This window comes from Mycolicibacterium stellerae (assembly GCF_003719305.1).
GTDB lineage: Bacteria > Actinomycetota > Actinomycetes > Mycobacteriales > Mycobacteriaceae > Mycobacterium > Mycobacterium stellerae.
On the sequence record NZ_RARC01000011.1, the window covers coordinates 1 to 56842 of the forward strand.

Below are 56842 nucleotides of genomic sequence, written 5' to 3' on the forward strand. Positions count from 1 at the left end.
TCTATTCCGCTATTAATGCATACAGCCTATCTGCTAGGCAGTCACTTTTTTTTTTCCACGCCCAACGCTCGATTCCGTGCACGCCCTCGGTCGAGTGGCTTCGAGAAGATGTAGAGGAGCCGGGGGCGGGGGCGTGCGGGCGCCGGTGGCCGAGTCGGCTCCCGCGCCCGCACGCCCCGGCCCGACTCCAGGTCCCCGGCCCGCGACGCCGGGTCCCAAGCCGGCGCCGCGTACACCGCGCGTCGGTAACAACCCGTTCTCCTCGGCGCAGCCGGTCGAGCGGGCGATTCCCCGGCCGCAGGCACCCCGACCGGGCGCACCGCGACCCGGCGGCGGTCCCCGACCCGGCGGCGCCTCGCCGGGCAACATGCCGCCCCGTCCTCCCGGCGGAGCGCCAGGCCGTCCGCGGCCGGGCGGCGGTCCGCGTCCGGCAGCCGGTGGTCGTGGCCCCGGCGGCGGCGCAGGTGGCGGGGGTCGTCCCGGCGGTGGCGGCGGCGGCGGTAACTACCGCACCGGCGGACCCGGCGGCGGCGGACCTGGCGGCGGTGGCGCACCCGCAGGAGGCGGCGGCTATCGCGGTCGTCCCGGCGGCGGCGGCGGTCGTCCCGGTCAGCGTGGCGGCGCGGCAGGGGCGTTCGGTCGTCCCGGCGGCGCGCCCAAGCGCGGCCGCAAGTCAAAGCGGGCGAAACGCGCCGAGTACGAGAACATGCAGGCGCCCGTCGTGGGCGGCGTGCGGTTGCCGCACGGCAATGGCGAGACCGTCCGGTTGGCGCGAGGCGCGTCGCTGTCCGACTTCGCCGAGAAGATCGACGCCAACCCTGCTGCTCTTGTGCAGGCGCTGTTCAACCTCGGCGAAATGGTCACGGCCACCCAGTCGGTCGGCGACGAGACGCTGGAACTGCTCGGCGGCGAAATGAACTACGTCGTGCAGGTCGTGTCCCCGGAGGACGAGGACCGCGAACTGCTGCAGTCCTTCGATCTCACCTACGGCGAGGACGAAGGCGGCGAGGACGACCTCGAGTTCCGTCCGCCCGTGGTCACCGTCATGGGTCACGTCGACCACGGCAAGACCCGACTGCTGGACACCATCCGCCAGGCCAACGTCCGCGAGGAAGAGGCAGGCGGCATCACCCAGCACATCGGTGCCTACCAGGTCGCTGTCGCTTTCGACGGCGGCGAGCGGCTCATCACCTTCATCGACACCCCGGGCCACGAGGCGTTCACCGCCATGCGTGCCCGTGGCGCGAAGGCCACCGATATCGCGATCCTGGTGGTCGCCGCCGACGACGGCGTCATGCCGCAGACGGTGGAGGCCATCAACCACGCGCAGGCGGCAGATGTGCCGATCGTGGTTGCGGTCAACAAGATCGACAAGGAAGGTGCCGATCCGTCGAAGATCCGTGGGCAGCTGACCGAATACGGTTTGGTGCCAGAGGAATTCGGCGGCGACACCATGTTCGTCGATATCTCGGCAAAGCAGGGCACCAACATCGCGGCGCTGGAAGAGGCGGTCCTGCTGACCGCCGATGCCGCCCTCGATCTGCGGGCCAACCCGGACATGGAAGCCCAAGGTGTGGCCATCGAGGCGCATCTGGACCGCGGTCGCGGACCGGTGGCGACCGTGCTCATTTCGCGGGGCACCCTGCGGGTCGGCGACTCGGTCGTCGCGGGCGATGCCTACGGGCGCGTCCGCCGCATGGTCGACGAGCACGGCGAGGACGTCGAGGAGGCACTGCCGTCGCGACCGGTGCAGGTCATCGGCTTCACGTCGGTGCCTGGCGCCGGTGACAACCTCCTCGTCGTCGACGAGGACCGCATCGCGCGCCAGATCGCCGACCGTCGCAGCGCCCGCAAGCGCAACGCGCTGGCGGCCCGCAGCCGCAAGCGGATCAGCCTCGAGGATCTGGATTCGGCGCTGAAGGAAACCAGCCAGCTGAACCTGATCCTGAAGGGCGACAACGCGGGCACCGTGGAGGCGCTCGAGGAAGCCCTGATGGGCATCCAGGTCGACGACGAGGTGGAACTGCGCGTCATCGACCGAGGTGTCGGCGGCATCACCGAAACCAACGTCAACCTGGCGTCGGCGTCGGATGCTGTGATCATCGGCTTCAACGTCCGCGCCGAGGGCAAGGCCACCGAGTTGGCCAACCGCGACGGTGTCGAGATCCGCTACTACTCGGTGATCTACCAGGCCATCGATGAGATCGAGAGCGCGCTCAAGGGCATGCTCAAGCCGGTCTACGAGGAGAAGGAACTGGGCAGGGCGGAGATCCGTGCGATCTTCCGGTCGTCCAAGGTCGGCAACATCGCAGGCTGCCTTGTCACCTCCGGCGTCATCCGCCGCAACTCGAAGGCACGGCTGCTGCGCGACAGCGTCGTCGTCGCCGAGACCATGACGGTGTCCTCGCTTCGTAGGGAGAAGGACGACGTCACCGAGGTGCGCGACGGCTACGAGTGCGGTCTGACGCTGACGTACTCCGACATCAAAGAGGGCGACATCATCGAGACGTACGAACTCGTGGAGAAGGAGCGGACCTAGTGGTCGATGTGGGCCGGGCCCGCCGGCTCTCCAAACGCATCGGCACCGTCGTCGCCTCGGCGATCGAGTTCGAAATCAAGGATCCCCCGTTGGCCTTCGTGACCATTACGGACACGAAGGTGACGGGTGACCTGCACGACGCCACGGTGTACTACACGGTGCGGGGCACGACGTTGCAGGACGAACCTGATTACGCTGCGGCCGCGGCGGCGCTGGAGCGAGCCAAAGGCACGCTGCGCAGCAGGGTCGGGGCGGCGACCGGCGTGCGCTTCACCCCGACGCTGGCGTTCGTTCTCGACAAGGTGCCAGAGACCTCTGCACACATGGAGGAGCTGCTCGCCAAGGCACGCGCCGCAGATGAGGATTTGGCGAGAGTTCGGCAGGGTGCCAAACACGCAGGCGATGCCGACCCGTATCGTCAGGAGGACCGGGGAGAGGGTGCCAGCGGGGAGCTGGACGACGAGCAGGACGCTGAGGACACCGTTGACCGCGATTGACCCGAAGACCGACGCAGACTTGGTGGGTCAGCGCGTCGATGCCAACGGTGCGGTCGAGCTCCTGAGTGGCGCGGGCTCCATCAGCGTCGTCTGCCACGTCTATCCCGACGCCGACACCGTCGGCGCAGGCCTGGCGCTGGCGTTGGTTCTCGACCATGCAGGCAAAGACGTCGAGGTGAGCTTCGCGGAACCGGCGGGCCTGCCCGAATCCCTGCAGTCCCTGCCCGGCGGTCACCTGCTGATTCCCCCGAACGACATGCGTCGCGACGCCGACCTGGTGGTCACCGTCGACATCCCCAGCATCAACCGGCTCGGGTCGCTGCGGGAGTTGGCCGAACCGGGTCGCGAGGTGCTGGTGATCGATCACCACGCCTCCAATCAGCTGTTCGGCAGCGCCAACTTCGTCGATCCGTCCGCCGACTCGACCACGATGCTGGTCGCAGAGCTGCTCGACGCGTGGGGCAAGCCGATCGAAACCGGCGTCGCGCACTGTCTCTACGCCGGACTGACCACCGACACCGGATCGTTCCGCTGGGCCAGCGCACGCGCCCACAAGCTGGCTGCCCGACTGGTCGAGTTGGGCGTGGACAACGCCACGATCAGCCGCACCCTGCTCGATACGCATCCGTTCGCATGGCTGCCGATGCTGTCGCGCGTGCTTGCTTCCGCGCAGCTGCTGCCCGATGCCGCCGAAGGACGCGGTCTCGTGTATGCCGTTGTGGGACACCAGGAATGGGCCGACGCGCGACCCGAGGAAGTCGAGAGCATCGTCGACATCGTGCGCACCACCCAGCAGGCCGAAGTGGCGGCGGTGTTCAAGGAGATCGAGATCGGCCACTGGTCGGTGTCGATGCGGGCCAAGTCGATGGATCTCGCCACGATCGCCAGCGCGTTCGGCGGTGGCGGACACCCGCATGCGGCAGGCTATTCGACGACCGGCTCGGCCGACGACGTTGTCCAGGCGCTCTACGTTGCCCTTGGCTGACGGACGTCGGCGGCGCATTGGCTGAACCGGCAGGCGATTTCCCGATTGCGCCCGCGACCGGTCGGCGCATCGCCGGGCTGGCGCTGCCCGCACTTGGCGTGCTGGCCGCCGAGCCCATCTATCTGCTTTTCGACCTGGCGGTCGTCGGTCGGCTTGGCGCCATCAGCCTGGCGGGGCTTGCCATCGGCGGGCTGATCCTGAGCACGCTGAGCTCGCAGATGACATTTCTGTCCTACGGCACCACCGCGCGCTCGGCACGCTTCTTCGGCGCAGGCGATCGTGAGACGGCGGTCGGCGAGGGCGTGCAGGCCACCTGGCTCGCGGTCGGGCTGGGCACGCTGATCGTGGTGATCGTCCAGGCGGCGGCGGTGCCGTTGGTATCGGCTCTCTCGGCGGGCGGTGGCATCGCCGACGCGGCGCTGCCGTGGGTGCGGATCGCGATCTTCGGCGTGCCGGCCATCCTGATCTCTGCGGCAGGCAACGGCTGGATGCGCGGCGTGCAGGACACCGCAAGGCCGCTGCGCTACGTCGTCACCGGGTTTGCGGTATCGGCCGTGCTGTGCCCGGTGCTGGTGTACGGCTGGCTGGGCATGCCGCGCCTCGAGCTGGCGGGGTCGGCGGTCGCCAACCTGGTCGGCCAGTGGCTGGCCGCGCTGATGTTCTGTCGCGCGCTTCTGGTGGAACGGGTGCCGCTGCGGGTACAGCCGACGGTGCTGCGCGCTCAGGTGGTCATGGGCCGTGATCTGCTGCTGCGGACGCTGGCGTTTCAGGCGTGCTTCGTCTCGGCGGGAGCCGTCGCCGCCCGGTTCGGCGCGGCCGCCGTCGCCGCCCACCAGGTGGTGCTGCAACTGTGGAGTTTCCTTGCGCTGGTGCTTGATTCGCTGGCGATCGCGGCACAGTCGCTGGTGGGTGCGGCGCTCGGCGCCGGTGAGTTGGCGCACGCGAGGTCGGTGGCGTGGCGGGTGACGATCTTCTCCGCCGTCGCTTCCGCGGTGCTGGCGGGTGTGTTCGCCCTCGGTGCGTCGGTGTTTCCGGGCGTGTTCACCGACGACCGCTCCGTGCTGGCCGCGATCGGGGTGCCGTGGTGGTTCATGGTCGCCCAATTACCGGTCGCTGGAATAGTTTTCGCTCTCGACGGTGTGTTGCTCGGTGCCGGTGACGCGAAGTTCATGCGCAATGCCACCTTGATCAGCGCGCTGGTCGGTTTCCTTCCGTTGATCTGGCTGTCGCTGATTTTCGGCTGGGGTCTGCTCGGCATCTGGACGGGCCTGAGCACCTTCATGGTGCTGAGGCTCGTCTTCGTCGGCTGGCGCGCGTTCTCCGGCCGCTGGCTGGTGGCGGGTACGGCCTAAATATCGTTGTTGTTGCCGTCGTCGCCGGAATCTCCGTCGGATCCGCTGCTGCTGCCAGAACCGCCGTCGCCGCCGCTGCCGCCCGTGTTGGTCTTGCCATCGACGGCGTCGCCACCGTTTCCGCCGCGACCGCCGTTCCCGTTCAGAGGACCGCTGTCGCCACCGTTTCCGCCGTTTCCGCCGGTGAGGTGGTCGGGGCTGGGAGAGGGGTTGTTGCCAAGGGGTAGCGCTGTGTCGCCACCGTCCCCGCCGCGACCACCGTTGCCTCCGCCGGTGCCGCCGTTTCCGCCGTTACCGCCCGTGGCGTCCCCGAAGTAAGCCCCTGCGATGCCGCCGTCGCCACCGCCGCCGCCGGCACCCGAACTACTCGGGCCGCCGTTGCCGCCGTTGCCGCCCTCGGCATCGGTGAGGGGCCAGTCGCCTGCGCCTCCGAAGGCGAATCCACCACCACCGGCTCCGCCTTCGCCACCGTCCCCAGAGCTGCCTGCGCCGCCGTCGCCACCCTGTCCGCCAAAGCCATTCCCGCCACCTGCTGCGGCGCCACCACTGCCGCCGTCGCCTCCGCTAGGCCCGTTACCGCCGTCGCCACCGTCGCCACCGACGGAGTGGGCGAACCCGCCCCCGGCGGGGCCGATGTTGCTTGCGTGGCCGCCGGCCCCGCCGTCGCCGGCGGTTCCGCTCGCTGAGTCGCCGCCGTCGCCACCGTCGCCGCCGGTTTGGGTAGCGCCGAACTTGGTGCTGTACCCGCTGCCTCCTTCGCCGCCGTCGCCCGCGGTGCCGGAGGCTGAGTTGCCACCGTCACCGCCGTCGCCGCCAATGGCATTCCCCGCCCATGAATGGGCCTCACCCCCGGCTCCGCCGGTGCCGCCGCTGCCCCACAGGAGTCCGCCGTTGCCGCCGTTTCCGCCGTCGGCCGCGACCGCATCGGCACCGAAACCATGTGGAGTGGCGTAGTTGTCTGCCGATCCGCCATAACCGCCTCCGCCGCCGTGTCCGATGGCGCCTGCGTTGCCGCCGTTGCCACCGGCGGTGGCGGGGGAGATGAGCGCACCCGTCTTCTGATTGAAAACCGCGTCGGCGCCGTTGCCACCTTTTCCGCCGTTGCTGAACAGAATTCCTGCGTTCCCGCCGTTTCCGCCGGGTGTGCCGTTGTTACCGATGCCGCCGTTTCCGCCGTTGCCGTAGAAGAACCCGCCGTCGCCGCCGTCCTGGCCCTCGCCGCCGTCGGCGCCGTTGCCGATGAAAAGGCCGCCGTCCTGGCCGGGCAGCACCCCGTCACCGACGAGCAGCCCGCCGGGACCGACAAGGCCCAGGAACGCACCGGTCGGCGAGAACAAGCCCAAAGTTGTTGCGTCACCAAGCGACCCGCGCGTCGAGGAAGTCGACAGTCCGCCGCCCACCGCCGGTGGCGTCGAGCGAGCCAACGTCGTCGGTGCAAAGAACAGGTCTCTGAGCGGCACAGTGTCTGGGCCACCCAACGCCGGGGCGGTGTCTGGACCGCCGAGCGCCGGGGCGGTGTCCGGGCCGCCGAGACCTGATGCGACCGGGGCGATGAAATAACCGCCGGCAAGAACCCGGCTGCCCGTCGACTCGAGCGCAGGCACTCTCGGCCAGCTCGCCTTCGCGTACAAGCTGTTCGGCGTAGCGATCGTGTTCGACACCGGTGTCGCCGGGGAACCGGCGATCACCGGCGTGGGCGCGCCGACAGATGCTGGTGTCGGAATACCCGCATATGCGTTGGAAGCCGTCGTCGCGACGACCACCGCGCAGACTGCACAGGGTATGAGCTTGCGGACAGATGTGGAATTCACGATGTGCTCCCTGGGTGAGGTCCCGGCCCCGTCGGCCGGTCGTACAGGTAGGAGCTGCCACACACCGTCATCTGGACACTTTTGTGGCGGCCGCCGCGAATCGGTGCGTGCCAATCCAATGCCCGCGCCAGACACCTTTGCGGCGTGCTCAATTACCGTTGTCAGGAACAGGTTTCGTCCTCAACGCGTGCTTCTCAGCAGGAATGCCCCGAAGTTTTTGTCCAGCAGGATCTTTGGCGTCTAGTCGCCGCTGCCCGGATCACCATTGTCGCCGTCGTCACCACTGATGCTGCCGGAGCCGCCGGAACCGCCGTCGCCGCCGCTGTTGCTGTCACCGCCGGATGCATCGCCGCCGTTTCCGCCGCGGCCGCCGTTGCCGTTCAAACCGCCGCTGTTGCCGCCGTTACCGCCGTTGCCGCCGGCGAGGTCATCGGGGCTGGCCGCAGGGTCCGGGCAGCATGCGGGCTGCGCGTCGCCGCCGTCTCCGCCGCGGCCGCCGCTCGCGCCGCCACCGGTCCCGCCGTTTCCGCCGTCACCGCCGGTGGCGTCACCGTCGTAGGCGCCTGCCGGGCCGCCGTCTCCGCCGCCGCCGCCGAAGCCGCTGTATCCGTTGCCGCCGTGGCCGCCGTCACCACCGTCACCACCGGTGCCGGTGGTCCCGCCTGGGAAAATGTCGGCGCCTCCCATCGTGACACCGGCGCCGCCTCCGCCGCCGCGGCCACCCGCCTCGGAGTTCCCCGCGCCGCCCTGCCCGCCGTCGCCACCGACTGCGTTGCCTGCAGTCCATGCAGAGCCGCCGAGGCCGCCGTCGCCGCCGGCGGGCCCGTTGCCGCCGTTGCCGCCGTCGCCGCCCTGGCCGTCAGCGAGCCCGAAGCCGCCGAACGGGGAGTAAGTACCGCCAAATCCGCCGCCACCGCCGTCACCGGCGGTGCCCGTCGATGAGTCGCCGCCGTCGCCGCCATCGCCGCCGGTGCTCTGAGTCTGGTCGGCCATAGCGCCCGACGCGCCGCCATAGCCACCATCGCCCGCGGTGCCTGTCGATGAGTCGCCACCGTCGCCGCCGTCACCGCCGGTGGCGTTCGTAGTGTCTGAGAACGCATATCCGCCGTTGCCGCCTTCGCCGCCGTTGCCAAGAAGCAGTCCGCCGTTGCCGCCGTCGCCGCCGTCGCCTGCGATGGCGTCAGCTGCGGCCCCTCGCTCGGCAAGGCCAGAGTTGTCGGCGTTGCCGCCAGTGCCGCCCTCGCCACCGTGGCCGAAGAGCCCGGCATTCCCGCCGTCGCCGCCCGCGGTGGCGGGGGAGATCAGCGCGCCCGTCGTCGGGTCGAATTCGGCGTCGGCGCCGGCGCCGCCCTTCCCGCCGTTGCTGAAGGAGAAGATGCTGCTGTTGCCGCCATTGCCGCCGGGCTTTTGGGATCCGCCGGGTCCGCCGTTTCCGCCGTTGCCGTAGAAGAACCCGCCGTCGCCGCCGTCCTGGCCCTCGCCGCCGTCGGCGCCGTTGCCGATCAACAGGCCGCCGTCCTGGCCGGGCAGCACCCCGTCGCCGACAAGGAGGCCGCCGGGTCCGACCAAACCGAGGAAAGCTCCTGTCGGCGAGAACAATCCGAAACTGGTCGTGTCGCGTGCGGGAGATGCCAGCTGCGAGCCGACGCCCGATTCGGACCTGCCGTTGGTCGGTGACGTCGGGCGCGCAAGAGTGGTGAGGGCGAACGACTGGCGCGTATTGGACATCGACGTGCCGCTGATCGCCACCGACGTATCGGGGCCGCCGAGTGTATCGGTTCCGCCGAGACCCGTCGCCACCGGCGCGACGTAGAACCCTCCTGGCAGGGGCCGAATGCCATTGGGCGCAGGCGGGGCAGGCATCTCGACGACGTTCCCGTACAACGTGTTCGGGGTGACAAGTGCTGCTGACACCACACGGGCCGACGACGTGGCTACGCGCGGAATCGGCCGCTCAGTGTCTACGGCACGAGCATCCGCCGTGGTGACGGCGACTGCACAGACGGTGCCGGCGATGAGCTTCTTGCTGGTGTTCACGATGGGCTCCCTTGGCTGTTGTCCCAGCTGTGATCAGCCGGTCATTAGTTAGGAGCACGTTTGCCACCGATTTCGGACAGTTTTTATTCTGTTGGCGCACAGATGGTTTCGAGGCAAGCTATAGCGGTCGCGGCTTGCCACGCAGAGGGTCGATCACCAGGTTCGACGGTCCGGTGAGCGTGCCTCCGCCAGGTGGCGGTGGAAGGCGGCGGTGGCGGTTCCGGCGGCGACACGGGTGGGTCGGGTATCGCAGGCTCGTCGACCACCGGGGGTGGTTCAGGCGGGGGAGCCTGCGTTGGCGTCTGCACCACGGCGCGGTCGCCAGCCGCGCAGGCAAGCGCCAACTCCGCGTCGGTGCCGTAGGGCCCTGCGACATCCCAATCAGCGGCCGCTGTCATGGTCATGGCTTGCCGAGCGAGTTGAATCGGCTACTGGGCACCTGTCGGTGCGGCCCGTCGTCCTTCTTCGTATTCGGCATGTTCACGTTGAACCTGCTGCCCAGTACCGGCTTCAGCTCATTTGTTGTCGGCTTCTGCAGTGCGGGATCGAGAATCGGGGCCTCTATCACCACGTTGTTGGGGACCGACTCGTCGGGGATCTGCACCACGTCGATGTTCGGCGGATCGAAGACGGGCGGCTCTGGCTTCGGCGGCTCAGGAGCAGGCGCCTGCGGTTTCGGCTTCTCGCCGAGCGGCGGGATGAAGACGTCGACGACGACCGGCGGTGCGAGCACCGGCGGTGCGGCAGGTGCCGCGGCGACCTCTTCGTTCGTTTTCGACTCTGCAGCAACCGGATTCGGTGTGGTCTGCGGCAGCTGCTTCGGTGTCGGGGCCTGCGTGGCCGCGGGTGTCTGCGGTGCCTTCGGGCTGCCCTGTGTGCCGGCTTGCCCGGGCAACTGTGATGTCGAAACCCCGAACCCGGGCACCACGACCGACGGCGGAGCCACCGGCTTGTAGCCGAACAACACGGCGCCGAGCGTGGCACCTCCGATGATTCCGGCCGCCAACGCGGCGAACAGCTTCGCGCGTGACGCGGCAGGGCCGCGATCTTGGCCGTTGTCGACAGCCGCGGAATCGTCGTCGATGTCATCCATCGGGCTGGATGCCCAGGCTTCGGCGACCGTGTATGCGCCGGGATCGTCGTATAACGGCGCCGCGATCGTCTCGGTGCCGAACTCGGTGTCATATGTGGTGGTCATGATGTCCTCCGGTGAGGTTGTCGCGGCCCTGGTCGAACCGCTGTCACAGGTAGGAGGGCCGAGAGGCGGCTTTTGAGACACTTTTTCTGGTGCGGGTTTCAGCCGGTGATCGGCGTCGGCGCGACCATCGCCAGGCCACCGATTTCGACGTCGATCGTGGTGACCTCGGCCGGCGGCGCCGCGTAGAAACCCCACAGCTGCACCGACTCGCCGGCCAACAGCAGATGCGAACCGGTCGACTCGAATTGGCCGGTGGGTGGGCCGGCGAGAATGCTGAAGCCTTCGAGCAGCTCTCCGCCGGTGGTGCAGACACTCGACCGAAGCATCCCGGTCCTGTCGGCCACGGTAATGCCGGTGGAGCGGTCGATGGGGTTGGTGAGGCCGCTCTCCTGGGGGACCTCGATCGCCGTCGACGTCGGATTCGTCAGGGTCACGGTGGTGAGCAGATGTCCGCCGATTCGTTTGGCGCTGTCGACCCGTGCCGTCGCGCCCTTGGCGGCGAGGTCGTCGGTCAACGGTCGCGCTTCGAGCTGCGGTGGCCCGGCGGCGGTCATGTCGCCGGTGCGGATCTCCACCCGGCGGTTTTGCGCGCGGCCGTCGGGATTGTCACTGCCGTCGGTATTGGTGTTGGGCGCCACCGGCCGGGATTCGCCGAAACCGACTGCGTTGAAAGTAGATCCGCCGCCCAGTCTCTCCTGCAGGGCCGCCTGCACCGACGCCGCCCGCGCCTCCGACAGCAACTGATTGGAAGGATCGTCGCCGACGGCGTCGGTGTGTCCCTCGATCGTGATCGTGCCCTCGGCCGACCCGATCTGGTCCTCGACGTCGTCAAGGGCGGCTTGGGCAGCCGGTGTGAGTTCCGACTTGCCGAATTCGAACAGCACGTCGCTGGGTAGTTTGATCACCACCGGCGTATCCGAGCTCTCGCCTTCGGCGCCTTCGCTTGTACACATGAGCGTGTTTACGTAGGACTGGTCACTCCGAGGGCCGGTGAGGACCGGGTCGTCGACGAGTGCGGTGGAACCCGTCGGTTGGATCGGCACCTCGACGGGTAGCAGAACGTCGGTCATGAACCAGAGCTTCGTGGCATCCGGCGGCGGCGCGGTGAACACCGCGGTGATGGTGGCAGCCGAACCGGGTGCGATCTCTTCGTACTGGTTCTCGCTGACCCGGCCGTCGAAGCCGGCTTTCTTCTGGACGTCGTAGGCCGTCGCACGTGGTATGTCCACCAGCTTGAAGTCGCGCTCGATCAAACCCATACCGAGGTCGTACGGCTCCACCGTTTCCTTTGTTCCGTTGAACAGCTCGAACTGAAGCGCAATATCCTGTTCGCCCAGTCGCACCAGTCGAATATCGCGGCCCTCCAACGGAAACGCCGTCGACGCGGGTCTGGCGACGACGCCGCCGCCGCGGGATTTACCGGACGTCTCAGGCGCGGGATCGGACGCTGTCGGCGAGGCCGGATGCGACGAGATCACCGTTGCGGTGTGCCCGCCGGTCGTGCAGCCGGCAACGGTGACGACGGCGATCAGCGCCGCCGCGGCCTTGATCTGAAACATGCGCCACTCCATTTCGAATATGCGCAGCCCGGATTGAGCGCGCTCACAGGTAGGAGCACCGACCGCGCGCATTGCGGACAGTTTTCGAGACGGCAGTTGTGGTCGCCGGCGATGCACGCAAGGATCAACGCGATGAATTCGCCAAGGGCACTCGTGTACTTCGGCGCCGCGCTGGCGCTGGCGGGCGCGGCCCCGATGGGGCAGTCAGCGGCCCAGCCCGAAACCGTGGGGACCGCCGTCAATGTGGTCATCCACGCGTCGTTCGAACAGACCTCGGATGCCGACCAGTGCGTCGGGGCCGGGGCGCTTGCGGCTGTTCGCCGAGGTTCGTCGGTGATCCTCTTGGAAGGATCGGTTTCGCCCGATGCCCCCAAGGTCGCCGTCGGCCAATTTTTTCGCTCGAGACTCAACGACGGCATATGTCAGGTCTTGTACATCACGAGCGCGCCCGTGATGGGAAGCTTCAATGTTCAGTTCGTCGGCCCGGACGGCGGTCTCAGTTCAGTGTTCGGCCCGAACCCGGCCGAGCCGGTCACCGACCAGCCGGGCATCCAGCAGGTGGTTCACATCGACGTCGGCTTCGCACCGCAACCCTAGTCAGCGGCGCGCGCGATGACCCCCCAGCCGAACTCGTTGACACGGACATTCACGTCGACGAACCCGGCGGCGGCCAGCCGGTCGGGCAGGGAGGCGGGGTCGACGGGGTTGTAGGTGTCGTCCTCGTGGTGGGCCTTGAGCTCCTCGCTGCCAAGGCTGTCGCTGGCGACGAGCGGGGCGCCGGGCCGAAGCACGCGGGCGACTTCGGCGAACAGTTGATCCTGCAATGCGATCGTCGGAACGTGGTGCAGCATGGTGAAACACGCGGCGCCGGAGAACCTGTCGTCGGCGTAGGACAGGGACGTCGCGTCGCCGTTGACGATCTCGACCGAGGGGACGTCGGCGTACCGGTCGGTCAGCATCGCCGCCAGCTCCTCGTCGATTTCCACCGAGGTGAGCCGCGGCACCGCCCGGCTGAGCACGTCGGTGGTGGCGCCGTAGCCCGGCCCGACCTCGAGTACGTCGTCGCCGAGGTCGGTGTCGCGCAGCGCCCACGGCAGGATCACCTCGCGGATCACCTGCCGCCACTCGTCGCCGCCGCACTTCTCATGCGCCTTGTTCACATCGGCAGCCTAGGCGCGGTCAGCGCACTTGTGAACGGCCCCTCTGGATCACGGCATCGCGGTTGGCGGCGATGTCGTCGCCGCTGGCGGTGCTCATCCACTGCCGCGCCGACGCCGCCTCGATCCAAAGCCCTTCGTTGGTCTGCGCGTCGTCGATGCGGTGATAGGAGGCAAGCAGTGCGCGCACGGCCTTCTGGTTGTTGCCGGCGATCGATGCGGCGACCCGCCGCGCGGTCGGCAACAGCTCGTCGTGTGGGACCACTTCGGTGACCAGCCCGGCCCGCAGCCCATGGGCAGCGCTGAGGTAGTCGCCGGTCAGGCTCATCCGGCGGGCCATCCCAACCCCGACCTTCTGCGGCAGCCGCACCGACAGTCCCCAGGTCGGTAGCAGCCCGACCCTGGCGTGGGTGTCGGCGAACCGGGCCTGTTCGGAGGCGATCAGGATGTCGCAGTACAGCGCCAACTCGAGCCCGCCGGTGACGGCTGCGCCGTTGATGGCGCCGATCACCGGCTTCGTCATCGGCGGCCACTTCGGTGAGATGTCGGGCAGCTCGGTGGTGTCTCCGAGCTCCTTGAGGTCGAGACCGGCGCAGAACACCGGATCGGCACCGGTCAGGATGACCACGTCGACGGCGTCGTCGGCCTCCGCATCGCGCAGCGCGGCGAAGAACTGTTTGCGCAGCGCAGAGGACAGTGCGTTGCGCGACTTCGGCCGGTTCAGCGTCAAGGTGCGAACCCGGTCGGCGGTCTCGATCAGCAGCACATCGTCATCCGTCATCGCCTGAACCTATCGTGGACGCATGTGCCGAAACATCACCGAGCTCCGCGGCCTCGAACCGGCGGCGACCGCCGAGGAGATCGAGGCGGCGTCGCGCCAGTACGTCCGAAAGGTCAGCGGTGTCACGCGGCCGACGGCGGCCAACGCCGAAGCCTTCGAGGCCGCCGTCGCCGAGGTCACCGCGACCACGACACGGCTGCTGTCCTCGTTGCCGCCACGTAAGCAGCCGCCGAAGACCGTGCCGCCGCTGCGGCGTCCAGAGGTTCGGGCCCGAATAGCGGCCAGGGCCGCCGGCATCGGGTGACCGCGAAGGCGCTCACCCAACCCGCGCTCAAAGAGTGGAGCGCGGCGGTGCTTGCGATGCTCGATGGCCGCCAGACCGTGCTGCTGCGCAAGGGCGGAATTCACGAGAAGAGGTTCACCCTCGACTCGCCACACTTCCTGTTCTTCCCGACGGTCGCCCACAGCCACGCGCAGCGGGTACGCGCCGAGCATCGCGGACTGCTTGCAGCCGCAGCCGCTGACAGCACCGAGGCCGAGATCGTATTGCGGGCAGGTGCGAAAGTTGTTGCCGCCGTTGAGGTCAACCGTCCCGAAGGGCTGGACGACATCGCGCCACTGCACATCTGGACGGCCGAGTCGGTACGTGCCGACCGGTTGGACTTCCGGCCCAGACACAAGCTGACGGTGCTGGTGGTTCAGGTTAGCCCGCTTGCCGAACCGGAACCAGTGCCGCGGATGCCGGCATACGCCGGGTGCACCAGCTGGGTGCCGCTGCCGGTCAATCCGATGTGGTCGACGCCGGTGCACGACGACGTGACGCTGCGTGATATCGCTGCGCGCGTGCGTGATTCAGTGGGGTGACGGCGGTGCGCCCGCGGGCAGCCGCAGGCGCGACGCGCCGTCCCCGACGTGCACGCTGTGGGTGGCAGGCCGCAGCGCCCTGCCGGTGAGCAGTGGCTCGCCGGTGCCGAGGTTGCGGGCGAAGCGTGGATGCGATCCGCCCGCGACCAGTACCCGGATGCGTGAGCCCGCGCGGAACCTGTGCGCGACGGCGTCCAGTTCGATGGTGATCGTGCCGGAATCGCCTGTGGCACGGCGGTATCCGTCGCTGACGTTGCGGGATCTGCCCTTCGAGTCGACCTCACTGACCCGGACGAACAGGTCGTTGTGCGGGTTGTCGCACGAATGGGAGAGCTCGAGGACGGGGTTGCCGACGACATGGACGTCCTGCGGAAGCGCGTCGCCGGTGAAGGTCGCCACATCGGAGCGCTCTGCGAGCTTGTCGTCCCTACGGTAGCCGCCAACGGGGGAGAGCAGGCGACCGCCGACGGTCGGCGTCGGGTCCGCGGGGTCGTAGGTGAACGTCGACGCGGGTGCGGTGTCGGGTGGCACCGCATCCCCGAGACGGCCGCCCGGTTGCAGGTACCGCACCTGTTCGGGCATCGCGGGCGGCCATTCTTCGAGATCGAGCCAGCCGCCGTGGTTGACGTGGATGCGCACGGGGCTGCGCTTGGCGCCGCCGTTACCTGCCAGGTGCGAGTCGAGCCAACCCAGCGACTCGCGCAGCACGGTCGGGGCGCCCTTGGTCAGCAGATGTCCGTGGGACCACGAGCCGATGGTGACCGCAACGGGCACGTCTCGTCGGCGCAGCTGGGTGTACTGCTCCAAGGTCTGGTCGATGAACACGTCCTGCCAGCCGGTGAGCAACAGCACGGGGATCTCGGTGCGCTCCAACGCGCTGTGCAGCCGGGTCTGCGCCCAGAACGGGTCGTCGTGCTCAGGGTGTTCGAGCCACGACTCGTACCATGGCGCACCCTCCCCGAGCAGCGCGCGGCCCGCCTCACCGAGGGGCAGGCCTGCCGTCGCGTCCGCCAGCATCCGCTTGGTGCGAACCATCCGCACGACGTTTCTGATCCGGCCGGGGTCTTCTTGGTGAGTGATCGCGTCGTTCCAGCCGAGGAAGTCGTTGAGCCCGAATGACCCTGTGCCCCAGCGCGGTCCGCTGAGGTCATGGGGTCCGACGGTGATGACGGCGGCCGCCATCTCCGGCGGCGGATCGGTCAGAAGCGCCCACTGCGTGAAACCGAGATACGACGCACCCATGGTGGCGAACGACCCGGTGAACCACGGCTGGTCGCGAAGCCATGCCGCGGTGTCGGCACCGTCGGCGATCTCGTGGTCAAACGGGATGAAATCGCCGCCGGAGCCGAACGTGCCGCGAACGCTTTGAATGACGACGTGGTAGCCGCGGGCGGCATAGACGCTGCCGAACAGCGCCGACGCCGGATAGCCGCGTCCGTATGGGGTGCGAACCAGAAGTGTGCCCGCCGGATTCGCCGTCAGGGGGCGGTAGTGATCGGCGACCAATTCGACGCCGTCGCGCATGGGTACCCGCACGCGATGAACCACCTCGTATTCGGTGGTGTGTGGCGGAAGGCCCAAGAGGCGGCCGAGGGTCCGGCCGACGAGGTTGTTGACTGCGGGCACAACAACCGAGGCTACGCAGGCGGCGGATGTCCGTCCTCGACGGCGTCGATGACCTTGGACATCAGCCAGGTGACGGCGCCGGTGGCGGTGGCCCCGTCAACGCCCCAGACCCCGACGAGCCGCTCGTAGCTGGGCAGGTTCCACAGCACATCAAGAAGTCCCGCGGTGACTCGCTTCTCGTCGTCCGACCATCCCGGCGCGGATTCGGTGACGGCGCGCAGCAGCGCAGCACGCCTGCGGGCGTCGACGCCGACGAAGGTCGGGTCGCGCGGCGTGTCGATGGAGTCGCGGACCGAGAACCGTTGCAGTGACGCGAAGACACGGCCGGTCACCTCGCCGAGGTTGTCGAGGTCGACGTCCTCGTAGGAGATCCCCGCCTCGGACTCCAACCGCTGCATGACGGCATCGTGCAGGTGGCGTTCGGTGGGGAAGTGGCGGTAGACCGTGCGCTCGCCGACGCCTGCGCGCTCGGCGACGGACCGGAACGTCAGGTCCCGCCAGTTCCAACTGTCGAAGGCGTGCACGAGTTCGCTGCCCGCGGCGACGATGCGCTCGCGCGTCTGTGCGGCCTTCTCCGCTCGCGCGCTGTTGTCGTAGCGGCGCCGGTTTCCTATTGACGTGTCAACCACAATGGTGACAGTGTACTGTCACGAATTTCGTTGGAGGTGCACTGTGGCATCACCGGCCGAGTTGATGGCTTCCGCCGTCGAGCGAACGGGGCGCGACGACTTCGGTGACGACTCCTTCCGCGAGGGGCTGGAGATCCTCGCGAAGGCGCTGCGCGACGAGGCCCGGCTCAACGACCGCGGCGAGGGATTCATCTACGCCTGGATCGGCGTGCACCTGTGTCAGCGGCTGCAGGTGGAGGACTGGTACCGCCGCCACCCCGAGATCGAAGACGTCGCGATAACCGCCCCGCTGTTCGGGCTCGGCCTGCCCCGCACCGGTTCCACCGCGCTGTCCTTCCTGCTCGCGCAGGACCCGCACGTCCGGTACCTGCGCAGTTGGGAGTCCTCGGAGCCGTGCCCGCCGCCGTCGACCGTGGCAGGCGAAGATCCGCGGATCCCGCCCGAGCAGCGCGCCCTGATGGTCGGCACCAGGCATCACGTGCCCACCGACATCCACGGCCCGATGGAGTGCCTCGATCTGATGGCGCTCGACTTCAAGTCCCAGATCTTCCAGGCGTTCGCCCAAATCCCGACGTACTCCGAGTGGCTCGTCGACAAGGCTGACTTCACGCCGACCTACGCCTACCAGCGGCGTGTGCTCAAACTGCTGGCTTGGGGTGAGCCGACCCGGCCGTGGCGGCTGAAGTCGCCCGCGCACATGCTGGCACTGGATCATCTGGACCGGGTGTTTCCCGACGCCCGTTTCGTGATGACCCATCGCGATCCGACCGACGTGCTGCTCTCGGTTGCCGACGTATATGCCGACATCGCAGGCGGATTCACCGACCACCTCGACCGTCGCTATCTGGGCGAGCTCAACGTCGGCCACTGGTCGGTCGGTGTCGACCGGGCGGTGAAGTTCCGTGACAGTGGCGCCGACCACCGGTTCTTCGACATCGACTTCCGCGCCATGCTGGCCGATCCGATCGGCGAGGTGCGCCGGTTGTACGCGTGGCTCGGCGAACCGGTGGGCGACGAGTTCGATGCCGGGATGCGACGGTGGTGGGCCGAGAACGCCGAGAAGCGCGAGCCGCACAGCCACGCCGACCCAGAAGAGTTCGCGCTGGACCTCGAGGCCATTCGGCCCTTGTTCGCCTCATACGTCGACCACACCCGGCGCTGGATCACCCAGGAAAGGTGAACGCTCACATGGCAATCGACTTGACCGGCGGAATCGACCCGACGCGCGAATACATGTTCGCCGAACGGCCGTCGGACCCCGAGATGCGGGATTCGGTGAGCTTCTGGGTTTTCGACGACCGCGGCCGGGTCGGCCTGCCGCGCGTCGGCATCGAGGCGGTCGCGTCGAACTGGGACCAACACAGCATCCAGGTCAACGTCGCGTTCCCCGACGGCCGGGTGTATCGACTGCGCGACGAAGGCAAAAGCCGGCCAACCGAAGGCCATGACGGCAAGCCGACGGTGTTGGGCGGGGGCCCGCTGGCCTTCGAATGCGTGAAACCGTTCGGCGTCTGGACGATGAGCTTCGACGGCAAGGCCGTCGAGACGTCATCGGCCGACCTCGCCGCGGGCCGCAAGGACGGGCCGCTGGTCGATCTGCGCTTCGAGGTGGAGGCGACGCTCGCCGTGCCCCCGTGGGTGCAGGGCGCACTGCAGGCCGACGCCGCGTCGGCACTGGAGACGTCCGTCGAGGGCGATCTGATGGGTGGCGACCGCTACGAGCAACTGTTCCGCGCGACGGGGTCGGTGCGGGTGGCCGGGCAGGAGCACGCCCTCACCGGCAGCGGCCTGCGGATCCGACGCCAGGGTGTGCGCAGGCTCGAGGGATTCTGGGGGCACTGCTGGCAGTCCGCGCTGTTTCCGAGTGGGCGGGCGTTCGGGTACATCGCCTATCCGCCGCGGCCCGATGGTCGGCCCACATTCAACGAGGGGTATCTGTTCGACCCTGATTCGGCTGGCGACGGCGACCTGATCCCTGCCCGCGTCGTCGAGGCGCCGTGGCTGACGCGGCTGCTTCCGCGCGGTGAGGACGTGTCGGTCGTGCTGGAGACCGCGGCGGGTACCGAGCGGATCGAGGGCGAGACGGTGCTGTCGACGCATGACATCACCGACCCCAGCGAGGTGCCTGCGGAAATGCTCGCCAAGATGGCGAACTGGACGTTTCCGGCACTTCAGCAGGCAGGTGTGCGCTACCGGTGGAGGGGCGAGGAGGCCTACGGCATGCTCGAGCGCTCGAGTCCGATGGACAAGATCACTCGCTAGTGTCCCGCTTCGCGTACTGGTAGTACGGCGCCAGCTCGTGGGCGCGCTGCAGGTTCGTCTGCATGCAGTCGACATCGTCGGCCGTGTAGGTCGGTGCGTAGAACAGGGACTGCTGAATCACTCCCCAGTCCGTCTTGAACGCGATCGCGCAGGTGATCCACCACCGGTTGTTCCAGTCGGTCGGCTTCATCACCCAGAACTGGGCCGCGCGGTGGCCGTCGATGTCGAGCTCGACGGCGTCGGGGGGCAGGCTCTCCTCGTAGGTGCGCCAGACGAACGCCTCCACTGCCATCTGATAGTTCCCTGCGTCGAAATGGCATCGCAGGCTGTCCTCCGGCTCGGGAGGGGTGAACGCCAGGCCGATGCGCTGGATGACATCGAACGGGATGTCCCGGCACGCGTCGAACGGGTCGGGATCGACGGTTTCGATCACCGGCCACTTGATAGTGGTGGTCGCCATCGGCAACGGCGCGGAGGTCGAGCGCAGTTGCACCGGATCGGGCGTCTGCAACGTCATCGGTCCGCCCTGCAGGACCAGAATTACCGCCGTCACCAGCGCACCGAACGCCGTCAACAGCCGGATCCTGGTGGCCATAACACCCCCTTGCGCATCGCCGGCCCCTGCGGGGACTATACAAGTCGCCGCGATGCCCCCGGACCGGAAACGAGAACATGTTCTAGTTGCGGGTCTGAGCCGACGGCCGCGCGCAAGTAGGCTGGACGGTCGTGGCGACACTCTGGGCGGTCAGCGACCTGCATACCGGTCACACCGGCAACAAGCCGGTCACCGAATCGCTGCACCCTTCATCGCCGGACGACTGGCTGATCGTCGCGGGCGACGTCGCCGAGCGGACGGACGAGATCCGATGGGCGCTCGACCTGCTGCGGAAGCGGTTTGCCAAGGTCATCTGGGTACCCGGCAACCACGAACTGTGGACCACCTCCAAGGATCCGATGCAGGTGTTCGGCCGGGCGCGCTACGACTACCTGGTCAACATGTGCGACGAGATGGGAGTGGTCACCCCGGAGCATCCGTTTCCGGTGTGGACCGACGCCGGCGGACCCGCCACGATCGTGCCGATGTTCCTGCTCTACGACTACACGTTCTTGCCCGAGGGAGCCGCGACCAAGTCCGAGGGGCTGGCCATCGCCAAGGAACGCAACGTGGTGGCCACCGACGAGTTCGTGCTCTCCAACGAGCCGTACGCGACGAAGGACGCGTGGTGCCGCGACCGGGTGGAGAGCACCCGAAAGCGGCTCGAGGATCTCGACTGGGTGACGCCGACGGTTCTGGTGAACCACTTCCCGTTGGTGCGGGAGCCCTGCGATGCGCTGTTCTACCCGGAGTTCTCGCTCTGGTGCGGCACGACGGCTACCGCTGACTGGCACACCCGCTACAACGCGATCTGCTCGGTGTACGGGCACCTGCACATTCCCCGAACCACGTGGTACGACGGGGTGCGCTTCGAAGAGGTATCGGTGGGCTACCCCCGAGAGTGGCGGCGCCGCAAGCCCTATCGCTGGCTGCGCCAGGTGCTGCCCGACCCAAAGTACCCGGCCGGGTATCTCAACGAGTTCGGCGGGCATTTCGAGATCACCGATGAGATGCGGACCAGCGCGCAGAAAATTCAGGAGCGCATCGCCAACCGGCAGGCGACGCGGGCACGATGATCGTCGCGACGCTGCTTTCCGACGTGCTGCCCGACAAGGTGGCTGCCGCCGAGATGTACGACGACCCACCGGATTTGGCGCCGCTTCCCGAGGAGGAGCCGCTGATCGCCAAGTCGGTGGCCAAGCGCCGCAACGAGTTCATCACCGTGCGCTATTGCGCGCGGCAGGCGCTGGGAGAACTGGGTGTGCCGCCGGTGCCGATCCTGAAGGGGGATAAGGGCGAACCGTGCTGGCCCGACGGAGTGGTCGGCAGCCTCACGCACTGTGACGGCTACCGCGGCGCAGCGGTGGGCAGACACGAATCCGTGCGATCGGTCGGCATCGACGCCGAACCCCACGGCGTGCTGCCCGACGGTGTGCTCGGCGCGATCAGCCTGCCTGTCGAGCGGACCGAGATCAGCGCGCTGCCCCCAGGGTTGCACTGGGATCGAATCCTGTTCTGCGCCAAGGAGGCGACCTACAAGGCCTGGTACCCGGTCACCCGGCGCTGGCTGGGCTTCGAGGACGCCCACATCGTGTTCGACGTCGACGAGGGCGCGGCCTCCGGCGGATTCGAGTCCCGCATCCTCATCGACCCGGCCGCCCTGTCGGGACCGCCGCTGACAACGCTGCGGGGTCGGTGGTCTGTGCGGGACGGTTTGGCGCTTACGGCGATCGTGCTGTGACCGACCCCGGCCTGGTGGTGGTCGACAAGCCCTCGGGAATGACGAGCCACGATGTGGTTTCCAGGTGCAGGCGCATCTTCTCCACCCGCAAGGTCGGGCATGCGGGCACCCTGGACCCGATGGCCACGGGTGTCCTTGTGGTCGGCATCGAGCGGGCGACGAAGATCCTCGGGCTGCTGACGGCCACCGAGAAGTCATACGTCGCGACGATTCGCCTGGGTCAGACCACGTCCACCGAAGATGCCGAAGGCGAAGTGCTGCAAACTGTTTCGCCATCGCACATATCGGACGCCGACATCGAAGCCGCTATCGCGGCGCTGCGCGGCGACATCTCGCAGGTGCCGTCGTCAGTCAGCGCCGTCAAGGTCGGCGGCAAGCGGGCCTACCAACTCGCCCGCGAAGGGCAGACCGTCGAATTGGCGGCAAGGCCGGTGCGCATCGGCCGGTTCGAGGTCCGCGGTATCCGTCGACCGGCCGATCTGGTCGACGTCGATGTCGAGGTGGACTGCTCGAGCGGCACCTACATCCGGGCGCTGGCCCGCGATGTCGGCGTCGCACTCGGCGTCGGTGGACATCTCACCGCGCTGCGACGGACCCGGGTCGGTCGGTTCGGGCTCGACGAGGCCCGCACGCTCGACGCGTTGGCAGAAACGCCGCAGCTGTCCTACACCCTCGATGCGGCCTGCCTGCTGGCCTTCCCGCGACGGGACCTGACCGTCGACGAGGCCGAATCGGCCCGCCACGGCCGCGCACTGAACCCGGCGGGGATCGACGGCGTTTATGCCGCGGTGGCGCCGGACGAAAAGGTCATTTCTCTTCTCCGCGAAGAGGGCGATCGGGCAAAATCAGTAGTGGTGATTCGTCCCGCGACCCTGTAATGGCGTCAGCGCAACATTCATCCGCGTGAGGCCGCGCAGGTTGGGATTGGTGGTCCAGGTCGGTTCGCCGACCACCTCGACCCTTTCGACGTTGTCGACGATCTCGCGCAGCACAGCGGAGCCCTCCATGCGGGCGAGCTGCGCACCGAGACACAGATGCACGCCGGAGCCGAACGCGACGTGGCCTGTCGGATTGCGTTCGGCCCGAAAGACGTCCGGGTCGTCGAATTGACGGGGATCGCGGTTGGCCGCACCCCAGGCCAGTAACACGCGGGCGCCCTTGGGGATGGTGGCGGATCCGACCTGATAGTCGACAAGCGCTGTGCGATAGAAGCTTTGCACAGGCGACGAGAAGCGCAGCTGTTCCTCGATTGCGGAACCGATGAGCTCTGGTTGCCGCCGTAACAGCTCGAGTTGGTCGGGGTTCTCGGCGAGCGTCAAGAACAGCGTGCTGAGCAAGTTGGTCGTGGTCTCATTACCCGCAAGCAGCAGCAGCACCGCGATGAAGAACATCTCGTCGTAGGACAGCCGCCCGTCCTCGGTGTGTCTTGTCAGCCGACCGAGGATCGTGTCCTCGCCGAGCAGCTCACCCTTGCTCAGCTTCTCGGTGAAGAACGCGTGCATATGTCGGAAGCCCGTCAACGCCGGAACCATCTCGCGCAGGCCGGATTTCGAGATGTTGATATCGGCGACCCGGACCATGTCGTTCGACCATTGGCGGAATGCAGCTTGATCGTCGTCGCCGATGCCGAGGATGTGGGCGATCATTCCCATCGGCATCGGCACGGCCAGTGTCGAGACCACATCGGCGGGTGATTGCGCCAGCAGCCCGGCGACCAACCTGGCCGCCAGTTGGTCGACCATCGGCCGCCACGACTCGAGTGCGCCCCTGGTGAACCCCGGCATCGTCTGCTTCCGCATCCGCGTGTGTCGGGGCGCATCGGTGGTGATCAAGATCGGCAACTTCATCCGGCCGTAGGTGACGCCGTCGGCGCTGGACAGAGCGTGGTCGGCGCGTGCGGCGGCGCGAACGTCGGCGTAGCGGGTCAGGATGAAGATGCTGCGATGGGGGTTGTAATGCACCGGCCCGCCCTCGAGTAGTTCCCGATAGCGCGGATACGGATCGGCCGCCGTCGCGTGGTCGAACGGATCGAAGTCGGTGAGTTCGATGTTCGGCGGGACCGGCCGCGGCCGGTTTCGGTGCTTCGCCTCGCGCACGACGTTGGACGCAAGGGTTCTGGCGGTCAGGGGTCCGTACTTCCTGGCGAACCGGACGTCGCTGGTGATCGTCATGGATTCGACCGTAGAGCGAGGTCGGCGCGGGCAAGATGCTGCGTTGGGACAAAAGATTGATATTTTCGGACACGATGACCGTCCCGTCCGCCGTGCTCCGGCGTCCCGTCGTCGCCGCTCGAGTGCTCTGCGCGGTGGCTGCCGAGGTGGGAGTGTCCGTTTCCGACGTGCTCGCCGGTACGTCGGTGACTCCTGCTGACCTCGAGGCGCCGGACGGCGCAGTCTCCAGCGCCGACGAGATCACCATGGCGCGCACCCTGCTGCGTCTCGCACCGAAACCGGCGGGAATCGGCGTTGCGGTCGGCAGCCGCATCAACCTCACCAATCTCGGCATGTTCGGTTTCGCCGCGATGTCGTCGGGAACGCTGCGCGAACTGATATCGGTTGGCCTGCGCTTCTTTTCGCTGACCACGCTGCATTCGTCGATCGTGTTGTCGGAACGGCAATCCGAGTGCGAAATCACCGTCGACGCTGGCCATCTGCCCGCCGACGTGCGCCGGTTTTTCATGGAGCGCGATATCGCCGCGATCATGGCCACCGTGCCTGGTTTCGTCCATCCTGTGCTCGCCCGTCACGCCGACGAGATATGCGTCGAATTGGCCGCGGCCGAGGAATACCTGCGACCTCTGCTCGATGCCGTCGCGATCCGCGACATCGAGTTCGACCGCGACCGTACCGTCGTCCGCGTCCCGAGAGGGATGCTCGATGAACCGCTGCCGCAGGCTGACCCGCACACGCTCGCCGTGTGCGTCGCGGAGTGCGAGCGGATTCTCGAGCGGCGGCGGCGCCACCTTGGACTGTCGGCGCGGGTACGTTCGGAGCTGCTGTCCTCGCCGGGGGAGATGCCTGGCATCGATGCCGCCGCCGCGTCGCTGCATCTACACCCCCGCACCTTGCGTCGGCGGCTAGCAGAGGAGGGCACGTCGTTTCGTGCGATCACCAATGATGTGCGTGCCTCGCTGGCCACCGAGCTGCTGTCGCAGGTCGGGCTGACCGTCGAGCAGGTCGCTCGGCGGCTTGGCTACGCCGAGACGGCGGCTTTCAACCACGCCTTCTCGCGCTGGTTCGGACTCGCCCCAAGCGAATACCGTCGCACACACAGCATTTGATCAGGGTGCACTTATAAGTTTAGCCTGATGAATATGTCCGTCGATCGCCAAACCGAAGCCGTGGCAAGGGCGCTGCTGCTATGCGTTGGTCTGCTCCGGCGGAGGTTGCGGCAGACGCCCGTCGACGGCGAGCTGACGTTCCCCGAGACGGCGGCGCTCGGTCGCCTCGACCGTGGCGGACCCGCGGCCGCCGCCGACCTCGCCAGGCAGGAGCAGATCAGCCCACAGTCGATGGGCGCAACGCTGAGCGAGCTCGAAACCCGCGGGTTTGTCAAACGTCAAGCCGATCCCGGTGACGGGAGGCGAATCCTGTTGTCCATCAGTGCCGTAGGGCGCAAAGAACTCAATCGCCGACGCAACGCCCGCGTCGACCAGCTCGCTGCAGGGCTGGCGGATTTCACCGAAGCCGAACTCGACCAACTCGCAGCCGCGGCACCGCTGATCGAACGACTGGCGTACCACCTGTAAATGACCGTCGACGAACGACAGACCCGCACCGGCGACAATTACCGGTGGGTGGCGCTGACCAACACCACCGCCGCGGTCTTCATGTCCGCACTCGACGGCTCGATCGTCATCATCTCGTTGCCCGCGATCTTCCGAGGCATCCACCTGGACCCGCTTGCACCGGCCAACATCGCCTATCTGCTGTGGATGATCATGGGATATCGGCTGGTGCAGTCGGTACTGGTCGTCACGCTCGGCCGCATCGGCGACATGTACGGCCGCGTGCGCGTCTACAACGCGGGCTTCACCGTGTTCACCGTGGCGTCGATCCTGTTGTCGTTCGACCCCTTCGACGGCTCGGCCGCCGCGCAGTGGCTGATCGGTTGGCGACTGCTGCAGGCGGTCGGCGGGTCGATGCTGACGGCGAACTCGGCGGCGATCCTCACCGATGCCTTCCCTCCGGACAGGAGGGGCTTCGCGCTCGGATTCAACCAAGTTGCCGCGCTTGCCGGTCAGTTCATCGGGTTGGTCGCGGGTGGACTGCTGGCCGCCTGGGACTGGCGGGCGGTGTTCTGGGTGAACGTACCCGTCGGCGTCTTCGGCACGATCTGGGCCTATCGGCGGCTGCGCGACAACGGTGAGCGGCACCGCGGCCGGATCGACTGGTGGGGCAACATCACCTTCGCCGTCGGATTGTCGGCCGTCCTCGTCGCGATCACGACGGGCATACAGCCGCACGGCGGCCATCCCACCGGGTGGCATAGTCCGTTCGTGCTGGGAACCCTGGTGCTCGGCGTCGTTCTGCTGATCGCCTTCGTGCTGATCGAGTCAAGGGTCGCCGAACCGATGATCCGGTTGAGCCTGTTCAAGATTCGGGCGTTCAGCGCAGGCAACGCCGCCACGCTCGCCGCCGCCCTCGCGCAGGGTGGCCTGCAGTTCATGCTCATCATCTGGTTACAGGGGATATGGCTGCCGTTGCACGGCTACGACTACGCGGACACCCCGCTGTGGGCGGGCATCTTCATGCTGCCGCTGACGGCCGGATTCCTGGTCGCCGGGCCTGCGGCGGGCGCGGTGTCGGATCGACTCGGTGCCCGCGGGATCGCGTCGGCAGGCATGGTGTTGTTCGGTCTCAGCTTCGTCGGTCTCCTGCTGCTGCCCATCGACTTCCCGTACTGGGCCTTCGCAATGCTGATTGCGCTCAACGGAATTGGCAGCGGCATGTTCGCCGCGCCGAACACGTCCGCGATCATGGGCAGTGTGCTGCCCAGCGAGCGCGGGGTGGTATCCGGCATGCGCGCGACGTTCCAGAACAGCGGCACTGCGCTGTCGATCGGCGTGTTCTTCTCGCTGATGATCGTCGGTCTTGCGGGCAGCCTGCCCGGCGCACTCAGCGGCGGCCTTGAGCAGCACGGCGTGCCGCACGACGTGGCCCAGCAGGTCGCCGCGCTGCCACCGGTCTCAACGCTGTTCGCTGCGGTGCTCGGCGTCAACCCGCTCGAGCACCTGCTGGCCCCGAGCGGCGTGCTGGGGCGGCTGCCACCCGAGCGCCAGGCGGCCATCACCGGCCACGACTTCTTCCCCAGCCTCATCTCGGGCCCGTTCCACGACGGGCTGACGGTTGTGTTCGGCGTGTCGATCGCGCTAGCCGCGTTGGCCGCCGTCGCGTCGTTGGCGCGCGGACGGGCCAGCTGCTAGCCGACCACCCAGATCGCTTCTGCCGCAGGGCTTCCCAGGTCGACGGTGGTGCCAGGATCGCTCTCCTTGGCGTCGGCCGACTTGATCGCCACGGAGATCATGCCCGCGAAGTCGCGGCGGGCCAGCACCATCAGCCGCGAATCCAGGGTGATGCCCACGCTGTCGAAGTACCGCAGCATCTCCGGGTCGGCGTCGGAGATGCGGGCCACGGTCCCGGTCTCGCCGTCCTCGCACACCGACAGCTGCCGCGCATCCGGCGTCGGCACATGGCCGTCGGCGGCCGGGATCGGATCGCCATGCGGGTCTCGTTTCGGATAGCCGAGCTTGGCGTCGATGCGGTCGAGCATCCGGTCGGAGACGGCGTGCTCGAGCACTTCCGCCTCGTCGTGTACCTCGTCCCAGCTGTAGCCGAGCATCCGGACCAGAAAGGTCTCCATCAGCCGGTGCCTTCGCACCATCGAGAGCGCGGCCCGACGGCCCGCCTCGGTCAACGTCACCGCGCCGTACTTCTCGTGGTCGACCAAGCCCTGATCGGCCAGCTTGCGGATGGATTCCGACGCGGTGCTGGCCGACACCCCGATCCGCTCGGCGAGCATCTTGGTGCTCACCTTCTCCAGTGACCACTCCTGGGCGGTCCAGATGACCTTGAGGTAATCCTGGGCGACCGTGGTCAGGTCGCGCTGATTACCGTTCGGACTCACAGTCACAAAGTTTAGGCAATGGTCACCTGATCTGGGGATGTGACGCAGCCGGGGCCGCCCGCGCGCCGTAGGCTTGCCACCGTGCAGCGCTGGCGGGGGCGGGACGAGATCCCCACAGACTGGGGTAGATGCGTCGTGACGATCGGCGTGTTCGACGGGGTGCACCGCGGACACGCCGAGCTGATCAACCACGCCGTCAAGGCGGGCAGGTCCCGCGGTGTGCCCACGGTGTTGATGACGTTCGACCCGCATCCGATGGAGGTTGTCTTCCCCGGCAGCCATCCCGCTCAGCTGACCACCTTGACGCGGCGCGCCGAGTTGGTCGAGGAGATGGGCATCGACGTCTTCCTCGTCATGCCGTTCACATCGGACTTCATGAAGCTGACGCCCGAGCGCTACATCCATGAACTGCTGGTGGAGAGCCTGCACGTCGTCGAGGTGGTGGTCGGGGAGAACTTCACCTTCGGCAAGAAGGCGGCGGGCAACGTCGACCTGCTGCGTAAGGCGGGGGAGCGGTTCGGATTCGCGGTGGAGGGCATGTCCCTTGTCGCCGAGCACCAACAGGACCAAACCGTCACCTTCTCGTCGACCTACATCCGGTCCTGCGTGGACGCAGGCGACGTGGTGGCCGCAGCTGAGGGGCTGGGCCGGCCGCACCGCGTCGAGGGTGTGGTGGTTCGAGGCGACGGCCGCGGCAAGGTACTTGGCTATCCGACCGCCAACGTCGCGCCGCCGATGTATTCGGCCATCCCGGCCGACGGGGTGTATGCCGCGTGGTTCACCGTGCTCGGCCACGGCCCGGTCGTGGGCACCGTCGTGCCTGGTGAGCGGTATCAGGCGGCGGTCTCGGTCGGCACCAATCCGACCTTCTCCGGTCGGACCCGCACGGTCGAGGCGTTCGTCCTCGATACCGAGGCCGACCTGTACGGCCAGCACGTCGGGGTGGATTTCGTCGCCCGCATCCGCGGCCAGGAGCGTTTCGGCTCGGTGGACGACCTGATCACCGCCATGGGCGGCGACACGCAGCGGGCGCGCGCCATCCTTGCCGCCCAGTAGCGGCGATTTCGCAGCTCAAAGGGGCGCTGCTAGACTTCACGCCGACCAAGCGTGTGCTGCAGTTCGCGGTGGGCACGCTTTTCGGGGCATTGTGCCCCTCCTCGCGGACCTATCGATGGAGAGATTGTTTCGTGGCGCTCACAGCCGAACAGAAAAAAGACATCCTGGGCTCTTACGGCCTGCATGACACCGACACCGGTTCGCCGGAGGCGCAGGTCGCGCTGCTGACCAAGCGCATCGCGGACCTGACCGAGCACCTCAAGGTGCACAAGCACGACCACCACTCGCGGCGCGGACTTCTGCTGCTGGTCGGTCGGCGCCGCCGCCTGCTCAAGTACATCGCCCAGGTCGACGTGGCGCGCTACCGCTCCCTGATCGAGCGCCTTGGCCTGCGCCGCTGACATGAATACGGCCGGGTAGGCGTTACCAGTTGACGTGACTAACCCCGAATACATCCTTGGTAGCGACGAAGCCGAGATCGACCGACTGCAGACGCAGGCGGCCATCCTCGCCGAACCGACGGCCCTCCTTTTTCAGCGCGGCGGCATCCGGCCCGGCATGAGAGTCCTCGACCTCGGCAGCGGTCCCGGCGACGTCGCCTTTCAGGTCGCCGATATCGTCGGCCCAGACGGGTTCGTGGTCGGCGTCGAGCGGGACCCGGCTCAGATCGCCGCGGCAACGGCGCGGCGGGACCGACTCGGTTTGGGCAATGTCGAGTTTCGTCGGGGCGACGCGCGCACCTTCGTCGACGATGAGCCCTTCGACGCCGGGGTCTGCCGACTGTTGCTCATGCACCTGCCCGACGCTGCCGATGTTCTCGCACACCAGATGCGCAATCTGCGACCGGGGGGCGTCTTCGTCGCCGTGGATTACGACATGGGTGGTGCGCGCGCACTTCCCGAGGTCGAGCTGTACTCGCGCGTCCGCGACTGGTTGTGGGCAGGCTTCGAGTACGCCCATGTGGACCCGTTCGTCGGAATGCGCTTACCCGTGCTTTTCGGCCAGGCGGGCTATGACGACGTAGGGGCGCTCGGGCTGCAGGCCTACTGGCCGCCGGAGAACCGACAGGCTGCGGGCTATGTGGTCGGCGTGGTGCGCGCGATGAAAGACGCCATCGTCGCCTCGGGTGCCGCAACCGAGGACGAGATAGATCTCGACACGCTGGAGCTGCGGCTCGGGGATGCCCTCGGCGCGGCCGGCGCGGTGTACACGGCGCCGACGGTGGTCGGTGGGTGGGGCCGGCGCCCTTCGCGCACGTGAGGAGCAATCAGGCATCCAGCACCGCGGATTTCGGTCGCGTACCTGCTGCAATGTACGATGGCTTAGTTCGGCAGCCGGTTCGGCTCGAACACTTGGGTACGGCCTTCGCAACCACGTGAGCGCCGTTCCTGCCCGTCATATCGGGATCCGCCTGATCGCGCGGTCTTCGGTAGTGGCTGCCGGGGTATTGACTCCCGGCAGCTTCGATCGACGGCCGCTTCCAGGGCCAGGGTCCACACGCTGTGACGACGCAAAACAGTTGAACAGTGATCCAGAGAGGCCATACGGACGTCTATGTCTGTAGTTGAAATTGAAGAAGGCGTGTTCGAATCGACCGCCGTTATCGACAACGGGAGCTTCGGCACCCGCACCATTCGTTTCGAGACCGGTCGGCTGGCCAAGCAGGCCGCCGGCGCCGTCGTCGCCTACCTCGACGACGAGACCATGCTGCTGTCGGCCACGACGGCCAGCAAGACCCCCAAAGACCATTTCGACTTCTTCCCGTTGACGATCGACGTCGAAGAGCGGATGTATGCGGCGGGACGCATCCCTGGGTCGTTCTTCCGGCGTGAGGGTCGACCCTCCACGGACGCGATCCTGACCTGCCGCCTGATCGACAGGCCGCTGCGCCCCACCTTCATCTCGGGTCTGCGTAACGAGATCCAGGTCGTCGTCACCATCCTGAGCCTTGATCCCAAGGACCTGTACGACGTTCTGGCGATCAACGCCGCATCGGCGTCCACGCAGATCTCAGGAATTCCGTTCTCCGGCCCCGTCGGCGGCGTCCGCGTCGCGTTGATCGAGGGCACCTGGGTGGCGTTCCCCACCATCGAGCAGCTCGAGAACGCCGTGTTCGACATGGTCGTCGCGGGTCGCAAGACGGATGACGACGTGGCCATCATGATGGTCGAGGCCGAAGCCACCGACAACGTCATCGATTTGATCGCCGGTGGCGCAGGCGCCCCGACCGAGTCCGTCGTCGCCGAGGGTCTGGAAGCAGCCAAGCCGTTCATCGCCGCGTTGTGTGCCGCTCAGCAGGAGTTGGCCGACAAGGCCGCCAAGCCGACCGCCGAGTACCCGGTGTTCCCCGACTACCAGGACGACGTGTTCTACGCGGTGTCCTCGGTGGCAACCGATGAGCTGTCCAAGGCGCTGAGCATTGCGGGCAAAGAAGAGCGCAACGATCGCACCGACGAGATCAAGGCCGAGGTGCTTGCGCGGCTGGCCGACACCTATGAGGGTCGCGAGAAGGAGATCGGTGCGGCATTCCGATCGCTGACCAAGAAGCTTGTACGCCAACGCATTCTGACCGATCACTTCCGTATCGACGGCCGTGGCATCACCGATATCCGCGCGCTTTCCGCTGAGGTGGCCGTGATCCCGCGGGCGCACGGCAGCGCGTTGTTCGAGCGCGGCGAGACCCAGATCATGGGTGTGACCACGTTGGACATGGTCAAGATGGCCCAGCAGATCGACTCGCTGGGGCCGGAGAAGTCCAAGCGCTACATGCACCACTACAACTTCCCGCCGTACTCGACCGGTGAGACCGGCCGCGTCGGCTCGCCCAAGCGGCGTGAAATCGGGCACGGGGCGTTGGCCGAGCGGGCGCTCATGCCCGTGCTGCCGAGCGTCGAAGATTTCCCCTATGCGATCCGCCAGGTGTCCGAGGCGTTGAGTTCTAACGGCTCGACGTCGATGGGCTCGGTGTGCGCGTCGACCCTGTCGCTGCTGAACGCAGGCGTTCCGCTGAAGGCTCCGGTCGCGGGCATCGCGATGGGCCTGGTGTCCGACGACGTCGAACTGGACGACGGCAAGACGGAGCGTCGCTTCGTGACGCTGACGGACATCCTCGGCGCTGAGGATGCGTTCGGCGACATGGACTTCAAATGTGCAGGCACCAAGGACTTCGTCACCGCGCTGCAGCTCGACACCAAGCTCGACGGCATTCCGTCGCAGGTGCTGGCCGGCGCGCTGGCGCAGGCCAAGGACGCCCGTATCACCATTCTCGAGGTGATGGCCGAGGCCATCGACGCCCCCGACGAGATGAGCCCCTACGCACCGCGCGTCACCGCGATCAAGGTCCCGGTCGACAAGATCGGCGAGGTCATCGGGCCGAAGGGCAAGATGATCAACTCGATCACCGAGCAGACCGGCGCATCCATCTCCATTGAGGACGACGGCACCGTGTTCGTCGGTGCCACCGACGGCTTGTCGGCGCAGGCAGCGATCGACATGATCAACGCCATCGCCAACCCGCAGCTGCCCAAGACCGGTGAGCGGTTCCTCGGAACCGTGGTCAAGACAACCGATTTCGGCGCGTTCGTGTCGCTGCTGCCCGGCCGCGACGGGCTGGTGCACATCTCCAAGCTCGGCCGGGGCGAGCGCATCGCCAAGGTCGAAGACGTCGTGAAGGTCGGCGACAAGCTGCGTGTGGAGATCGCCGATATCGACAACCGCGGCAAGATCTCGCTGGTCCTGGTGTCGGAAGACGAAGAATCCGTGGCGGCGGCTCCTGTTGATACGCCTGTCGATGCCACGACAGGCAGCTAGCGGGAAGGCGGGCCTGCGACGGGTCCGCCGCGGCAACGAGGGCGCGACAGAGTCCACAGTGCGACGCACCACCCTGCCCGGTGGTCTGCGCGTCGTCACCGAATACATCCCGTCGGTGCGCTCGGCGTCGGTCGGTGTGTGGGTGGGCGTCGGTTCGCGCGACGAAGGATCCAGCGTTGCCGGCGCCGCGCACTTCCTCGAGCACCTGTTGTTCAAATCCACCCCGACACGCAGCGCGGTGGAGATCGCCCAGGCGGTGGACGCGGTCGGCGGTGAACTGAACGCGTTCACGGCACGGGAGCACACCTGCTATTACGCGCACGTCCTCGACAACGATCTCGAGCTGGCCATCGACCTGGTCGCCGACGTCGTGCTGCGGGGTTCGTGTGCGGTCGAGGACGTGGAGCTCGAGCGCGCAGTGGTGCTCGAGGAGATCGCCATGCGTGACGACGATCCGGAGGACACTCTCGGCGACGTCTTCCTGTCCGCCGTATTCGGGGCGCACCCGGTCGGGCGGCCGGTGATCGGCAGTGCCGCATCGGTTTCGGCGATGACGCGTTCGCAGCTGCATTCGTTCCACGTCCGCCGCTACACACCAGAACGGATGGTGGTTGCGGTCGCGGGCAACGTCGACCATGACGAGGTGGTCGGGCTGGTGCGCGAGCATTTCGGCCGGCATTTGACGCGCGGTCGCACAGCGGTTCCACCACGCAAGGGCACCGGCCGGGTGACCGGCCAACCGTGTCTTGAGGTGGTCAACCGGGACGCCGAGCAGACCCATATGTCGTTGGGCGTGCGGGTGCCTGGCCGGCACTGGAAGCAGCGGTGGGCGTTGTCGGTTCTGAATACCGCGCTGGGCGGCGGCCTGAGTTCGCGCTTGTTCCAGCAGATTCGCGAGACTCGCGGGCTTGCCTACTCGGTGTATTCGACGGTCGACACGTTCTCCGACACCGGCGCGCTTTCGGTCTATGCCGCGTGCCTGCCCGAGCGCTTCGGCGAAGTCGCCAGGGTGACAACCGACGTGTTGGAGACGGTGGCCCGCGATGGGATCACCGAAGCCGAGTGCCGGATCGCCAAGGGGTCGTTGTGCGGCGGGTTGGTGCTCGGGCTTGAGGACTCCGGCTCGCGGATGAACCGCATCGGCCGCAGTGAGTTGAACTTCGGCGAGCACCGCAGCATCGATCAGACCTTGGAGCTGATCAACGATGTCACCCTCGACCAGGTCAACGCCGTCGCGCGCAAGCTGCTGACCAGGCCGTACGGCGCCGCGGTCCTCGGGCCTTATCGGACCAAAAGGTCACTGCCGCAGCCGCTTCGGGCAATCGCGGGCTGATCACCTACCGTGGGAGCAGTGAATCACCTCTCCCGACGAAGCATGTTGGTCGGCGGTTTGGCAGTCGCCGGCCTCGCCGCGTGCACGCAGAAATCCGTCCTTGCTGATCCCGCCGAGCCGATCCCGCCGGTGCACGACCGCATCGAAGCGCTGCAGCGACGGCACAACGCGAAGATCGGCGTGTACACCATCAACCTGGATTCCGGCCGAACGGTTTCTCACCTCGACGGCGAATCCTTCGCCATGTGTTCGACGTTCAAGGGTTACGCCGCCGCCAGGGTTCTACAGATGGTCCAGAACGGGGAGCTGACGCTGGACCGGCAGGTGTTCGTCGACCCCGAGCAGACCTCGCTGCCCAACTCACCGAGGACCGCCGCCAACTCCGGCGGCCAGATGACGTTGGCAGAGCTGTGCGCTGCCGCGGTGCAGGTCAGCGACAACGCAGCTGGCAACCTGCTCCTCCAGACGATCGGCGGGCCCTCTGCCATCACTGATTTCGCGCGCAGCATCGGCGATGATCGCACCCGGCTGGACCGCTGGGAGATCGAGCTGAACACCGCGATCCCGGGCGACCCGCGCGACACCAGCAGTCCACGTGCGCTCGGCGGCGGATACCGGAACCTGCTGACCGGGGACGTGCTGGCAGCACCGCAGCGTCAGCAGCTCGAAGACTGGTTGCGGGCCAATGAGACTTCGAGCATGCGGGCAGGCCTTCCCGAGGGCTGGACCACCGCGGACAAGACGGGCAACGGTGACTACGGCAGCACCAACGATGTCGGTATGGCGTACGGGCCGCGGGGCCAGCGGCTGCTGTTGGCGATCATGACGCGCTCGCAGGCCAACGATCCGAAGGCGGCGAACAATCGGCCGCTGATCGGCGAACTCACCACGCTGCTGGTGCCTTGGCTGCTGGGATGACCCGATGACAGACCCGACCCCGACCTGCTACCGGCACCCGGACCGCGCGACGTATGTCCAGTGCACGCGGTGTCACCGGTACATCTGCCCGGAGTGCATGCGCGACGCCGCCGTCGGCCACCAGTGCGTGGAGTGCGTCAGCGAAGGCGCCAAGACGGTTAGGCAGCCGCGGACGCAGTTCGGTGGCCGAATGGGTTCGGCCACACCGGTGGTCAGCTATGCCCTGATCGCGCTCAACGTGGTGTTGTTCGTCGCCCAGATGGCGTCGCGGAAGTTCGAGGCGGCGCTGACGATGTGGTCGCCTGCGGTTGCCGACGGCGAATTCTGGCGGATGATCACCTCGGCGTTCCTGCACAACGGGATCACCCACATTCTGTTCAACATGTTTGCGCTGTTCGTGGTCGGTCCGCCGTTGGAGATCTGGCTGGGCCGGCTGCGCTTCAGCGCGCTCTATCTGCTCAGTGCGCTGGGCGGGTCAGTGGTGATCTACCTGTTCTCGCCGCTCAATGCGGCGACGGTAGGAGCGTCGGGAGCTGTATTCGGTTTGTTCGCAGCCACTTTCGTGGTGGCCAAGAAGGTCAACGTGGACATCCGCTGGGTTGTCATCATGATCGTGATCAACCTGGTGATCACGTTTACGGTGCCATCGATCAGCTGGCAGGGACATCTCGGCGGGTTGGTTACGGGCGGACTAGTCGCGCTGGCCTACGCGTATGCGCCGCGCGAGAACCGCGACCTGGTGCAGGCGGGTGCGACGGTCGGCATCCTGGTGCTGTTCGTCGCGCTCATCTGGTGGCGGACAACCGAACTGCTGGCGCTGATCTAACGGAGTTGCATCGAGTCGTCGCGGGTGAGCACGAAGAAGTACGGCTTCTTCGATCCGCGTAGATCCATTGCTCCGATGACGCTTTGGTCGTCCAGCTTGCGGAAGACGTCGTTGATGGGTAGCTGGTCGTAGATCATGGTTGCGGTGTCGACGCCGCGATAGCGCGTTGTGCGCAGCCTTGCCTTCGGGCTCTGCGTTCGCAGAATCGGGCTCGCATAGTTGATGAAGGCCGTGTGGTTGCGGCGCCGCAGCGCCGGAATCCTCGTGACCATGCCGAGGCCGGAAAAGGCCAGGATCGGTTTGACCGCCCAGAGCGCGCGGCCGTCAGCGGTGGGAAACAGCAGCGGGTGGACGGTCTCGCTGTCGACGAACTGCTTTCCCCACCATCCGCTGGCCTCAAGCAGGCCGTCCAACGGGTGGCCGGTGGGAAGTTCGGCGCCGTGCCACGTACCGATCATGAATTCGGCTTCGGCCGCGGGGCTGGCGTCGAACAGTGCCAGCGCGTCATCGGTAGTAGTCGGGGCATTCGGGAGTACGTCGGCCAGAACCATGCCACGACCGTACTTGACAGGTGTCAAGGATGGAATCGGCCAGACTGTGATCTGTGTCGGCGACCGATGGCTGCCCGTGCGGCAGTGGCGAAATATTCGAGCTGTGTTGCCTGCCGCTTCACGCCGGGCAGCGGCTGGCTGCGACCGCAGAGGAGTTGATGAGGTCGCGGTACACCGCCTACGCGGCGGGGGACTTGGACTATGTCTGGCGGACGTGGCATCCGCGCACCCGGCCAGAGGTGTTGACACCCTCGGGTGAGACCTGGACGGGACTGGAAATCCTCGACACGGTGGCGGGACAGCACGGCGACGAGTTGGGGGAGGTGGAGTTTCGAGCCCACTACCACCTGAACCGACGAAGTGGGACGCTGCATGAGCGGTCCCACTTCGCCGTTAGAGCCCGTCGTTGGCTTTACGTGGACGGGGAGTTGTTCGGTTGAGCGATCAGGCCAGTACGGTGGCCGGGTCGGTGAACGGCAGCTCGAGATCGGAGGCCACCTGCTCGGAGAGCAGGTCGCCCTCGTGCGTCGAAAGTCCCTTGGCCAGAGCGGAATCGGCCTGGCATGCGGCCTTCCAGCCCCTGTCGGCGAGCTTGATCACGTACGGCATCGTCGCGTTCGTCAGCGCATAGGTCGACGTGCGCGGAACGGCGCCGGGCATGTTGGCCACGCAGTAGAACACCGTGTCGTGAACTGCGAAGGTCGGGTCGTCGTGGGTGGTGGGCCGCGAGTCCTCGAAGCAGCCACCCTGGTCGATCGCGATGTCGACCAGCACGGCACCTGGCTTCATGTGCGCGACAGTCGAATTCGTGACGAGCTTCGGGGCCTTCGCGCCGGGCACCAGCACGGCGCCGATCACCAGGTCGGCGTCCTTGACCGCGTCCTCGAGGTCCAGCATGGACGAGTAGCGGGTCTCGATGGCTCCGCTGTTCTCGTTGTCGATCTTGCGAAGCGTGTTGACGTTCACGTCGAAGACGGCCACGTGGGCACCCATACCCTTGGCGATGCGGGCGGCGTTGTAGCCGGCCACGCCGCCTCCGATCACGACGACCTCGGCGGGGGCCACACCCGGCACGCCGCCCATCAGGACGCCGCGGCCGCCGTGGCTGCGCATCAGATGGTAGGCGCCGACCTGCGCCGACAACCGGCCTGCAACCTCGCTCATCGGCGCCAGCAGCGGCAGCGCGCCGTCGGCGGTCTGCACGGTCTCGTAGGCGATCGAGGTGGTGCCAGAAGCCATCAGCGCATCGGTGCACGGCTTGGAAGCGGCCAGGTGAAGATAGGTGAACAGGGTCTGGCCCTCGCGCAGGCGGGCATACTCGGGCTCGATCGGCTCCTTGACCTTGAGCAGCAGATCGGCCTCGGCCCAGACCTCGTCGACGCTGTTGACCATCTGGGCGCCTGCCCGCTTGAAGTCGGCGTCGGAGATCGCAGAGCCCTCGCCCGCACCGGCCTCAATGAGCACCTCGTGGCCACGGTGGACCAGCTCGGCCACACCTGCAGGGGTGATGGCGACTCGGAATTCGTTGTTCTTGATCTCGGTCGGGATGCCGACGCGCATGATCGCTCCTGTTTGTCGATGGACTCCCTAAATTGTGAAGAACCTTCGACTCACAAGCAATAGAACCGATGATCATTCGATATCATGGGGTAGTGACAGAAGAATCATCACTCGCGCCGGTGAGTCGCCCGCGTTCGCCGAAGGATGTTCAGCAGCCCGAGCTCGACGAGGTCGACCGCCGGATTCTGATCACCCTGCACCGCGATGCCCGGATGCCCAACAGTGCGCTCGCTGATGCTGTCGGCATCGCGCCGTCGACATGTCATGGCCGGGTTCGCCGACTGCACGAACTTGGTGTCATCCGTGGTTTCTATGCCGACATCGACCCGGCCGCGATCGGCCTGTCCCTGCAGGCGATGATCTCGGTCAGCCTGCAGGCCAACGCCAGGGCGAAAATCCGCAACTTCATCCAGCACATCCGGCGCAAGCCTCAGGTGATGGACGTCTACTTTCTCGCCGGTGCCGACGACTTCATCTTGCACGTCGCCGCCCGCGACACAGAGGACCTCCGATCGTTTGTGGTGGAGAACCTCAACGCCGATGCCGACGTCGCGGGTACGCAGACATCGTTGATCTTCGAGCATCTGCGGGGCGCCTCGCCGCTGTAAAACGAGCGGAAGTCCGGATGGCTTCGGGCTCACCGGGCGCCGGGAGCAGCATCGTCACGACGGTCACGTCGAAAACCGTGTACGTCGACGTCGACTGCTGCTCAGAAGGGTGGGTCGTCGGGTTGGGGGTGTTGGGGTGGGGGTCGCCAGTCCGGTGGTAGCTCTTCGGGTTCGGGTGGGTCGTTGATCCAGGTGCAGTAGGGGCTGGTGCTGGGTCGGCCTTTGAGGATGAACAGCATTTTGCGCATGTGGTTGCGGCCTTTGCGGTAGCCGATTTCTCGGCGGCGGGCCTGTTGGAGCTGGCGGTGGGCTTCGTTGATCGGCCGCAATGTCCGGTTGCGGCTGCGGATACGCGCGATGCGCCCCGTGCGCTCGCCAGAGCGGTTGCGGGCCAGCGGTGTGGGTGGTTGGCAGGCCGGTGCGGACGCCATGTCGGGGAACAGGTCAACCCCGCCGGGCGTGGTGCGGTAGATCTCACCGCTCGGCGAGGTCCACACCACTGTCCCGTCGGGCAGTTGTTCGTCGCGCCAGCCCTCATTGAAGGTCTTATCTCGATGATGTTGACGGCACACGCATTTGAGGTTCCACGGGACCGTCAGACCGCCGTTGCGGGGGTCGGCGTGATTGAACGCGATGGTGTGGTCCACATCGCAGCCCGCCGCGGGACGGTCACAGCCGGGAAACCGGCATGTCAGATCGCGCAGCCGAACCCACCGCTGCACCGCCGCGGTCGGCTGATAGCGCAGCGCCTGCGCTTGGCTGACCACTGGCTCCGCGAGCAGCCTCAGCGTCGCGTTCTGGGCCAGGACGCGGATCTGCTCGGCGTCGATCACCCCGTAGCCCTCGATGTAGCCGGGTTGGCTGCCGCCGCCCAGAACCGTGTGCGCCCCGGCGATGACATTGATCGCGATCCTGGTGGCCGGCGCGGTATCAGCGGATCGGTTCGGGCAGTCGGTCGCCCCGCATAAGCAGGCCAGCCGGCGGGCCTCGGCCATCGCCTTGAGGGCGTCGGTGCGCCGCTGGGCCCTCGTGCGCGGATCGGCGCGGCAGACACCATTGGCCAGTTCGGTTAACCGGGCGTCGAAGGCCACCGCCGCGTCGAGTGCGACGATGCCGTCGATCTTGGCGGTGCCATCCCCGCGGGCGGTCACCTCAAGGCGGCGCCGGTCTTCTTGGCGCTCCCGCTCGCGGATGGCGTCGGGATCACACCGACGCACAGCGGCGTCGACGGCGTTGATGACCCGCCGACGCGACCAGCAGTGCCACCGCGACATCCGTCCGGCCAGGTCGGCGTCCACCCGGGCCATCGCGCTGTCCTTAAGAACTCGGTACGGGTGATGATCACCGCCACTGTGGGCCAATCGGTGTCACCGGCGGCCAACACCGCAGCCACCTGCGGCAGCCGCTCCATCAGCGTGTCGGCGTGCGACACCATCACGCTGGCCGCCGCAGGCGACAAATTCATCGCCGCGGCCACCTCAGCGCAGGTGCGCTGAAATCCCGTCACCAACATGAAACCCGGATCGGGATCCTCGGCCTGCACCTCCACGGTGCGCTGGGCCAACAACTCGGCGATATCAGCCATCCGCTGCGCCACCAGCATCGACTCCTGACGCCCCGAGTCAGCAATCGCCAACACCAACTCGGTCGGAGCCAACACCGCCACCGGATCGAACATACATTCGACAATAAACGAACCCACCGACAAACTAGGGTGGGCGCATGCGAGTGGCAGTGCTGGGCAGTAAGGGCAAGGTCGGCTCGACCATGGTGGCGGCCGTTCAAGACGCCGACGACCTGACATTGTCGGCCGAGGTCGACGCGGGCGATCCGCTCAGCCTGCTCACCGAGAGCCGCACCGAGGTCGTCATCGACTTCACCCACCCCGACGTGGTGATGGACAACCTGAAGTTCCTCATCGAGAACGGCATCCACGCCGTCGTCGGCACCACCGGCTTCGACGACAAACGAATCGGACAGGTGCGCAGTTGGCTGACCTCCAACCCTGACGTTGCCATTCTCATCGCCCCGAACTTCGCGATCGGCGCCGTGTTGTCGATGCATTTCGCCCAGCAGGCGGCCAAGTTCTTCGAGTCGGTCGAGGTCATCGAGCTTCACCACCCACACAAAGCCGACGCACCATCCGGGACCGCGGCGCGCACGGCACGGCTCATCGCCGAAGCCCGAAAAGGCATGCCGCCCAATCCCGATGCCACCAGTACGGGGCTGGAAGGCGCACGGGGAGCAAACGTCGACGGCATACCCGTGCACTCCGTCCGGCTGGCCGGGCTCGTCGCGCACCAGGAAGTGCTGTTCGGCACGCAGGGTGAGACGCTGACGATCCGTCACGACAGCCTGGACCGCACCTCGTTCGTCCCCGGGGTGCTGCTGGCGGTGCGGAAGGTGAAGGAACACCCTGGGCTCACCGTGGGCATAGAGCCGCTACTCGACCTGACATGAGCACCGAGGGCGGGCGTGCTCTTCGCATACAGCTGCTCATCGGCTTCATGTGTGTGGCGATGGTCGTCTACTTTCTCCTTCTCGGCCGGATCGCGTGGGCCTTCATCACATCGGGCAGTGGCGCCGCGATCGGCCTCGGGTTCGCGATACTGGTGATGCCGCTGATCGGCATCTGGGTGATGGTCGCCACGCTGCAGGCCGGCCTCGCACACCAACGGCTGGCGCGCCTCGCCCGCGAGGAGGGTATGGAACTCGATGTCAGCGGCCTGCCCACGATGCAGTCCGGCCGGATCCAGCGCGACGCGGCCGACGCGTTGTTCGAAACCGTCCGTGGCGAACTGGAGCGCGACCGTGACAACTGGCTCCGCTGGTATCGGCTGGCACGGGCGTATGACTATGCGGGCGACCGCAGCCGTGCGAGAGAGGCGATGAAGAAGGCCGTCGAACTGCAGGAGGCGACGCGATGAAGAGGCTGCTCATTGTTCATCACACGCCGTCGCCACATACGCACGAGATGTTCGAAGCGGTTTTATCGGGTGCGACCGACCCCGAGATCGAGGGCGTCGAAGTCGTGCGTCGACCGGCGTTGACGGTCTCGGCGACCGACATGCTCGAAGCCGACGGCTATCTGCTGGGCACTCCGGCCAACCTCGGCTACATGAGCGGTGCGATGAAGCACGCGTTCGATGTCTGCTACTACCCGTGCCTCGACACGACACGTGGCCGACCGTTCGGCGTCTTCCTGCACGGCAACGAGGGCGCCGAAGGCGCCGAGCGGGGCATCGATTCCATCACGACCGGCCTGGGCTGGATCAAGGCCGCCGACACCGTCGTGGTGTCGGGCAAGCCGACGAAGGACGACCTTGAGGCGTGCTGGAATCTCGGTGCGACGGTCGCCGCCCAGCTGATGGTTTGAGAGGTCCTGTCGCCGGCGCCTCAGCAGCGCTCGCGTGCCCTCGCGCGGGGTGGATGTCTCCGGTAAAGAAGTGCGCATGGATCAGTACAGGCGCGGGGAGCTTGTTTTCGACGTCATCGATGCCGGGCCTGCCGACGGGCCCGTCGTGATCTTGTTGCACGGCTTTCCCCAAATGAACACCAGCTGGAACGCAGTGATCACAAAACTCACCGCTCGCGGCTACCGCTGTCTGGCTCCTAACCAGCGGGGTTACTCCCGTGGCGCCCGACCGACACGCCGCCGGGACTACCGGGTGTCCGAACTGGTCGAGGACGTCCGCACCCTGATCGACGCCAGCGGTGCGCACCGCGTACATCTCGTCGGGCACGACTGCGGTGCTTTCGTGGTGTGGTTCGCCGCGGCACAGATGCCTGATCGCTTGGCCACTGCGTCACCGTTGTCGACGCCGCACCCGGTCGGTGGCCGCAAGGCGCTCCTCACGAGCTGGCAGATTTTCGCGTCCTGGTACGTGCTCTTCTTCCAACTGCCTCGCATTCCGGAACGGGTCTTCATCGGCAGCCGAGGGACTGCGACCGGCCTTTCGAAATTCCTGCAGGCGCACAGGCAGACACCCGAGAACGCCGAGCGCGACGCCCGCGCGATGGCCGCACCGGGCAGGTTCACTGCCGCCGTCAACTGGTACCGAGCAATGCCTTTGGCTAATTTTGTTCGCCTCCTCCGCGGTCAGATCACGGTCCCGACGATGCACGTGTTCAGCGACGGTGACACATTCCTCAGCCCCAAAGGAGCACATGCCAGTGGCCGCAATGTCAGCAGCGAATACCGCTTCGAGCTACTGCGTGGGGTGTCCCATTGGATGCTGGATGAGGATCCCGATGCGGTGGCCGATCTGCTGCTCGAATGGTTCGTCGCACAGCCCGTCTGAACTCAAACGTCGTGCGCTCCTGAAGAGAACGAAAACGGGTCGGTGATCATCTGGACGGTGACGTGCACGCCGCGTATCCGAGCCCTCAGAAGCGTGTTCGAGTCGAGGCTGCAGTCGGTGTATACGCGATTGGCGGCCGCGCTGGCTCAGGAGGCGGAGCATCGATAACCCCCACCGCGCGTCCGTCAACCCGGTAGAAAGCTAGCTATGCCAGGTATTGCCGAACTCGCCTTGGGTGCAGCGCCGATCGCGGGCGGTGCGCTGTTGGGTGCCGCCGCGGGTAGTTTCAAGGGCCCCGACGTACGCGCCATGATCGCCAAGGATATGGATCTGCTCGAACGGATCCCGGATGATCAGCCCGAGCTGAAGGCTCGGCTCAAGGCCAGCATCGACGAGCGCATCAACGATCTGATCGAGGCGAACGAGAAGAGTCGTGCCCTGCGTGAGGCCGCAATGTCTTACGGCGGCAACTGGCGCGACATAGTCGTCTTCATCTGCGCAATTCTCTTCACCATCATCTGGTGGAACGTGAGCCACAGCCGGACCAACTGGCTGGTGATGTTCATTCTGATGATCATTCTGTCGGTGGTCGCCGCGATCTATGCGGGCCGCGGCATAGCGCGCGCAATAGCCAATTTCCTGCACAGGAACGACCACGACGAGGAGACGCCGAAGGCTCAGTAGTGGTAGGTGTCCGACGGGGCCGGGATGTGCGCCGGGTCGTCGACGTCGTCGAACTCCGAGGGCTCGATTCCGTACGAGCGGGCCAGGTCGAGGATCTTGTTGGCACGGGCGATACGGGGCAGGTCTGAGCCGTTGCGGATCTCGCCGCCGTCGCGCTCGAACTCGAGGAAAAACTCTTTGGCCCAGTTGATTTCGTCCAACGACGGCGAAAGCCCCTCATTCACCGTTGCGCACTGATCCGGCGTAAGGCAGATCTTGCCGGTCATGCCGAACTCGGCGGACACCGCGGTGGCCTCGCTCAGCTTCAGGGCGCTCGATCCGACGGTGGGGCCGTCGATGGCGCCCGGTAGATGAGCGGCCTTCGCCGCGATCGTGAACCGCGAGCGTGCGTAGGCCAGAGTGGTTGGGTTGTCGCCGAAGCCGGTGTCGCGACGGAAGTCACCGATGCCGAAGGCCAGCCGGAATGTGCCCTTCGCCGCCGCGATCTCGGTGATCCGCTCGAGGCCGCGGGCCGTCTCGACCAGTGCGACGATCGGGACGCCTGTCAGCCGCTTGGCGGTCTCGGTGACATGGTCGACGGACTCGACCATCGCGAGCATCAGCCCGCCGACCGACGTGCCCGACAGCATGTCGAGGTCGTCCTGCCACCACTGCGTTCCGAAGCCGTTGACGCGGACCCAGTCGCCGTTGCCTTCGCCGAGCCACTTGATCACATGGTCGCGCGCCGCGGCCTTGTCCTTCGGGGCGACGGCGTCTTCGATGTCGAGAACCACGATGTCGGCGCGGGACCTGGCGGCGGGCGCGAATCTCTCGTATTGCGCACCGTTTACCAGCAGCCAGCTCCTGGCGAGCACGGGGTTGATCCGCGAGCCGACGTCCGCGTCGTCATGGGGGGTGCTGACCTCGTTGTCCACCCGAATATCGTCGCGCACCGCGGCCGTCAGGCCAACAGCGGGTCCCGTGCTGGTCAGGCCAGCGAGGCCCCGAACAGCCTCTGCAGCGCGGCCCAGTGCCGGTCGGCGGCCGACTTGTCGTAGGGCGGATTGTCGGGGACCGCGAACCCGTGCGCGGCGGGATAGAACTCGACCATGTGCTCGACACCGGCGGCGGTCAGCGCCTTATCCAGCGTTTGGGCGTGCTCGGTGGTGAAGCCGCCGTCGTTCTCGGCGCCTGCGATGTAGACGGTCGCCTTCATCTTGTCGGCGAGCAGATGCGGACTGTTCGGGTCATCGGTGACTAGGCCGCCGCCGTGGAAGGAACCGGCGGCGCCGACGCGGTCGGGCTGGCGCCCGGCCACGATCACCGAGGTCCGGCCGCCCATGCAGTACCCGCACACCCCGTACCGCGACCCCGTCACCTCGGGCCGGGAATCGAGGAAGTCGAAGAATGCGCCTGCGTCGCTGGCGATCATGTCCGGTGTTACCGATCCGACCATCGTCATCAGCCGGGTGCGTTGCTCGGGATCGCTGAACACCGTCCTCATGTCGAACGGCTCCCAGTCGCCGTGCCGGTAGTAGACGTCGGGCAGCAGCACCGCGTAGCCCTGGTCGGCGAGATGCTGAGCCATGTCGTGCATGGTGTCGCGGACGCCGCCGGCGTCGACGTACATGACGACCCCAGGCCACGGGCCGGAGCCTTCGGGGGTGTGCAGGGTGACGGGGCAGGAGCCGTCCGGCGTGGTGACGGTGGCAGAAACACTCGGCATGCTTCCGTTCTACGCCACTCCTCTGGACGTAAGCTTGGCGGCGTGCCGATCGCCACGCCCTACGAGGATCTGCTGCGCGTGGTGCTCGACCGCGGCACACCGAAATCGGACCGCACCGGTACCGGCACCCGCAGCCTTTTCGGCCACCAGCTGCGCTACGACCTGGCGGCGGGCTTCCCGCTCATCACCACCAAGAAGGTGCACCTGAAGTCGGTGATCTATGAGCTGCTGTGGTTCCTGCGCGGCGACTCCAACGTGCGTTGGCTGCAGGATCACGGCGTCACAATATGGGACGAATGGGCCAGTGACACAGGCGATCTCGGACCGGTCTACGGCGTTCAGTGGCGGTCGTGGCCGACGCCTTCCGGCGAGCACGTCGACCAGATCAGCGCGGCGCTGGAACTGCTGAAGTCTGATCCGGACTCGAGGCGCAACATCGTCTCGGCGTGGAACGTCGGCGAGATCCCGCAGATGGCGCTGCCGCCGTGCCACGCGTTCTTCCAGTTCTATGTCGCCGACGGGCGGCTGAGCTGCCAGCTCTACCAGCGCAGCGCCGACCTCTTTCTCGGCGTCCCCTTCAACATCGCCAGCTATGCGCTGCTCACCCACATGATGGCAGCGCAGGCGGGTCTGGACGTCGGCGAGTTCGTCTGGACCGGCGGTGACTGCCACATCTACGACAACCACGTCGAGCAGGTCACCGAACAGCTCAGCCGCGAGCCGCGGCCGTACCCGGAACTCGTTCTGGCGCCGCGAAATTCGATCTTCGACTACACCTACGACGACATCGTCATCAAAAACTACGACCCGCACCCCGCCATCAAGGCGCCCGTAGCCGTATGACGGTGGGCCTGATCTGGGCCCAGTCGCCCGCCGGTGTGATCGGGCGTGCAGGCGGGATTCCGTGGCGGCTGCCCGAGGACCTGGCCCGCTTCAAGGAGCTGACCATGGGGCACACCGTCGTCATGGGCCGCCTGACCTGGGAATCGTTGCCCCCGAAGTTCCGGCCGTTGCCTGGCCGCAGAAATGTCGTAGTGACCCGGCAAGCTGACTACATGGCCGAGGGAGCGACGGTGGTGGGCAGCCTCGACGAGGCTCTCACCGATGACATGACATGGGTGATCGGCGGCGGGCAGATCTATGCGCAGGCGCTACCGCTCGCCACCCGGTGCGAGGTCACCGAGGTGGAGGTGGAATTGCCGCGGGAGGACGAGGACGCCGTCGCGCCGGTGCTCGACGAGATGTGGCTCGGTGTCGGGGGTGACTGGCTGGTCAGCACGTCGGGGCTGCGTTACCGGTTCCTGAGCTACACCCGGGCATGAGCAGGCTCACCGCCGGTCAAGCGCGGCGCATCGCGGTGGCTGCGCAGGGCTTCCACGAGCCGAAGCCACGCGGTGCCGTGACGCGTGCGCACCTGCGGCGGCTGATCTCACGAATCCAGGTCCTGCAGCTGGACTCGGTGTCGGTGGCGGTGCGGGCGCACTACGCGCCGGTGTTCAGCAGGCTCGGCCCCTACGACCGCGATGTGGTGGACCGCGCGGCGTGGAGTCACAGCGCGCGGTCGCCGCGGCTGCTTGTCGAGTACTGGGCGCATGAGGCCGCGCTGATGTCGGTCGACGACTGGCCGCTGCTGCGCTGGCGGATGCGGGAGTACGCCGACGGTCGCTGGGGCAAGGAGATCGTCAAGAAGAACGCGAAGCTGGCCGAGGACGTCGTCGCCGCAGTCACCGAACTCGGGCCGTCGACGGCAGGACAGATCGAGGCACACCTCGAATCGGAACCACGTGGACGTAAGGGCCCGTGGTGGGACCGCAGCGATACGAAGTGGGTGGCCGAGGCACTCTGGTCGGCGGGGGTGCTGACGACGGCGACGCGAGTCGGCTTCGCCCGGCATTACGAACTGACGGAGAACGTTCTGCCGCCCGAGGTGATGGCGCGCGAGGTGGACGACGACGAAGCCGTTCGCGAACTGACGCTGCGGGCGGCTTCGGCGTTGGGAGTGGGGACCGAGGCGGACATTCGCGACTATTTCCGGCTGGGGGCAGGCCAGATCAAGCCGGCGCTGGCCAAGCTCGTCGCGGATGGTGAACTGGAAGTGGTCGAGGTGGATGGGTGGAAAGCACCGGCGTATCTACGCGCGGGCCAGATCATTTCGCGTCGCGAACGGGGGACGGCACTGCTGTGCCCGTTCGACCCGCTGGTCTGGTTCCGGCAGCGCGCCGAGCGAGTGTTCGGCTTTCACTACCGCATCGAGATCTACACCCCGGCGCCCAAGCGCCAATTCGGTTACTACGTATGGCCGTTCATGCTCGACGGTCAGTTGGTCGGCCGTGTCGATCTGAAGGCAGAGCGCGCGTCGGGTGCGCTGAACGTCGTCGGGGCGTTCACCGAACCGGGTCAGGACGCGGGACGGGTGGCGACGGCGTTGGCGGGTGAGTTGCGGTCGATGGCGTCATGGCTGGGGTTGAGCGACGTGACGGTGGGTACGCGCGGAGACTTGGTGGGGGAGTTGCGCCACGCGCTAGTTTGAGTTGCCGCGACTAGTCATACCCGGGGTCTCGTAGTTCGCGTCTCGCGCGAATGCACTCTCGCGGAGTTGCTCTGCGTCGAGATCCTCTTGCTCCGTTCGGAGTTCCGGGTAGACGACTTAGGCGTCGGCGGCATCGCCGAAGAGTTTCTGAAGAACATCGAGGATTGGGACCGTAAGACCTCTGTTCTCCAATTTCAGAGTACTTCTCGAATTCAGGAGCCCTGATGCGGGCAGCGATGACATCGTGTATGAGACGAAGGTGCGAACTGAGATCTGGCAATTCTTCTGGCCATTTGCTCACCACAGCATCCCTTCTTCCAGAACGCCGCGGTACTGATCGTCGCCAAGACGCCAGCCGACTGTGCGGCCTCGAACGCCTCGCCTGCGTGTCGCGGACGTTCCGGCACAGTCGCTCGCCAAAAGGATAGGTCCTCTACTGCGCAACGATTTCCATTTCATCTGGCCGTGGCCACCGGGTGGGCGGGTCGTCGGTCACCCACGCGTATTCCAACGCGGACAGGTGGCCCTCTGTAACCATAACAGAATCTCGCCGCGGTACACGGTTCGGTTAGGCACAAACGCGCGTGCGGGAAACGGGCCGTTCGGAAGTGCCGTTCCGGCTGCGGTGTTCGGCGTCTTCACGTCGTATATCCAAACGACATCTTGCAGGACGACGGCGCCTATCAGATCGTCGAGAAGTGGCAGCCCATCAGGAATCTCGGATGTCGAAACGATCGCTTTGACCATGGCGACCTCATCGGGCGAGATGTCTCGCCAGGCACGATTGCTAGTCACGGAAAGATGCCGTACCGACCTCTAGGGTGCTTGTCGACCACCCTCGCCGCCTGGAATCGGCTCGTAAAGTTGCGGCGTCTTGTCGAACCCATCCCAGTAGATCCATAGATGATCACTGACGGGACAACGAAACGCGATCGTCCCGGCGAGATATAGCTTCTCGACATCGACCTGACCGCTGTACTGGTCGAACTCGACATCAGAAAAGAGCTTCCACTCGTTCTCGTTCGGAATGTCGCCACTTGTACGAATCTCTGTACCGCACACGCATACGAATTTTGCCATTCTCACCCAATTACGATTATGTCGCTGATCTTGTCGGTAATGCCCCTGACTCGTGGGAGGAGGTCACCGACCTGTTCAGGAGTCAACGGAGAATTTCTGAGATCGAGCACGATACCCCCTCCTCGAACTTGACTGCTCTTGTCGGCGATCGCGCCCACCAGACGGTCTATGTTGCCGCTCCTCGGCGTATAGACATCGTATGGCACACCATCGAGCGTTAGGTCAGACATTCTGCCTGCGGATGGATCCGCTTGCCGCAGAAGGACATCGTGACCGCGGTTCGCCAATTCTTCTGCGGCCTCCCGCTCACTTGCGGAAAATCCTTGCCCACTAACCGTCAGATTGCCGTTCTTCAGTACTGGGGACGCCGGGTCCTCCCGCTTACCCTTCCGCGCAAGGCTCTTGATGCGTTCAAGGCGCTTTCGAGCGCCTGCGATGTCGTGAGCCTTTTTGACGCCTTGGCTGATGCGTTTGGAGATCTTCCAGGCGCCGATGGCCGAGCGGATGGTGCTGGCGAATTTGGTGATGGTGTGGGCGGCTTTGGCGGTGCCTGCGGCGGCGCCGACGCCGAAGCTGACGCATGCGGCGAAGATGGAGATCACTGCGGTGGCGGCCAGTTCGACCGCCAGGTCGGTCAAGATGTCTTCGAGCTGCTGGCGTAGGTCTTCCAGTGCCGCCTTGTAGTCGCGGCACGATGTCACTAGTTCGCTGCAGCCGGCCAGGATCGCCGCCGTCGCATCCCGCAGCTCGCGCAGATCCCTGGTGAGGTATTCGACCTCGGGGGACTGGGTGTCGCTGAATGCGCGGGCGTTGACCTCGAGAGCCTCAACCACGGTCTTCGTCTGATATACCGTGGCAAGCCGGTCCCACACCTGGGCGGCGGTATCGACCTTGATGGTGTCGCCGTCGGGCACCGGCACGCCGACCTGCTCGACGAGGCCCAGCGCGTCATCCAGCAAGCCTTGGCCGGGGCCGCCCGCCGACGGCGGCGCGGTCAGCACACCGGCCACGCTGGCGGGTTCGGGTGGGCGCTGCGGCGGCGCACCCCGGTCACCGGCGGTGGCGTTGTATTCGGCGACGGCGTGGTTGTAACCGGCTTGGATGATCACCCCGCCGTAGTTCTGCAGCGCCGTGGTCAAATCGTTGACCGAATCCAGCACTTCGCGTGCACGCCCGTCATACGAGGTCGCCCACACGGTGCCTGCATCGTCGGTGCCCGCCATCGGGGCGGTATCACCCAAAATCCGGACGTTCACCGAAAACGCGTCGTACACCTCGCCGGCCAACTCGAACAACCGGCTACCGACCGCGTAGTAGGTGTCGGTGTCGACGTCCTGGGTCACGTCAGCATCGCTACATTGAGCTGGGCGGCGTCGGTGTAGTTGCGATGTGCGGCGTGTGCGGCGTGTCGCAACTGCGACAACGCTTCTCGCATCTGTTGCGCGGCGCTCATCCACTCCTGGTGCAGGGTGTTGTGGGCGGAGGCTCCCTCACCCTCCCACGACTCGTGCAGCGCGACGACTCGATCGTCGACCTGGGCAGCGATCATGTCGGCTCGCTCGTCGAAGGCGTGAAGCTTGGCGACGAAGGCCAGCAGTTCATCGAGTTCGACTCGGTAGCGCATTACTAGGCGACCTCGGTTGGCACGTTTCGCACCGAAACCGCAGAGGCGCTCTCCTGCTCGTCGTATTTCACCGCTGCCCGCTCGAGCAGCTGCGAGGATCCAGCGAGGCTCTCGACGAGCGTGGCCGCAGCGTCGTGCCACTCCTCCCACAGGGCGGCGTACGTAGACGCGGCAGCACCTGACCATCCCGATATGACGGTGCCCCATTCCCGCGACAACATCGCGAGTTCTGCTCGCAGCTCCTCGGCGTCACCGTTCACGGCGCGAGAAGTCCCGAGCACTCGGGGTACGTCGACGCTTATGCGGCTCAGCACATATCAAGCCTATGGGCCGCTAAGACTCACTCCTGCACTAATTTTGCGGACTCGGCGTCGGCAGAAGCGTCGTCCCGCTCCTCGCTGAAGTCCGGCAGCGCGCGGCCGGTCACCCGGTTGACGATGAACACCACCGCGCCGACGGCCAGCCACACGACGCCGCCGATCTTGGCGAGCGGGTCGGCGTTGAACAGCACATAGCCGATGATCAGGAATCCGAGCGTGGGCACCACCAGATGCAGCAGATAGTTCTTCGACTTCTTGTGGCCGATGTAGTACCAGACGACGGAGATGTGCAGCAGGCAGAAGGCGAACAGCGCACCGAAGTTCACCAGGGACGAAATCAGGCCGATCTGGCCGACGAAGAACAGCACCAGCACGACGCTGATCGCGCTCACCACGAGAATCGCGTTGATCGGCACCTGCCGGGCACTGATCTTCGACAAGAAGCCGGGCAGCTGGCGGTCCCGGCTCATCGAGTACAGCAGCCGGCTGGTCGCCGCCTGGGCGGCCATCGCGTTCGCGAACCCGACGGCGAGCACGTTGACGACGAAGAACGCGTTCATCCACCCGGTGTTCGACGCCGCCTCGACCAGCTTGAAGAACGCGTTGCCCGCCTCGTCGTCGCTGAACGATTCCCGTCCGCCCGCGAGCAGGCTGGCGAGCCAGGTCTGAACGATGAACAGGAACGCCACGATGAACAACGAGCCGACCATGGCGCGGCCCGCCGGGTTGCGCTTACCCGTCGACTCCTCGGCGAGCGTCGAAATACCGTCGAAACCAAGGAAACTCAGCACCGCAATCGACAGTGCCGACGCGATCAACGGTGCGCTGACCAATTCGGAGTTCCAAATGGGCGTGGTGCTCCAGCCGACGTCGGGCAGCGATCCGCCGCTGATCGCGCGGAACGCGATGTAGACGAAGATCACCACGAAGACCAACTCGATGGCCAGGAACACGCGGTTGGCCATCTTCAGCGAGTCGACGCCGAGAAGGTTGATCACCGTGTTCACGATCACGAACACGATCGCCCACAGCCACCGTGGCGTGTCGGGGAACAGGCCGATCATCGATTCGGCGGCGAACACGTACAGCAGCGTCGGCACCAGCAGGTAGTCCAGCAGAATCGCCCAACCGGCGAAAAAGCCTGCGCCCGGATGGATCCCGCGCCCGACATACGAGAACACCGATCCCGCCAGCGGGAACGATCGGGCCATCTGCGCGTAGGCCATCGCGGTGAACACCATCGCGATCAGGCCGATGAGATAGACCAGCGGCACCATGCCCGAGGCGCTGTTGTAGACGGTGCCGAAGATCGCCCACGGTGCGATCGGCACCATGAAGACCAGTCCGTAGATGAGCAGGTCGACGGTGGCGACCGAGCGGTGCAATTCCTGCTTGTAGCCGAAGGATTCGAGGCTGCGTTGGCCTTCCATGACTGTCCTGTCGTCGAGGTGAGCTAGACGCGGGCTGTCGCGTCGTTACGGGTGAGGAACGCGGCGACGACGGCGCGAACCTCCTCTGGCTTCTCCAGATGTGAGCAGTGGCTGGTGTCGGGAAAGACGTGGCTCTCCGCGCCGGGGATGTGGTCGACATACGGCTGCCAGGTCTCGGGGGTGGCCTCGTCGAACTCACCCGCGATCACCAGCGTGGGCGCGGTGATCTGGGGAAGCCGGTCGATGATGTCCCACCCGCGCAGGGTGCCGAGCACATGAAACTCGTTGGGACCGTTCATAGTGTGGTAGACCGTCGGCTCGGCCTCCATCTGCTCGATGGTGTCGACGAGGTCCTGCGGCATCGGCACGACCCGGCACAGGTGGCGGCGATAGAACTCGTCGGTCGCCGCCAGGTACTCCGGGTCGGTCACGGTGCCCGCCTCTTCATGACGGGTCAGCGCGTCCTGGATGTCCGGTGGTAGCGCGGCCACCAAGTCCGCGCACCCGGCCATCCAGAGCTCCATCGACGCCGGCGAGTTGCAGATTGCCACCGACTTCAGCCCGGATGGTTGCAGGACCGCGATCTCGGCGCTCAGCATGCCGCCCCACGACTGGCCGAGCAGGTGGTACTCGTCGATACCCAGCGCTTCGCGGACCGCGTGGAACTCCTCCACGAACAGGGCGGGCGTCCAGAAGTCGGCGGGTGCATCGGGGAGGTGTGTGCTTTTCCCGCAACCGAGCTGGTCGTAATGGATGACCGTGCGGCCGGTCTCGCCCGCCAGCTCGGCGAAGTTGCGGACGTAGTTGTGCGCCATCCCCGGGCCGCCGTGCAGGACGAACAGGGGCAGCGAGCCGGGTCGGGGATCGTCGGGTGCGGTGATCTGGACCCAGGTCTGATGGCCGCGGAACGGGACCATCCGGGTGGTACAAGCCATGAAATTCAGCATGGACTCCTAAAGGTCTCATGACAAGACCATTGATCGGGATTTAACATTTGAGCCGACGACGAAGGAATGACGCATGGCGCACAACGGCGCACCGGCAGTTTTGCTACACCAGCAGCGAGACACGCCCACCCGCGTCGACGAGATCACCGATCGCCTGATCACCGCGATAGCGATCGGCGAATACCTGCCCGGTGCGCGGTTGCCGGTCGAACGCGACCTCGCCGCGTCGCTGAACGCGGGTCGCATGACGGTGCGCGCCGCGCTTGCGCGTCTGCTCGATCGGGGGCTGATCGAGACGCGGCGCGGACGCGGCGGCGGGTCATACGTGCGCGACCAGTGGCCCGACTCGTCGACCGATGCGGTCGGCCGCACACTGCGAGCACGTCTCGGCGAACTACGCGACCGCTGCGACGCGATCTGCCGATTGCAAGGCACCGTCAGCCGGGCCGCCGCAGACTCCCGCACCGAAGACGACATCTCCGTCATCCGGGCCAGGCTCGACGACTATCGAACCGCAGAGAGTGGTCTGGCCGCCCAGCAGGCTGACAGCCGGCTTCATGTGGCGATCATGGACGCCGCGCACAACGACGTCCTCAAGCAGGTGCTGCTCGACCTGAAGGCCACTGTGAGCATCGGCGCTCCGGCGCACCTGTGGGGCGAGCCGTCCAACATGCGCACGATGGAACTGCGAGCCCTGCGCGAACACGAACAACTGATCGACGCCATCGCCGACGGCCGCGCCGACGAAGCCGACCATCTCGCGCGCCACCACGGGGTGATCGACTTCGAGCTCATCACCGCCGCGATGCAGCGCGCCGGGGTGCTCACCGATTGATCCGCGCGTCGAGGAAACCGCCGACGCCATGTCAGTTGAACGGGATGACGTTATCGGCCTTCGAACGCTGATATTGCTCCGACAAGCGTGCATAGGCATCGCGGATCCGCTTGTCCTGCTCCCGCAGTTGTGCGCGTAGCGGCTCGGGCTCCGTCTCGACCAGCGCGGCAACCGAGTACGCGGTCCAGAACGCGTTGCTTCGCCGGTAGGCGCCATCCTCGACACCGAACACCTCCTTGAGGATCTTCAAGTCGTGCGGGATGCCGAAGGCGTCACGGGAATCCTCGTAGGTGAAGAAGTAGTAGAAATTGTCGAACCCGCACCAGGTGATCGCCGACAGGCACAGCGGGCACGGTTCGTGGGTGGACAGGAACACCAGGTCGCGCGTCGACGGTCGCCCGGCCATCTCGTAGAACCGGTTCAGTGTGCTGATCTCGCCGTGCAGCAGCGGATTGTCGGTTTCCCTGTTCGTGCCTGCGATGACAACCGAGAAATCGGATTTGCGTAACAGGGCGGCGCCGAAAACCTTGTTCCCCGCGGCGACGCCACGCTCGGTCATCGGCAGGATGTCGCGCTCCATGACATCGAGTAGGAGGGAAGCGACGCTGTTATCCCCCATCGGACCAGGGTAGCTCCGCGAAACCGCCACCCCGGTGTGCAACGCCGCAAAGCTTGCGTTGAGGAGCTCGCGTTAGGGTGAGCCGTGGCCGAGACCGCGCCGCTGCGCGTGCAGTTGATAGCCAAGACGGAGTTCTTGGCCCCGCCCGACGTACCGTGGAGCACCGACGCGGATGGTGGCCCCGCTCTGGTGGAGTTCGCTGGCCGGGCCTGCTATCAGAGCTGGTCCAAACCCAATCCCCGGACTGCGACCAACGCCAGTTATTTGCGGCACATCATCGACGTCGGACACTTCTCGGTGCTCGAACACGCGACGGTGTCCTTCTACATCACCGGGGTGTCGCGGTCGTGCACCCACGAGCTGATCCGCCACCGCCACTTCTCCTACTCCCAGCTGTCCCAGCGGTACGTGCCTGAGCACGACTCACAGGTCGTTCTGCCTCCCGGCATGGAGGACGACCCGGAACTGCAGGAGCTGTTCACCGCTGCCGCCGACGCCAGCCGCGCGTCCTACTCCGAACTGCTGGCCAGGCTGGAGGCCAAATTCGCTGACCAGCCGAACGCCGCGATCCGCCGCAAACAGGCCCGTCAGGCCGCCCGTGCGGTCCTGCCAAACGCCACCGAGACCCGCATCGTCGTCACCGGCAACTATCGGGCCTGGCGGCACTTCATCGCCATGCGGGCCAGCGAACAGGCCGACGTGGAGATCCGCAGGTTGGCGATCGCGTGCCTGCGCGAACTCGTCGGCGTCGCCCCGCAGGCCTTCGCGGATTTCGAGATCGCAACGCTGGCGGACGGCACCGAGGTCGCCACGTCCCCGTTGGCGACGGAGGCTTGACCGTCACCGGGTAATCTTGGTGGCCGTGAGCACCAGCGGATTCGACGTGCAGGCCCGCCTGGGCACCGTGCTGACCGCGATGGCGACACCGTTCAAGCCCGACGGCTCGCTGGACACCGTCACCGCCGCGCGCCTGGCCACCCACCTGGTGGACGCCGGCTGCGACGGCTTGGTGCTCTCAGGCACCACCGGTGAATCGCCGACCACGACCGACGACGAGAAGGTCGCGCTGCTGCGGGCGGTGCTGGACGCCGTCGGCGACCGCGCCAGGATCATCGCGGGCGCGGGTACGTACGACACCGCGCACAGCGTGCACCTCGCGAAGGCAGCCGAGGCCGAGGGCGCACACGGACTTCTCGTCGTGACCCCGTACTACTCGCGGCCCTCCCAAGCCGGGCTCGCAGCGCACTTCACCGCGATCGCCGATGCGGTGTCGGTGCCGATCCTGCTCTACGACATTCCCATTCGATCGGGCATCCCCATCGAATGGGACACCATCCGGGCGCTGGCCGAACACCCGAACATCGTCGGAATCAAGGACGCCAAGGGTGACCTGAACGGCGGTGGCCGGATCATCGCCGAGACCGGTTTGGCGTACTACTCGGGTGACGACGCGCTCAACCTGCCCTGGCTGGCGATGGGCGCGGTCGGGTTCGTCAGTGTCTGGGGACATGTCGCGGCCAGCCAGCTCCGAGAAATGCTGTCGGCATTCACCTCTGGCGATGTCGCAACTGCCCGCAAGATCAACGTGACGCTTGCTCCGCTGGCCGATGCGCAGTCCCGCCTCGGCGGTGTGACGATGGCCAAGGAAGGGCTGCGGCTTCAGGGTTTCGATGTCGGCGACCCGCGACTGCCGCAGGTGCCTGCCACCCCGGACCAGATCGAGGCGCTCGCCGCTGACATGCGGGCCGCCACGGTACTTCGCTAGTGGACACGGATTTCAGACCGCCGGGACCGCTGGTCCCCGGAGGGTTGCGGGTCACGGCGCTGGGCGGCATCAGCGAAATCGGCCGCAACATGACTGTCTTCGAGCATCTCGGTCGGCTGCTGATCGTCGACTGCGGGGTGCTCTTTCCCGGCCACGACGAGCCGGGCGTCGACCTGATCCTGCCCGACCTGCGTCTTGTCGAGGATCGCCTCGACGACGTCGAGGCGCTGGTGCTGACCCACGCGCACGAGGACCACATCGGCGCCATCCCGTTTCTGCTCAAGCTGCGGCCCGACATCCCGCTGGTCGGTTCGAAGTTCACGCTGGCGCTGGTCGCGGAGAAGTGCCGCGAACACCGCATCAAGCCGGTGTTCGAGGAAGTCGCCGAGGGCCAGAGCTCGATTCACGGCGTGTTCGAGTGCGAGTATTTCGCGGTCAATCACTCGATTCCGGGCTGCCTGGCGATCGCGATTCACACCGGGGCGGGCACCGTGCTGCACACCGGGGACATCAAGCTCGACCAGTCGCCGCCCGACGGCAGGCCCACAGACCTTCCCGGCATGTCGCGACTCGGCGACTCG

General features: G+C 66.6%; 57 protein-coding genes and 2 pseudogenes (1 of these 59 cut by a window edge). 36 read left to right on the plus strand and 23 right to left on the minus strand.

Annotated features, from left to right (window positions below):
- Window positions 1-148: 148 nt before the first annotated feature.
- The 4 genes and pseudogenes from infB to D6M19_RS15410 all read left to right on the plus strand — a co-directional run.
- A pseudogene (gene infB, locus D6M19_RS15395) lies at window positions 149-2539 on the plus strand (translation initiation factor IF-2); the annotation flags it as partial.
- Entirely contained in the window at window positions 2539-3036 is a 498-nt protein-coding gene (gene rbfA, locus D6M19_RS15400) for a 30S ribosome-binding factor RbfA (RefSeq protein WP_123026110.1), read from the plus strand. The pseudogene infB and the gene rbfA, both read left to right, overlap by 1 nt.
- Complete coding sequence (locus tag D6M19_RS15405) at window positions 3023-4021, plus strand: DHH family phosphoesterase (protein ID WP_164478506.1); 999 nt, start codon at window positions 3023-3025, stop codon at window positions 4019-4021. Before rbfA ends, D6M19_RS15405 begins: the two co-directional genes overlap by 14 nt.
- A 17-nt stretch (window positions 4022-4038) precedes the next feature.
- Window positions 4039-5373 (plus strand): MATE family efflux transporter, encoded by a 1335-nt coding sequence (locus tag D6M19_RS15410; protein ID WP_123026112.1) that lies wholly within the window; start codon window positions 4039-4041, stop codon window positions 5371-5373.
- On the opposite strand, the gene D6M19_RS35110 is transcribed toward D6M19_RS15410, so the two are convergent.
- From D6M19_RS35110 to D6M19_RS15435, 4 genes are all read right to left on the minus strand, one after another.
- Window positions 5370-7184, minus strand: a complete 1815-nt coding sequence (locus D6M19_RS35110) for a hypothetical protein (RefSeq protein ID WP_164478507.1) — start codon at window positions 7182-7184, stop codon at window positions 5370-5372. The two genes, D6M19_RS15410 and D6M19_RS35110, sit on opposite strands and share 4 nt — an antisense overlap.
- Window positions 7185-7424: 240 nt before the next feature.
- Window positions 7425-9221 carry a hypothetical protein gene (locus tag D6M19_RS35115; RefSeq protein ID WP_164478508.1) on the minus strand — a complete coding sequence of 599 codons (1797 nt, stop codon included), beginning with the start codon at window positions 9219-9221 and terminating at the stop codon, window positions 7425-7427.
- A gap of 400 nt (window positions 9222-9621) precedes the next feature.
- Window positions 9622-10419 carry a hypothetical protein gene (locus D6M19_RS15430; protein ID WP_123026114.1) on the minus strand — a complete coding sequence of 266 codons (798 nt, stop codon included), beginning with the start codon at window positions 10417-10419 and terminating at the stop codon, window positions 9622-9624.
- Between the two features lie 98 nt (window positions 10420-10517).
- Window positions 10518-11978: an OmpA family protein gene (locus D6M19_RS15435; protein WP_164478509.1), complete on the minus strand. Its 1461-nt coding sequence runs from the start codon at window positions 11976-11978 to the stop codon at window positions 10518-10520.
- A 132-nt stretch (window positions 11979-12110) separates the two neighbouring features.
- Here D6M19_RS15435 and D6M19_RS15440 point away from each other — a divergent pair, with 132 nt between their 5' ends.
- On the plus strand, window positions 12111-12575 hold the full coding sequence (locus tag D6M19_RS15440) for a hypothetical protein (protein WP_234834879.1): 465 nt from the start codon (window positions 12111-12113) through the stop codon (window positions 12573-12575).
- Here D6M19_RS15440 and D6M19_RS15445 read toward each other — a convergent pair.
- Together D6M19_RS15445 and D6M19_RS15450 are read right to left on the minus strand one after the other, a co-directional pair.
- Window positions 12572-13138, minus strand: a complete 567-nt coding sequence (locus D6M19_RS15445) for a class I SAM-dependent methyltransferase (RefSeq protein ID WP_123026116.1) — start codon at window positions 13136-13138, stop codon at window positions 12572-12574. The genes D6M19_RS15440 and D6M19_RS15445 overlap by 4 nt on opposite strands.
- A 19-nt stretch (window positions 13139-13157) precedes the next feature.
- Window positions 13158-13916: an enoyl-CoA hydratase gene (locus D6M19_RS15450; protein ID WP_123026117.1), complete on the minus strand. Its 759-nt coding sequence runs from the start codon at window positions 13914-13916 to the stop codon at window positions 13158-13160.
- 22 nt (window positions 13917-13938) lie between these two features.
- Here D6M19_RS15450 and D6M19_RS15455 point away from each other — a divergent pair, with 22 nt between their 5' ends.
- On the plus strand, window positions 13939-14220 hold the full coding sequence (locus D6M19_RS15455; RefSeq protein WP_123026118.1) for a DUF2277 family protein: 282 nt from the start codon (window positions 13939-13941) through the stop codon (window positions 14218-14220).
- Window positions 14217-14780 (plus strand): DUF1802 family protein, encoded by a 564-nt coding sequence (locus D6M19_RS15460; RefSeq protein WP_123026119.1) that lies wholly within the window; start codon window positions 14217-14219, stop codon window positions 14778-14780. Before D6M19_RS15455 ends, D6M19_RS15460 begins: the two co-directional genes overlap by 4 nt.
- Here the strand turns inward: D6M19_RS15460 and D6M19_RS15465 are convergent.
- Window positions 14769-16406 carry a CocE/NonD family hydrolase gene (locus D6M19_RS15465; RefSeq protein WP_234834880.1) on the minus strand — a complete coding sequence of 546 codons (1638 nt, stop codon included), beginning with the start codon at window positions 16404-16406 and terminating at the stop codon, window positions 14769-14771. The genes D6M19_RS15460 and D6M19_RS15465 overlap by 12 nt on opposite strands.
- A gap of 11 nt (window positions 16407-16417) precedes the next feature.
- Entirely contained in the window at window positions 16418-17035 is a 618-nt protein-coding gene (locus D6M19_RS15470) for a TetR/AcrR family transcriptional regulator (RefSeq protein ID WP_123026120.1), read from the minus strand.
- Window positions 17036-17078: 43 nt separating this feature from the next.
- Here D6M19_RS15470 and D6M19_RS15475 point away from each other — a divergent pair, with 43 nt between their 5' ends.
- Complete coding sequence (locus tag D6M19_RS15475; protein ID WP_123026121.1) at window positions 17079-18215, plus strand: sulfotransferase family protein; 1137 nt, start codon at window positions 17079-17081, stop codon at window positions 18213-18215.
- An 8-nt stretch (window positions 18216-18223) separates the two neighbouring features.
- Window positions 18224-19297 carry a DUF7064 domain-containing protein gene (locus D6M19_RS15480; RefSeq protein ID WP_123026282.1) on the plus strand — a complete coding sequence of 358 codons (1074 nt, stop codon included), beginning with the start codon at window positions 18224-18226 and terminating at the stop codon, window positions 19295-19297.
- On the opposite strand, the gene D6M19_RS15485 is transcribed toward D6M19_RS15480, so the two are convergent.
- Window positions 19287-19892, minus strand: a complete 606-nt coding sequence (locus D6M19_RS15485) for a DUF3558 domain-containing protein (protein WP_123026122.1) — start codon at window positions 19890-19892, stop codon at window positions 19287-19289. The two genes, D6M19_RS15480 and D6M19_RS15485, sit on opposite strands and share 11 nt — an antisense overlap.
- A 131-nt stretch (window positions 19893-20023) precedes the next feature.
- Between D6M19_RS15485 and D6M19_RS15490 the strand changes: the two genes are divergently transcribed.
- The 3 genes from D6M19_RS15490 to truB are packed head-to-tail and all read left to right on the plus strand — an operon-like array spanning window position 20024 to window position 22511.
- Window positions 20024-20968, plus strand: coding sequence for an ACP phosphodiesterase PptH (locus tag D6M19_RS15490; RefSeq protein ID WP_123026123.1), 945 nt, complete (start codon window positions 20024-20026; stop codon window positions 20966-20968).
- Window positions 20965-21633 carry a 4'-phosphopantetheinyl transferase PptT gene (gene pptT / locus D6M19_RS15495; protein WP_123026124.1) on the plus strand — a complete coding sequence of 223 codons (669 nt, stop codon included), beginning with the start codon at window positions 20965-20967 and terminating at the stop codon, window positions 21631-21633. The genes D6M19_RS15490 and pptT overlap by 4 nt, the downstream gene beginning before the upstream one ends.
- A complete protein-coding gene (gene truB / locus D6M19_RS15500) occupies window positions 21630-22511 on the plus strand; it encodes a tRNA pseudouridine(55) synthase TruB (RefSeq protein ID WP_123026125.1) in 882 nt (293 codons plus the stop codon). The genes pptT and truB overlap by 4 nt, the downstream gene beginning before the upstream one ends.
- On the opposite strand, the gene D6M19_RS15505 is transcribed toward truB, so the two are convergent.
- Entirely contained in the window at window positions 22479-23804 is a 1326-nt protein-coding gene (locus D6M19_RS15505) for a cytochrome P450 (RefSeq protein WP_123026126.1), read from the minus strand. The two genes, truB and D6M19_RS15505, sit on opposite strands and share 33 nt — an antisense overlap.
- A gap of 74 nt (window positions 23805-23878) precedes the next feature.
- Here D6M19_RS15505 and D6M19_RS15510 point away from each other — a divergent pair, with 74 nt between their 5' ends.
- The 3 genes from D6M19_RS15510 to D6M19_RS15520 are packed head-to-tail and all read left to right on the plus strand — an operon-like array spanning window position 23879 to window position 27058.
- Window positions 23879-24913, plus strand: a complete 1035-nt coding sequence (locus D6M19_RS15510; protein ID WP_123026283.1) for an AraC family transcriptional regulator — start codon at window positions 23879-23881, stop codon at window positions 24911-24913.
- A 33-nt stretch (window positions 24914-24946) separates the two neighbouring features.
- Window positions 24947-25381, plus strand: coding sequence for a MarR family winged helix-turn-helix transcriptional regulator (locus D6M19_RS15515; protein WP_123026284.1), 435 nt, complete (start codon window positions 24947-24949; stop codon window positions 25379-25381).
- Entirely contained in the window at window positions 25382-27058 is a 1677-nt protein-coding gene (locus D6M19_RS15520) for an MFS transporter (RefSeq protein WP_123026127.1), read from the plus strand.
- Here D6M19_RS15520 and mntR read toward each other — a convergent pair.
- The gene (gene mntR / locus D6M19_RS15525) at window positions 27055-27759 is read right to left on the minus strand and encodes a manganese-binding transcriptional regulator MntR (RefSeq protein WP_123026128.1); all 705 of its coding nucleotides are present in this window, start codon (window positions 27757-27759) and stop codon (window positions 27055-27057) included. The genes D6M19_RS15520 and mntR overlap by 4 nt on opposite strands.
- A gap of 81 nt (window positions 27760-27840) precedes the next feature.
- Between mntR and D6M19_RS15530 the strand changes: the two genes are divergently transcribed.
- From D6M19_RS15530 to D6M19_RS15560, 7 genes are all read left to right on the plus strand, one after another.
- Window positions 27841-28815, plus strand: coding sequence for a bifunctional riboflavin kinase/FAD synthetase (locus D6M19_RS15530; protein ID WP_123026129.1), 975 nt, complete (start codon window positions 27841-27843; stop codon window positions 28813-28815).
- A gap of 131 nt (window positions 28816-28946) precedes the next feature.
- A complete protein-coding gene (gene rpsO / locus D6M19_RS15535) occupies window positions 28947-29216 on the plus strand; it encodes a 30S ribosomal protein S15 (protein ID WP_123026130.1) in 270 nt (89 codons plus the stop codon).
- Between the two features lie 34 nt (window positions 29217-29250).
- The gene (locus D6M19_RS15540) at window positions 29251-30075 is read left to right on the plus strand and encodes a class I SAM-dependent methyltransferase (RefSeq protein ID WP_123026131.1); all 825 of its coding nucleotides are present in this window, start codon (window positions 29251-29253) and stop codon (window positions 30073-30075) included.
- 294 nt (window positions 30076-30369) lie between these two features.
- The gene (locus D6M19_RS15545) at window positions 30370-32625 is read left to right on the plus strand and encodes a polyribonucleotide nucleotidyltransferase (protein ID WP_123026132.1); all 2256 of its coding nucleotides are present in this window, start codon (window positions 30370-30372) and stop codon (window positions 32623-32625) included.
- Complete coding sequence (locus tag D6M19_RS15550; protein ID WP_123026133.1) at window positions 32606-33958, plus strand: M16 family metallopeptidase; 1353 nt, start codon at window positions 32606-32608, stop codon at window positions 33956-33958. The genes D6M19_RS15545 and D6M19_RS15550 overlap by 20 nt, the downstream gene beginning before the upstream one ends.
- Window positions 33959-33976: 18 nt before the next feature.
- Window positions 33977-34876 carry a class A beta-lactamase gene (gene bla, locus D6M19_RS15555; RefSeq protein ID WP_123026134.1) on the plus strand — a complete coding sequence of 300 codons (900 nt, stop codon included), beginning with the start codon at window positions 33977-33979 and terminating at the stop codon, window positions 34874-34876.
- 4 nt (window positions 34877-34880) lie between these two features.
- On the plus strand, window positions 34881-35702 hold the full coding sequence (locus D6M19_RS15560; protein WP_123026135.1) for a rhomboid family intramembrane serine protease: 822 nt from the start codon (window positions 34881-34883) through the stop codon (window positions 35700-35702).
- On the opposite strand, the gene D6M19_RS15565 is transcribed toward D6M19_RS15560, so the two are convergent.
- On the minus strand, window positions 35699-36253 hold the full coding sequence (locus D6M19_RS15565; RefSeq protein WP_123026136.1) for a DUF4334 domain-containing protein: 555 nt from the start codon (window positions 36251-36253) through the stop codon (window positions 35699-35701). The genes D6M19_RS15560 and D6M19_RS15565 overlap by 4 nt on opposite strands.
- A gap of 53 nt (window positions 36254-36306) precedes the next feature.
- Here D6M19_RS15565 and D6M19_RS15570 point away from each other — a divergent pair, with 53 nt between their 5' ends.
- On the plus strand, window positions 36307-36693 hold the full coding sequence (locus D6M19_RS15570; RefSeq protein WP_123026137.1) for a YchJ family protein: 387 nt from the start codon (window positions 36307-36309) through the stop codon (window positions 36691-36693).
- Between the two features lie 4 nt (window positions 36694-36697).
- On the opposite strand, the gene ald is transcribed toward D6M19_RS15570, so the two are convergent.
- Window positions 36698-37813: an alanine dehydrogenase gene (gene ald / locus D6M19_RS15575; protein ID WP_123026138.1), complete on the minus strand. Its 1116-nt coding sequence runs from the start codon at window positions 37811-37813 to the stop codon at window positions 36698-36700.
- 92 nt (window positions 37814-37905) lie between these two features.
- Here ald and D6M19_RS15580 point away from each other — a divergent pair, with 92 nt between their 5' ends.
- Entirely contained in the window at window positions 37906-38421 is a 516-nt protein-coding gene (locus D6M19_RS15580; RefSeq protein WP_123026285.1) for an HTH-type transcriptional regulator AldR, read from the plus strand.
- A 101-nt stretch (window positions 38422-38522) separates the two neighbouring features.
- On the opposite strand, the pseudogene D6M19_RS15585 reads toward D6M19_RS15580, so the two are convergent.
- Window positions 38523-40099 (minus strand): annotated as a pseudogene (locus D6M19_RS15585) (DUF222 domain-containing protein).
- A gap of 44 nt (window positions 40100-40143) precedes the next feature.
- Between D6M19_RS15585 and dapB the strand changes: the two are divergent.
- The 5 genes from dapB (at window position 40144) to D6M19_RS15610 (ending at window position 43406) form a co-directional block, all read left to right on the plus strand.
- Window positions 40144-40881, plus strand: coding sequence for a 4-hydroxy-tetrahydrodipicolinate reductase (dapB, locus tag D6M19_RS15590; RefSeq protein ID WP_123026139.1), 738 nt, complete (start codon window positions 40144-40146; stop codon window positions 40879-40881).
- Window positions 40878-41348 carry a tetratricopeptide repeat protein gene (locus D6M19_RS15595; protein ID WP_123026140.1) on the plus strand — a complete coding sequence of 157 codons (471 nt, stop codon included), beginning with the start codon at window positions 40878-40880 and terminating at the stop codon, window positions 41346-41348. Before dapB ends, D6M19_RS15595 begins: the two co-directional genes overlap by 4 nt.
- Entirely contained in the window at window positions 41345-41797 is a 453-nt protein-coding gene (locus D6M19_RS15600; protein ID WP_123026141.1) for a flavodoxin family protein, read from the plus strand. The genes D6M19_RS15595 and D6M19_RS15600 overlap by 4 nt, the downstream gene beginning before the upstream one ends.
- A 76-nt stretch (window positions 41798-41873) precedes the next feature.
- Window positions 41874-42722 (plus strand): alpha/beta fold hydrolase, encoded by an 849-nt coding sequence (locus D6M19_RS15605; protein WP_123026142.1) that lies wholly within the window; start codon window positions 41874-41876, stop codon window positions 42720-42722.
- Between the two features lie 207 nt (window positions 42723-42929).
- Window positions 42930-43406, plus strand: coding sequence for a hypothetical protein (locus D6M19_RS15610; RefSeq protein WP_123026143.1), 477 nt, complete (start codon window positions 42930-42932; stop codon window positions 43404-43406).
- Here D6M19_RS15610 and D6M19_RS15615 read toward each other — a convergent pair.
- Together D6M19_RS15615 and D6M19_RS15620 are read right to left on the minus strand one after the other, a co-directional pair.
- Window positions 43400-44320, minus strand: a complete 921-nt coding sequence (locus D6M19_RS15615; RefSeq protein ID WP_123026286.1) for an HpcH/HpaI aldolase/citrate lyase family protein — start codon at window positions 44318-44320, stop codon at window positions 43400-43402. The two genes, D6M19_RS15610 and D6M19_RS15615, sit on opposite strands and share 7 nt — an antisense overlap.
- Before the next feature lie 53 nt (window positions 44321-44373).
- Entirely contained in the window at window positions 44374-45111 is a 738-nt protein-coding gene (locus D6M19_RS15620; protein WP_123026144.1) for a dienelactone hydrolase family protein, read from the minus strand.
- 42 nt (window positions 45112-45153) lie between these two features.
- Here D6M19_RS15620 and D6M19_RS15625 point away from each other — a divergent pair, with 42 nt between their 5' ends.
- From D6M19_RS15625 to D6M19_RS15635, 3 genes are read left to right on the plus strand one after another with little or no spacing between them, the layout of a single operon-like run.
- Window positions 45154-45954: a thymidylate synthase gene (locus D6M19_RS15625; protein ID WP_123026145.1), complete on the plus strand. Its 801-nt coding sequence runs from the start codon at window positions 45154-45156 to the stop codon at window positions 45952-45954.
- Window positions 45951-46433 (plus strand): dihydrofolate reductase, encoded by a 483-nt coding sequence (locus D6M19_RS15630; protein ID WP_123026146.1) that lies wholly within the window; start codon window positions 45951-45953, stop codon window positions 46431-46433. Before D6M19_RS15625 ends, D6M19_RS15630 begins: the two co-directional genes overlap by 4 nt.
- Window positions 46430-47641, plus strand: coding sequence for a winged helix-turn-helix domain-containing protein (locus tag D6M19_RS15635; RefSeq protein ID WP_123026147.1), 1212 nt, complete (start codon window positions 46430-46432; stop codon window positions 47639-47641). The genes D6M19_RS15630 and D6M19_RS15635 overlap by 4 nt, the downstream gene beginning before the upstream one ends.
- A gap of 816 nt (window positions 47642-48457) precedes the next feature.
- Here the strand turns inward: D6M19_RS15635 and D6M19_RS15645 are convergent.
- From D6M19_RS15645 to D6M19_RS15670, 6 genes are read right to left on the minus strand one after another with little or no spacing between them, the layout of a single operon-like run.
- Window positions 48458-48703 carry a DUF8617 domain-containing protein gene (locus tag D6M19_RS15645; protein ID WP_164478511.1) on the minus strand — a complete coding sequence of 82 codons (246 nt, stop codon included), beginning with the start codon at window positions 48701-48703 and terminating at the stop codon, window positions 48458-48460.
- A 20-nt stretch (window positions 48704-48723) separates the two neighbouring features.
- Entirely contained in the window at window positions 48724-50064 is a 1341-nt protein-coding gene (locus D6M19_RS15650; RefSeq protein WP_123026149.1) for a CdiA C-terminal domain-containing protein, read from the minus strand.
- On the minus strand, window positions 50061-50345 hold the full coding sequence (locus D6M19_RS15655) for a WXG100 family type VII secretion target (protein ID WP_123026150.1): 285 nt from the start codon (window positions 50343-50345) through the stop codon (window positions 50061-50063). The genes D6M19_RS15650 and D6M19_RS15655 overlap by 4 nt, the downstream gene beginning before the upstream one ends.
- A 2-nt stretch (window positions 50346-50347) precedes the next feature.
- Entirely contained in the window at window positions 50348-50659 is a 312-nt protein-coding gene (locus tag D6M19_RS15660; protein ID WP_123026151.1) for a WXG100 family type VII secretion target, read from the minus strand.
- A 26-nt stretch (window positions 50660-50685) separates the two neighbouring features.
- The gene (locus D6M19_RS15665; protein WP_123026152.1) at window positions 50686-52095 is read right to left on the minus strand and encodes an APC family permease; all 1410 of its coding nucleotides are present in this window, start codon (window positions 52093-52095) and stop codon (window positions 50686-50688) included.
- A 23-nt stretch (window positions 52096-52118) separates the two neighbouring features.
- The gene (locus D6M19_RS15670) at window positions 52119-53030 is read right to left on the minus strand and encodes a proline iminopeptidase-family hydrolase (protein WP_234834881.1); all 912 of its coding nucleotides are present in this window, start codon (window positions 53028-53030) and stop codon (window positions 52119-52121) included.
- 85 nt (window positions 53031-53115) lie between these two features.
- Between D6M19_RS15670 and D6M19_RS15675 the strand changes: the two genes are divergently transcribed.
- Complete coding sequence (locus tag D6M19_RS15675) at window positions 53116-53877, plus strand: FadR/GntR family transcriptional regulator (protein WP_123026154.1); 762 nt, start codon at window positions 53116-53118, stop codon at window positions 53875-53877.
- A gap of 31 nt (window positions 53878-53908) precedes the next feature.
- On the opposite strand, the gene D6M19_RS15680 is transcribed toward D6M19_RS15675, so the two are convergent.
- Entirely contained in the window at window positions 53909-54496 is a 588-nt protein-coding gene (locus D6M19_RS15680; RefSeq protein ID WP_123026155.1) for a tRNA-specific adenosine deaminase, read from the minus strand.
- An 84-nt stretch (window positions 54497-54580) separates the two neighbouring features.
- Between D6M19_RS15680 and thyX the strand changes: the two genes are divergently transcribed.
- The 3 genes in view from thyX to D6M19_RS15695 are tightly spaced (at most 19 nt apart) and all read left to right on the plus strand, a layout consistent with a single transcriptional unit that may run on beyond the window.
- Window positions 54581-55333 (plus strand): FAD-dependent thymidylate synthase, encoded by a 753-nt coding sequence (gene thyX, locus D6M19_RS15685; RefSeq protein ID WP_123026156.1) that lies wholly within the window; start codon window positions 54581-54583, stop codon window positions 55331-55333.
- Window positions 55334-55352: 19 nt separating this feature from the next.
- Complete coding sequence (dapA, locus tag D6M19_RS15690) at window positions 55353-56261, plus strand: 4-hydroxy-tetrahydrodipicolinate synthase (protein WP_206428537.1); 909 nt, start codon at window positions 55353-55355, stop codon at window positions 56259-56261.
- Window positions 56261-56842, plus strand: partial view of a ribonuclease J gene (locus tag D6M19_RS15695; protein WP_123026157.1) — the start only. 1095 nt of this gene lie beyond the right edge of the window; the window shows 582 of its 1677 coding nt (coding positions 1-582); its start codon is at window positions 56261-56263; the stop codon falls past the right edge of the window. The genes dapA and D6M19_RS15695 overlap by 1 nt, the downstream gene beginning before the upstream one ends.

Coding starts and splice junctions, on each gene's coding strand:
- D6M19_RS15675 (WP_123026154.1), top strand. CDS start 53,116: ATGGCGCACAACGGCGCACCGGCAGTTTTGCTACACCAGCAGCGAGAC.
- D6M19_RS15435 (WP_164478509.1), bottom strand. CDS start 11,978: ATGTTTCAGATCAAGGCCGCGGCGGCGCTGATCGCCGTCGTCACCGTT.
- D6M19_RS15455 (WP_123026118.1), top strand. CDS start 13,939: ATGTGCCGAAACATCACCGAGCTCCGCGGCCTCGAACCGGCGGCGACC.
- D6M19_RS15505 (WP_123026126.1), bottom strand. CDS start 23,804: ATGACGATCACCAGCGACGTCCGGTTCGCCAGGAAGTACGGACCCCTG.
- D6M19_RS15515 (WP_123026284.1), top strand. CDS start 24,947: ATGTCCGTCGATCGCCAAACCGAAGCCGTGGCAAGGGCGCTGCTGCTA.
- D6M19_RS15605 (WP_123026142.1), top strand. CDS start 41,874: ATGGATCAGTACAGGCGCGGGGAGCTTGTTTTCGACGTCATCGATGCC.
- D6M19_RS15510 (WP_123026283.1), top strand. CDS start 23,879: ATGACCGTCCCGTCCGCCGTGCTCCGGCGTCCCGTCGTCGCCGCTCGA.
- D6M19_RS15600 (WP_123026141.1), top strand. CDS start 41,345: ATGAAGAGGCTGCTCATTGTTCATCACACGCCGTCGCCACATACGCAC.
- D6M19_RS15450 (WP_123026117.1), bottom strand. CDS start 13,916: ATGACGGATGACGATGTGCTGCTGATCGAGACCGCCGACCGGGTTCGC.
- D6M19_RS15680 (WP_123026155.1), bottom strand. CDS start 54,496: ATGGGGGATAACAGCGTCGCTTCCCTCCTACTCGATGTCATGGAGCGC.
- D6M19_RS15550 (WP_123026133.1), top strand. CDS start 32,606: ATGCCACGACAGGCAGCTAGCGGGAAGGCGGGCCTGCGACGGGTCCGC.
- D6M19_RS15665 (WP_123026152.1), bottom strand. CDS start 52,095: ATGGAAGGCCAACGCAGCCTCGAATCCTTCGGCTACAAGCAGGAATTG.
- D6M19_RS15545 (WP_123026132.1), top strand. CDS start 30,370: ATGTCTGTAGTTGAAATTGAAGAAGGCGTGTTCGAATCGACCGCCGTT.
- D6M19_RS15630 (WP_123026146.1), top strand. CDS start 45,951: ATGACGGTGGGCCTGATCTGGGCCCAGTCGCCCGCCGGTGTGATCGGG.
- D6M19_RS15485 (WP_123026122.1), bottom strand. CDS start 19,892: ATGGCCACCAGGATCCGGCTGTTGACGGCGTTCGGTGCGCTGGTGACG.
- D6M19_RS15610 (WP_123026143.1), top strand. CDS start 42,930: ATGCCAGGTATTGCCGAACTCGCCTTGGGTGCAGCGCCGATCGCGGGC.
- D6M19_RS15520 (WP_123026127.1), top strand. CDS start 25,382: ATGACCGTCGACGAACGACAGACCCGCACCGGCGACAATTACCGGTGG.
- ald (WP_123026138.1), bottom strand. CDS start 37,813: ATGCGCGTCGGCATCCCGACCGAGATCAAGAACAACGAATTCCGAGTC.
- dapB (WP_123026139.1), top strand. CDS start 40,144: ATGCGAGTGGCAGTGCTGGGCAGTAAGGGCAAGGTCGGCTCGACCATG.
- D6M19_RS15620 (WP_123026144.1), bottom strand. CDS start 45,111: ATGCCGAGTGTTTCTGCCACCGTCACCACGCCGGACGGCTCCTGCCCC.
- D6M19_RS15480 (WP_123026282.1), top strand. CDS start 18,224: ATGGCAATCGACTTGACCGGCGGAATCGACCCGACGCGCGAATACATG.
- D6M19_RS15430 (WP_123026114.1), bottom strand. CDS start 10,419: ATGACCACCACATATGACACCGAGTTCGGCACCGAGACGATCGCGGCG.
- D6M19_RS15440 (WP_234834879.1), top strand. CDS start 12,111: ATGAATTCGCCAAGGGCACTCGTGTACTTCGGCGCCGCGCTGGCGCTG.
- D6M19_RS15670 (WP_234834881.1), bottom strand. CDS start 53,030: ATGGCTTGTACCACCCGGATGGTCCCGTTCCGCGGCCATCAGACCTGG.
- D6M19_RS15560 (WP_123026135.1), top strand. CDS start 34,881: ATGACAGACCCGACCCCGACCTGCTACCGGCACCCGGACCGCGCGACG.
- D6M19_RS15655 (WP_123026150.1), bottom strand. CDS start 50,345: ATGCGCTACCGAGTCGAACTCGATGAACTGCTGGCCTTCGTCGCCAAG.
- D6M19_RS15595 (WP_123026140.1), top strand. CDS start 40,878: ATGAGCACCGAGGGCGGGCGTGCTCTTCGCATACAGCTGCTCATCGGC.
- pptT (WP_123026124.1), top strand. CDS start 20,965: ATGATCGTCGCGACGCTGCTTTCCGACGTGCTGCCCGACAAGGTGGCT.
- D6M19_RS15635 (WP_123026147.1), top strand. CDS start 46,430: ATGAGCAGGCTCACCGCCGGTCAAGCGCGGCGCATCGCGGTGGCTGCG.
- D6M19_RS15565 (WP_123026136.1), bottom strand. CDS start 36,253: ATGGTTCTGGCCGACGTACTCCCGAATGCCCCGACTACTACCGATGAC.